At 66.8% G+C, this 57,671-nt stretch carries 46 protein-coding genes and 1 tRNA gene (1 of these 47 running past the window's edge); 23 read left to right on the forward strand and 24 right to left on the reverse strand.

Annotation, left to right across the window (positions count from 1 at the left end):
- Positions 1–160: 160 nt before the first annotated feature.
- From ACGVWT_RS16695 to ACGVWT_RS16710, 4 genes are all read right to left on the reverse strand, one after another.
- Complete coding sequence (locus ACGVWT_RS16695) at positions 161–589, reverse strand: biopolymer transporter ExbD (RefSeq protein ID WP_024310303.1); 429 nt, start codon at positions 587–589, stop codon at positions 161–163.
- A 30-nt stretch (positions 590–619) separates the two neighbouring features.
- Positions 620–1,096: a biopolymer transporter ExbD gene (locus ACGVWT_RS16700; RefSeq protein ID WP_024310304.1), complete on the reverse strand. Its 477-nt coding sequence runs from the start codon at positions 1,094–1,096 to the stop codon at positions 620–622.
- Positions 1,097–1,220: 124 nt separating this feature from the next.
- Positions 1,221–2,012, reverse strand: coding sequence for a MotA/TolQ/ExbB proton channel family protein (locus ACGVWT_RS16705; RefSeq protein WP_116462672.1), 792 nt, complete (start codon positions 2,010–2,012; stop codon positions 1,221–1,223).
- Between the two features lie 86 nt (positions 2,013–2,098).
- On the reverse strand, positions 2,099–2,773 hold the full coding sequence (locus ACGVWT_RS16710) for an energy transducer TonB (RefSeq protein ID WP_017979408.1): 675 nt from the start codon (positions 2,771–2,773) through the stop codon (positions 2,099–2,101).
- Positions 2,774–3,074: 301 nt separating this feature from the next.
- Here ACGVWT_RS16710 and ACGVWT_RS16715 point away from each other — a divergent pair, with 301 nt between their 5' ends.
- Positions 3,075–3,884, forward strand: a complete 810-nt coding sequence (locus ACGVWT_RS16715) for a hypothetical protein (RefSeq protein WP_315463059.1) — start codon at positions 3,075–3,077, stop codon at positions 3,882–3,884.
- 18 nt (positions 3,885–3,902) lie between these two features.
- On the opposite strand, the gene ACGVWT_RS16720 is transcribed toward ACGVWT_RS16715, so the two are convergent.
- Entirely contained in the window at positions 3,903–4,274 is a 372-nt protein-coding gene (locus ACGVWT_RS16720; protein ID WP_116462670.1) for a dihydroneopterin aldolase, read from the reverse strand.
- A 131-nt stretch (positions 4,275–4,405) separates the two neighbouring features.
- On the opposite strand from ACGVWT_RS16720, the gene ACGVWT_RS16725 reads away from it, so the two are divergent.
- The 4 genes from ACGVWT_RS16725 to ACGVWT_RS16740 are packed head-to-tail and all read left to right on the forward strand — an operon-like array spanning position 4,406 to position 7,332.
- On the forward strand, positions 4,406–4,930 hold the full coding sequence (locus tag ACGVWT_RS16725; protein ID WP_315463024.1) for a GNAT family N-acetyltransferase: 525 nt from the start codon (positions 4,406–4,408) through the stop codon (positions 4,928–4,930).
- 40 nt (positions 4,931–4,970) lie between these two features.
- The gene (locus tag ACGVWT_RS16730) at positions 4,971–5,534 is read left to right on the forward strand and encodes a DUF1285 domain-containing protein (protein WP_315463025.1); all 564 of its coding nucleotides are present in this window, start codon (positions 4,971–4,973) and stop codon (positions 5,532–5,534) included.
- Positions 5,531–6,127 (forward strand): CoA pyrophosphatase, encoded by a 597-nt coding sequence (locus ACGVWT_RS16735; RefSeq protein ID WP_315463026.1) that lies wholly within the window; start codon positions 5,531–5,533, stop codon positions 6,125–6,127. The genes ACGVWT_RS16730 and ACGVWT_RS16735 overlap by 4 nt, the downstream gene beginning before the upstream one ends.
- A complete protein-coding gene (locus ACGVWT_RS16740; protein WP_315463027.1) occupies positions 6,118–7,332 on the forward strand; it encodes a CCA tRNA nucleotidyltransferase in 1,215 nt (404 codons plus the stop codon). Before ACGVWT_RS16735 ends, ACGVWT_RS16740 begins: the two co-directional genes overlap by 10 nt.
- Here ACGVWT_RS16740 and ACGVWT_RS16745 read toward each other — a convergent pair.
- The 3 genes from ACGVWT_RS16745 to parC all read right to left on the reverse strand — a co-directional run bounded on the left by ACGVWT_RS16745 (position 7,248) and on the right by parC (position 14,781).
- Positions 7,248–8,942, reverse strand: a complete 1,695-nt coding sequence (locus ACGVWT_RS16745; RefSeq protein WP_315463028.1) for a bifunctional diguanylate cyclase/phosphodiesterase — start codon at positions 8,940–8,942, stop codon at positions 7,248–7,250. The genes ACGVWT_RS16740 and ACGVWT_RS16745 overlap by 85 nt on opposite strands.
- A 95-nt stretch (positions 8,943–9,037) precedes the next feature.
- Entirely contained in the window at positions 9,038–12,157 is a 3,120-nt protein-coding gene (locus ACGVWT_RS16750; protein WP_315463029.1) for a TonB-dependent receptor domain-containing protein, read from the reverse strand.
- Between the two features lie 371 nt (positions 12,158–12,528).
- Positions 12,529–14,781 carry a DNA topoisomerase IV subunit A gene (parC, locus tag ACGVWT_RS16755; RefSeq protein WP_315463030.1) on the reverse strand — a complete coding sequence of 751 codons (2,253 nt, stop codon included), beginning with the start codon at positions 14,779–14,781 and terminating at the stop codon, positions 12,529–12,531.
- 91 nt (positions 14,782–14,872) lie between these two features.
- On the opposite strand from parC, the gene ACGVWT_RS16760 reads away from it, so the two are divergent.
- Together ACGVWT_RS16760 and kynU are read left to right on the forward strand one after the other, a co-directional pair.
- Positions 14,873–15,718 carry an alpha/beta hydrolase gene (locus tag ACGVWT_RS16760; protein ID WP_315463031.1) on the forward strand — a complete coding sequence of 282 codons (846 nt, stop codon included), beginning with the start codon at positions 14,873–14,875 and terminating at the stop codon, positions 15,716–15,718.
- Positions 15,715–16,929: a kynureninase gene (gene kynU, locus ACGVWT_RS16765; protein WP_315463032.1), complete on the forward strand. Its 1,215-nt coding sequence runs from the start codon at positions 15,715–15,717 to the stop codon at positions 16,927–16,929. Before ACGVWT_RS16760 ends, kynU begins: the two co-directional genes overlap by 4 nt.
- Before the next feature lie 5 nt (positions 16,930–16,934).
- On the opposite strand, the gene ACGVWT_RS16770 is transcribed toward kynU, so the two are convergent.
- Together ACGVWT_RS16770 and ACGVWT_RS16775 are read right to left on the reverse strand one after the other, a co-directional pair.
- The gene (locus ACGVWT_RS16770; RefSeq protein WP_315463033.1) at positions 16,935–18,674 is read right to left on the reverse strand and encodes a chloride channel protein; all 1,740 of its coding nucleotides are present in this window, start codon (positions 18,672–18,674) and stop codon (positions 16,935–16,937) included.
- Complete coding sequence (locus ACGVWT_RS16775) at positions 18,674–19,384, reverse strand: DUF2490 domain-containing protein (RefSeq protein ID WP_315463034.1); 711 nt, start codon at positions 19,382–19,384, stop codon at positions 18,674–18,676. The genes ACGVWT_RS16770 and ACGVWT_RS16775 overlap by 1 nt, the downstream gene beginning before the upstream one ends.
- 101 nt (positions 19,385–19,485) lie before the next feature.
- On the opposite strand from ACGVWT_RS16775, the gene ACGVWT_RS16780 reads away from it, so the two are divergent.
- The 4 genes from ACGVWT_RS16780 to purQ all read left to right on the forward strand — a co-directional run bounded on the left by ACGVWT_RS16780 (position 19,486) and on the right by purQ (position 22,126).
- A complete protein-coding gene (locus ACGVWT_RS16780) occupies positions 19,486–20,325 on the forward strand; it encodes a hypothetical protein (protein ID WP_315463035.1) in 840 nt (279 codons plus the stop codon).
- A gap of 117 nt (positions 20,326–20,442) precedes the next feature.
- A complete protein-coding gene (gene purC, locus ACGVWT_RS16785) occupies positions 20,443–21,222 on the forward strand; it encodes a phosphoribosylaminoimidazolesuccinocarboxamide synthase (protein ID WP_043060658.1) in 780 nt (259 codons plus the stop codon).
- 3 nt (positions 21,223–21,225) lie between these two features.
- The gene (gene purS / locus ACGVWT_RS16790) at positions 21,226–21,456 is read left to right on the forward strand and encodes a phosphoribosylformylglycinamidine synthase subunit PurS (RefSeq protein WP_315463036.1); all 231 of its coding nucleotides are present in this window, start codon (positions 21,226–21,228) and stop codon (positions 21,454–21,456) included.
- A 1-nt stretch (position 21,457) separates the two neighbouring features.
- Positions 21,458–22,126 carry a phosphoribosylformylglycinamidine synthase subunit PurQ gene (gene purQ, locus ACGVWT_RS16795; RefSeq protein WP_315463037.1) on the forward strand — a complete coding sequence of 223 codons (669 nt, stop codon included), beginning with the start codon at positions 21,458–21,460 and terminating at the stop codon, positions 22,124–22,126.
- A 291-nt stretch (positions 22,127–22,417) separates the two neighbouring features.
- Here the strand turns inward: purQ and ACGVWT_RS16800 are convergent, their stop codons facing one another.
- From ACGVWT_RS16800 to ACGVWT_RS16840, 9 genes are all read right to left on the reverse strand, one after another.
- On the reverse strand, positions 22,418–22,588 hold the full coding sequence (locus ACGVWT_RS16800; protein ID WP_116462658.1) for a metallothionein: 171 nt from the start codon (positions 22,586–22,588) through the stop codon (positions 22,418–22,420).
- 4 nt (positions 22,589–22,592) lie between these two features.
- Positions 22,593–22,898, reverse strand: coding sequence for a helix-turn-helix transcriptional regulator (locus tag ACGVWT_RS16805; protein ID WP_116462657.1), 306 nt, complete (start codon positions 22,896–22,898; stop codon positions 22,593–22,595).
- A 316-nt stretch (positions 22,899–23,214) separates the two neighbouring features.
- On the reverse strand, positions 23,215–23,691 hold the full coding sequence (locus tag ACGVWT_RS16810; protein ID WP_315463038.1) for a DUF6176 family protein: 477 nt from the start codon (positions 23,689–23,691) through the stop codon (positions 23,215–23,217).
- Position 23,692: 1 nt separating this feature from the next.
- Positions 23,693–25,675, reverse strand: a complete 1,983-nt coding sequence (locus ACGVWT_RS16815) for a TonB-dependent receptor (protein ID WP_394427412.1) — start codon at positions 25,673–25,675, stop codon at positions 23,693–23,695.
- Positions 25,672–26,439: an ABC transporter ATP-binding protein gene (locus ACGVWT_RS16820; RefSeq protein WP_315463040.1), complete on the reverse strand. Its 768-nt coding sequence runs from the start codon at positions 26,437–26,439 to the stop codon at positions 25,672–25,674. Before ACGVWT_RS16820 ends, ACGVWT_RS16815 begins: the two co-directional genes overlap by 4 nt.
- The gene (locus ACGVWT_RS16825; RefSeq protein WP_315463041.1) at positions 26,439–27,464 is read right to left on the reverse strand and encodes an iron ABC transporter permease; all 1,026 of its coding nucleotides are present in this window, start codon (positions 27,462–27,464) and stop codon (positions 26,439–26,441) included. Before ACGVWT_RS16825 ends, ACGVWT_RS16820 begins: the two co-directional genes overlap by 1 nt.
- Entirely contained in the window at positions 27,454–28,644 is a 1,191-nt protein-coding gene (locus ACGVWT_RS16830; RefSeq protein WP_315463042.1) for an ABC transporter substrate-binding protein, read from the reverse strand. Before ACGVWT_RS16830 ends, ACGVWT_RS16825 begins: the two co-directional genes overlap by 11 nt.
- Positions 28,644–30,833 (reverse strand): TonB-dependent siderophore receptor, encoded by a 2,190-nt coding sequence (locus ACGVWT_RS16835; protein ID WP_315463043.1) that lies wholly within the window; start codon positions 30,831–30,833, stop codon positions 28,644–28,646. The genes ACGVWT_RS16830 and ACGVWT_RS16835 overlap by 1 nt, the downstream gene beginning before the upstream one ends.
- 337 nt (positions 30,834–31,170) lie before the next feature.
- A tRNA-Arg gene (locus ACGVWT_RS16840) sits at positions 31,171–31,247 on the reverse strand.
- Between the two features lie 58 nt (positions 31,248–31,305).
- Here ACGVWT_RS16840 and ACGVWT_RS16845 point away from each other — a divergent pair.
- The 3 genes from ACGVWT_RS16845 (at position 31,306) to ACGVWT_RS16855 (ending at position 35,098) form a co-directional block, all read left to right on the forward strand.
- On the forward strand, positions 31,306–32,046 hold the full coding sequence (locus tag ACGVWT_RS16845) for a queuosine precursor transporter (protein WP_315463044.1): 741 nt from the start codon (positions 31,306–31,308) through the stop codon (positions 32,044–32,046).
- A 394-nt stretch (positions 32,047–32,440) separates the two neighbouring features.
- The gene (locus ACGVWT_RS16850) at positions 32,441–34,303 is read left to right on the forward strand and encodes a bifunctional diguanylate cyclase/phosphodiesterase (RefSeq protein WP_315463060.1); all 1,863 of its coding nucleotides are present in this window, start codon (positions 32,441–32,443) and stop codon (positions 34,301–34,303) included.
- Between the two features lie 144 nt (positions 34,304–34,447).
- A complete protein-coding gene (locus tag ACGVWT_RS16855; protein ID WP_315463045.1) occupies positions 34,448–35,098 on the forward strand; it encodes a TetR/AcrR family transcriptional regulator in 651 nt (216 codons plus the stop codon).
- Positions 35,099–35,187: 89 nt separating this feature from the next.
- On the opposite strand, the gene ACGVWT_RS16860 is transcribed toward ACGVWT_RS16855, so the two are convergent.
- A complete protein-coding gene (locus ACGVWT_RS16860; RefSeq protein WP_315463046.1) occupies positions 35,188–36,210 on the reverse strand; it encodes a FecR domain-containing protein in 1,023 nt (340 codons plus the stop codon).
- Positions 36,207–36,776, reverse strand: coding sequence for an RNA polymerase sigma factor (locus ACGVWT_RS16865; protein ID WP_240954695.1), 570 nt, complete (start codon positions 36,774–36,776; stop codon positions 36,207–36,209). The genes ACGVWT_RS16860 and ACGVWT_RS16865 overlap by 4 nt, the downstream gene beginning before the upstream one ends.
- Positions 36,777–36,998: 222 nt before the next feature.
- Here ACGVWT_RS16865 and ACGVWT_RS16870 point away from each other — a divergent pair, with 222 nt between their 5' ends.
- The 3 genes from ACGVWT_RS16870 to ACGVWT_RS16880 all read left to right on the forward strand — a co-directional run bounded on the left by ACGVWT_RS16870 (position 36,999) and on the right by ACGVWT_RS16880 (position 45,083).
- On the forward strand, positions 36,999–40,181 hold the full coding sequence (locus tag ACGVWT_RS16870; protein ID WP_315463047.1) for a TonB-dependent receptor: 3,183 nt from the start codon (positions 36,999–37,001) through the stop codon (positions 40,179–40,181).
- A 207-nt stretch (positions 40,182–40,388) separates the two neighbouring features.
- A complete protein-coding gene (locus ACGVWT_RS16875) occupies positions 40,389–43,250 on the forward strand; it encodes a pitrilysin family protein (RefSeq protein WP_315463048.1) in 2,862 nt (953 codons plus the stop codon).
- Between the two features lie 84 nt (positions 43,251–43,334).
- On the forward strand, positions 43,335–45,083 hold the full coding sequence (locus tag ACGVWT_RS16880; RefSeq protein ID WP_315463049.1) for a peptide-N4-asparagine amidase: 1,749 nt from the start codon (positions 43,335–43,337) through the stop codon (positions 45,081–45,083).
- Here ACGVWT_RS16880 and ACGVWT_RS16885 read toward each other — a convergent pair.
- A complete protein-coding gene (locus tag ACGVWT_RS16885) occupies positions 44,998–46,725 on the reverse strand; it encodes a DUF6055 domain-containing protein (protein ID WP_315463050.1) in 1,728 nt (575 codons plus the stop codon). The genes ACGVWT_RS16880 and ACGVWT_RS16885 overlap by 86 nt on opposite strands.
- A gap of 280 nt (positions 46,726–47,005) precedes the next feature.
- On the opposite strand from ACGVWT_RS16885, the gene ACGVWT_RS16890 reads away from it, so the two are divergent.
- From ACGVWT_RS16890 to ACGVWT_RS16910, 5 genes are all read left to right on the forward strand, one after another.
- Positions 47,006–48,076 (forward strand): AraC family transcriptional regulator, encoded by a 1,071-nt coding sequence (locus ACGVWT_RS16890; protein WP_315463051.1) that lies wholly within the window; start codon positions 47,006–47,008, stop codon positions 48,074–48,076.
- 95 nt (positions 48,077–48,171) lie between these two features.
- Positions 48,172–49,251: an efflux RND transporter periplasmic adaptor subunit gene (locus tag ACGVWT_RS16895; RefSeq protein WP_315463052.1), complete on the forward strand. Its 1,080-nt coding sequence runs from the start codon at positions 48,172–48,174 to the stop codon at positions 49,249–49,251.
- Between the two features lie 3 nt (positions 49,252–49,254).
- Complete coding sequence (locus ACGVWT_RS16900) at positions 49,255–52,296, forward strand: efflux RND transporter permease subunit (RefSeq protein ID WP_315463053.1); 3,042 nt, start codon at positions 49,255–49,257, stop codon at positions 52,294–52,296.
- Positions 52,289–53,716 carry an efflux transporter outer membrane subunit gene (locus ACGVWT_RS16905; RefSeq protein WP_315463054.1) on the forward strand — a complete coding sequence of 476 codons (1,428 nt, stop codon included), beginning with the start codon at positions 52,289–52,291 and terminating at the stop codon, positions 53,714–53,716. Before ACGVWT_RS16900 ends, ACGVWT_RS16905 begins: the two co-directional genes overlap by 8 nt.
- A gap of 16 nt (positions 53,717–53,732) precedes the next feature.
- Positions 53,733–54,194 carry a hypothetical protein gene (locus ACGVWT_RS16910; RefSeq protein WP_315463055.1) on the forward strand — a complete coding sequence of 154 codons (462 nt, stop codon included), beginning with the start codon at positions 53,733–53,735 and terminating at the stop codon, positions 54,192–54,194.
- A gap of 51 nt (positions 54,195–54,245) precedes the next feature.
- Here ACGVWT_RS16910 and ACGVWT_RS16915 read toward each other — a convergent pair whose 3' ends face one another.
- Complete coding sequence (locus ACGVWT_RS16915; RefSeq protein ID WP_315463056.1) at positions 54,246–55,172, reverse strand: LysR family transcriptional regulator; 927 nt, start codon at positions 55,170–55,172, stop codon at positions 54,246–54,248.
- 106 nt (positions 55,173–55,278) lie between these two features.
- Here ACGVWT_RS16915 and ACGVWT_RS16920 point away from each other — a divergent pair, with 106 nt between their 5' ends.
- The gene (locus tag ACGVWT_RS16920; protein WP_315471980.1) at positions 55,279–56,301 is read left to right on the forward strand and encodes an NAD(P)-dependent alcohol dehydrogenase; all 1,023 of its coding nucleotides are present in this window, start codon (positions 55,279–55,281) and stop codon (positions 56,299–56,301) included.
- A 75-nt stretch (positions 56,302–56,376) separates the two neighbouring features.
- Here ACGVWT_RS16920 and ACGVWT_RS16925 read toward each other — a convergent pair whose 3' ends face one another.
- On the reverse strand, positions 56,377–57,671 hold the 3' portion of the coding sequence (locus tag ACGVWT_RS16925; RefSeq protein ID WP_315463058.1) for an alkaline phosphatase D family protein. 127 nt of this gene lie beyond the right edge of the window; 1,295 of the gene's 1,422 nt are visible here — the last part of the coding sequence; its start codon lies beyond the right edge, outside the window — the gene reads right to left on this strand; it ends in the stop codon at positions 56,377–56,379.

The raw sequence follows: 57,671 nt of genomic DNA on the forward strand, positions 1-57,671 counted from the left end.
GCGGCTCAGCGGCTCAGCGGCTCAGCGGCTCAGCGGCTCAGCGGCTCAGCGGCTCAGCGTTCCCCCAAGACCAGACCCACGCAATCCCCACGCCCCCCTGACGCACAAAAAAAGGCGGCCCCGGATGGGACCGCCCTGTCATCGTACCGCTCGGCGCGAATCAGAAATCGTTGCGATACTGTTCGTTGCCGATGAAGCCGAGCTTCGTGACCGCCGAGCGCTTGATCACCGCCAGCGTCTGGTCGACCTTGTCGTACTTCGCCTGCGGATCCGGCTGGAAGTGCAGTTCCGGCTCCGGATTGATCGCCGCAGCGGTGTCCAGATACTGACGCAGCGTCACCTCGTCGACCGGCTGACCATTCCACGAGACCGTACCGGCCGCGTCGATGATGATCTTGTTCTTCTGCGGATCGACCGGCGGCTTCTGGTTACGCGGATCGTTGACCGGAAGGTCGACCTTCACCGCGTGCGTCGGGATCGGAAGGGTAATGATGAACATGATGAGGAGCACGAGCATGACGTCGATCAACGGCGTCGTGTTCATGTCCATCATCGGCTCGCCGTCGTCCGAGCCACCACTCATTGCCATGTCAAATACTCCTGGGTCGGGCGGGGCAGATCAGCCACCCGCGGGTGGCGGCTGCGAGATGAAGCCGACCTTGGCGAAGCCTGCCTGCTGCATCGTGTAGATGGTGCCGCCGATGCACTTGTAGGGCGTGTTGACGTCGCCGCGGATATGGACTTCGGGCAGTTCGAGGTTCGGGTTGCCCGCGCCGCCCTGGCGTTCGATCTCCAGCTTCAGCTTGTCGACCGCGCGGGTCAGCAGGTCCTTGCTGGTGATCGGCGACGTGCCCCAATAGACGAGGCAGTTGCCGTCCGGGCCGCTCGTCACCGACAGCAGCACGTTTTCGGGCTTCGTCGTCGTCGGATCGAAACGGACCTTGGGCAGAACGATGCCCTTGACCGTCTGGATCGCCACCGGAACGGCGATCAGGAAGATGATGAGGAGCACCAGCATCACGTCCACGAGTGGCGTGGTGTTGATGTCCGACATCGGTTTCTCGGAGGAGCCTCCTCCTCCAGTGCTCATCGCCATGTGCGAGCTATCCTATCCATTCCTTATGGCCGGACGCCGTCTGCCGCAGTGGACGAGTCCAAGGGCACCGGCGCCGGCGGGTTGCGGGATGCGCCGCAAGCGGCACATCCCGCAGCCTCGTCGCTTACGGGCGCGTCTGCACGCCACCGGCCTGGCCGGCGGTCGTGGTCGCGGCAACCGGCTTCACCGGCGCCTTCGAAGCGGCACCTGCGATCGTCGGCTTCACGGCGCCGTTCGAAGCGAGGAAGCCCAGCACGTCGTTCGAGAAGGCCGACAGGTCTTCCGCGATCGACTTGTTGCGGCGCTGCAGCCAGTTGTAGGCGAGCACGGCCGGAACCGCGACGACCAGGCCGAGTGCGGTCATGATGAGCGCCTCACCGACCGGACCGGCGACCTTGTCGATCGAGGGATCGCCCGACGCACCGATCTTGATCAGCGCGCGGTAAATGCCGACCACGGTGCCGAACAGACCGATGAACGGTGCGGTCGCGCCGACGGTCGCGAGGAAGGCGAGACCGCCACCCAGCTTCGAGTTGATCGCCGCTTCCGAACGGGCGAGCGAACCGTGCAGCCAGTCGTGCGCTTCGACCGGATCGGTCAGCTTGGCGTGCTGGTCCTGCGCCTGCAGACCGTCATCGACGAGCTGCTTGTAGGCCGAGTTCTTCTCGAGCTTGGCCGCGCCTTCACGCAGGTTGCTCGACTGCCAGAAACCCTGACGGACGCGCTTCGCCTGGTTGATGATCTTCTGCTGCTCGAACAGCTTCGAGAACAGGATGTAGAAGGAGACGATCGACATCAGCACGAGGATCGTGAAGACCGACTGCGAGATGAGGCCGCCTTCCTTCAGAGCGGCCTGCAGGCCGAACTGGTTTTCGGCTGCCGCGGTGCCGCCGGCCGCGAGAATGGTGGTGAGCATTTGGGTTAAATCCTTGTCAAACGGTGTAGAAGTTCGGGGAGGATCCGCCCGTCGTCCGGCCTATTCCGGATAACGGGCGGGCCGCATCATTCCTTCGGGATCTTCCAGACCACGCGCCGGGTCTGCGTCGTGGCGATCGGGTTACCGCTGGCGTCCTGCGCCGGGGTATAGCGACCCCGCCGCGTGATCGCCGCGCAAGCTGCACGATCGAGAGCCGACGAGCCGCTGGACGAGGTCGTCCGGCAATTCTCCACCCGGCCAGCGGTGCTGATCGTCCATGCGATCACGCTGGTGCCCTCTTCGTTGTTGCGAAGCGAGCTGGGCGGATAGTCGTCGTTCGTGATCCACGCCGACGGGTCACCCTTCGCACCCGCAGCCTTGCTGACGACCGGCGGAGCCGGCGGCGCAGGGGGAGCAGGCGGGGCCGGCGGCGCTGCGATCGGCGTCAGATTGACGGCCGGAGGCGGCGTCGTGACCGTCTGGATCACCACGGGCGGCGGATTCGGATTCTGCACGATCGGCGGCGGCGACACCACGGGCGGCGGCGTCATCGGCGTGTCGGGCGGAGGGGGCGGCGGTTCGTCCGGCGGCGGGGGCGGCGGCTCCTCGACGTCGAACGTGTTAAGCTTTTCTTGGGCCTTCTTCACGTATTGGTACGCGAGCCCGGTGACGAAGGCATAGCCCAGCGCCGCATGGATGAGCACGACGATGAAAATCGCGACCATCTTGCCACCGGACATCTTCTGGTCAGCATAGGCCATTCAGCAACGACACTCCCTAATCTCGTGGTCCTCGCGGCGCCTGGGGGAAGGACACGCGTAGGCCACTGCCCCGGCTGCGCCGGATATGGCAGTGCCGTCAGTCCTATCGCCCCGTTCCCCGCCGCGCAAACGCTTTGTCGGACGCAACAAACGTACAATCGCTTCGCGACAGAATTATTTCTGTATCGTTCAGGCGCGCTGGGCTAGCGCTACCGCCATGATCAGCGCCTTTCACCGCCGGCCAGCCACCCTGCTCGCCTGCCTCGCCTCGGCCGTATCCAGCCCCCTTATTGCCGCACAAATGCCGCAGAATTCCGCGGTTTCGGCCACAAGCGCCTCACCGGGCGTCAGCGCGCAAACCGCTCCGCCATATGCCGACATCGCCGATCTGGTGATCGCGTCGCCGATCATCGCGGACGCTACGATCCGCTCCGCGCTAAAGCTGAAAGGCGCCGATTCGGCAGGCGTCGCGCCGGGCATGACACGCTATTATGTCGAGGCCGATCTGGTCGCGCTGGTGCGCGGTGCGGGCGGACTGCCGCCGCGAATCGGCTATCTGCTTGATGTGGCGCCCGATTCGGCCGGGCGACAGCCAAAGCTCAAGAAGCTGCGCGTGCTGCTGTTCGGGCGGAGCGTACCGGGCACGCCGAATCAGATTCAGCTCGTCGCGCCCGATGCGCAGATTCCCTGGTCCCCGACCGAAGACCAGCGCGTCCGCGCGATCGCGCAGAGCCTTGTCGCCGCCGATGCCCCGCCCGTCGTCACCGGCATCGGCAATGCCTTTCACGTGCCCGGCGCGCTGCCCGGCGAAGGCGAGACGCAGGTGTTCCTCACCACCGCGAATGGCGCGCCGGTGTCGCTGACCGTCCTGCGCCGGCCCGGCGAGCAGCCGCGCTGGGCGGTCGCGCTGTCGGAGATCGTCGACGAGGCCGCGGCGCCGCCGGCACGCGACACGTTGCTCTGGTATCGCCTTGCCTGCGCCCTGCCCGCCGCCCTTCCGGCCCGCAGCACCGCGTCGCTCGATCCGGCGAATGCGGAGCTGGCGCGGCAGGACTATCGTTTCGTCTTGGAACAGCTCGGCTCCTGCGGCCGGACGCGCACGCTGCGCTGATCCGGCCCGCGCCGCCGTTTACCGACGGTGACGGACCAGCGTGATCCCGATCGATTCGCCCGCCTCGGCGATGGCGAGCTTTACGATCTTCACCTCGACGCGCAGCACGCGCTCGTCGGCGAGGAACAGCGTCTCGCAGATATGGTCCGCGACCGCCTCGATCAGCGTGAAGTGCAGCCCCTCGGGCAATGCCGTGGTCGCCGCATGTTTCAGATCGAGATAGTTTTTCGACGCCGACAGCGGCGTATCGGGTGCGAAATGATCCGGGCAGCGCAGATCGACGGTCAGGTCGATGCGCAGTGGCTGCGGCAGGTGCGTTTCTTCCGAATAGATGCCGGTGAGCACCTGGACTTCGAGGTCGTGGACCTGCAGCTGAAGACGGTCTTGCATGGGCGGCGCCTCTAGCAAGCCTGCTCGCGGGACGCGAGTGGGGTGTGGTCCTTGCGCATTCCGCTTGCCATCCGCCCCCGCGCGCGTCATGCGCGCCGCCGCCCGCTGTCGGGCGTGAAGGACCCCTGCCCGTGATCGCTTTCGTGCCGCTGGCTGATATCGATGACGCCGCCGTCGAGGCGCTACTCGACCGTGCGTTCGGTACGGACCGTCACGGACGTACCGCCTATAAGGTGCGGGGCGCCGCCGCCGCGGTGCCCGCGCTCAGCGTCGCGGCGCTGGAAGACGGCACGCTGATCGGCTCGATCCAATGCTGGCCCGTCCTGCTGACCGGTGACGACGGCGTGGGCCATCGCCTGACCATGATCGGTCCGGTCGCGGTCGAGCCGGGCCGGCAACGCGATGGCATTGGCCGCCGCCTCATTACGCATGCACTCGACGCCGCAGCGGAGCATGGCCTCGATCGCGCGCTGATGCTGATCGGCGACCCGGAATATTATGCGCGCTTCTTCGGCTTCGACGCATCGCGGACTGCCGGCTGGCGCCTGCCCGGCCCGGTCGAACGCCACCGCCTGCTCGCGCGCGGTGCCAATGTGCCCGCAATCCACGGGGTTCTCGGACCGATCGCCTTGCCCGTAGAGGCCGCGAGCGCCTGACCCGCTTTACGTCGCGCCTGCCAGCCCCTACCTCGCCCCCATGCCGATGGAGGAGCTTCCCGATCTCGCCGGTCTCAGCCTAGCCGAGATCGCTACCCTGGTCGAACACCGGCGCCTGCCGCCGGTCGAGCACTGGAACCCCGCACATTGCGGCGACAGCGAGATGCGCATCGCCCGCGACGGCACCTGGTTCCATCAGGGATCGCCGATCGGCCGCCAGGCGATGGTGCGCCTGTTTTCCACCATCCTGCGCCGCGAGGAGGATGGCCGCTACGTCTTGGTCACGCCGGTCGAAAAACTCGACATCGCGGTCGAAGACGCTCCCTTCGTCGCGGTCGAAATGAAGGCGGAGGGTGACGGCCCCGACAGTCGCCTCGCCTTCCGGCTCAACACCGGCGATCTCGTGAATGCCGGCCCGGATCATCCGCTGCGCTTCGCCACCAGCGAGGACGGCCCCCGCCCCTATCTCCACGTCCGCGGCGGGCTCGAGGCCCTGGTCGCACGGCCGGTCTATTACGACCTCGCCGAACGCGCACTTGCCGAACCGGAGCGGCCCGGCATCTGGAGCGACGGCGCCTTCTTCCCACTGGACATGACCGCGTGAGTCTCGCCGCGCGACTGGCTGCCGCCCTCGATACGGGACGGGCCGCGCAGCCCATGCTGCTGACGAGCGATCATCGCGACCTCGAAGCCCGCAACGACGCCGATCTGACGCCCGCCGCGGTCCTGATCGCGGTGACCGACCGCCCCCGCCCGGGCGTGATCCTGACCCAGCGCACCGACACGCTACGCAATCACGCGGGCCAGGTCGCCTTCCCCGGCGGCCGCCTCGATCCCGGCGAAGATCCGGTGACCGCTGCGCTGCGCGAGGCGGAAGAGGAGGTCGCCCTGCCCCGCGCCCTCGTCGACGTGGTCGGCAGCATCGCGCCCTATCGCACCGTCACCGGCTTCGCCGTCACGCCGGTGCTCGGCGTCGTCCCGGCGGACGTGCCGCTGGTACCGAGCGAGGCGGAGGTCGCCAGCGTCTTCGAAGTCCCGCTCGATCACCTTCTCGACCCGGCGCAGCAGGTGCAGGCGAGCGCCGAATGGCGCGGACAGACGCGGCATTTCTACGAGATTCGCTGGCAGGATCGCCGCATCTGGGGGGCAACCGCAGCGATGCTGGTCAATCTGTCCCGGCAGCTCGCATGGGCGTGACACTGAACCTCGGCCGACTTGCGGCGCGCGAAGGCTTTGCGGCGCTGATCGAGGCATTGGGCGGTCCGGATCAAACCCGGCTCGTCGGCGGCGTGGTGCGCGATACGTTGCTGGGACTCGATCCCGCCGACGTCGACCTCGCGACGCGCCTGTTGCCCGACGCCGTTCTCGCCCGTCTGAAGGCCGCCGGCATCCGCGCCGTGCCCACCGGCATCGCCCATGGCACCGTCACTGCCGTCCTGCCGTCCGGCCCAATCGAGGTGACGACGCTGCGTCATGACGTCAGCACCGACGGACGCCACGCGGTCGTCGCGTTCACCGACGCGTGGGACGAGGATGCCGCACGCCGCGACTTCACGATGAACGCGCTGTACGCCGATCCCGTCACGGGCGCGGTGTGCGATTCGGTCGGTGGCCTTGCCGATCTTCAGGCACGCGTCGTGCGCTTCATCGGCGATCCCTATCGGCGGATCGCGGAGGATCATCTGCGCATCCTTCGCTTCTTCCGCTTCCACGCCCGCTTCGGCGACACGATCGACGCGGAGGGCCTTGCGGCCTGCAGCGCCCGCGCCAACGACCTGATGGCGCTATCGCGCGAACGGATCGCATCCGAGTTGCTCAAGCTGCTCGTTGCGGCACAGGCGGTGCCCGTCGTCACCCTCATGATCGACCACGGCATCTTCCGCGCCGTCCTGCCCGAAATCGCCGATGCCGCGCCTTTTGCCGAACTTGCGGAGCGCGAGGCTGCGGCCGGCATCGCACCCGATGCGATCCGCCGGCTGGCGACGCTGATCCCGGCGTCCGCGGCGGAAAGCGTCGGCGCGCGCCTCAAGCTGTCGAATGTCGACCGCAAGCGCCTCTGCGCTGCGACGCAGGGTCCGGGCGACGAAGGGCCGCGCGCGCTCGCCTATCGCGTCGGCCTGGCGAGCGCGATCGATCGCCTGTTGCTGGCCGGCGAGGACGTGTCGGCGTTGCAGGACTGGACGCCGCCCGCCCTGCCGATCGGTGGCGGCGCGCTGGTGGCGCGGGGGCTGTCGAAAGGGCCACAAGTCGCCGCGGTGCTACGCGCGATCGAAACACGCTGGATCGCCGAGGGCTTTCCCCCGGCGGATCGCGTCGATCAGATCGCGGATGCAGCGGTCAAGGACGCCCTCGCCGCCCGGATCGCCGACAGCGCATCGACGGCCTCGAGCGGCCGCGCGTAGAGATAGCCCTGGCCGTAGGTGCAACCCAGCGCCGCGAGCGTCTGCGCCAGATCGTTGCTCTCGATGCCCTCCGCAGTCGTCCGCATGCCGAGCGCCTGCGCCAGGCTGAGCACCGCGCGCACGATCGCGATCTTGTCGCGGTCGGTCAGCATGCCCGTCACGAAGCTGCGGTCGATCTTCAAAATGTCGATCGGCAGCTTCTGAAGGTAGGCGAGGTTCGAATAGCCGGTGCCGAAATCGTCCATCGCCAGCGTGCAACCCAGCGATTTCAGTGCGTGCATGATCCCCGCGATACGGTCGGGATCGCTGACGATCGCGCTTTCGGTCAGTTCCAGGACGAGGCGGTCGCCCGTCAGATCGTGGCGGATCAGCGCCGCCTCGACGACAGGCGCGATATCGTCGCGCTGCATCTGGATCGCCGACAGATTGACCGCGAGGCGCATGCCGCACGTCCCGCCGCATTCCTCGTCCCACCAGCGCAGCGTCCGCGCCGCTTCCTCGATCGCCCAGCGTCCCAGCGGCACGATCAGCCCCGATTCCTCGGCGACCGGGATGAAGGCACCCGGATCATGCTCGACGCCCTGCGGGTCGCGCCAGCGCGCGAGCGCTTCAAACGACACGATAGCGCCGCTCGACAGGTCGCAGATCGGTTGGAAGGCAAGGCGCAGCTGACGCTCCTCGATCGCGCGGCGCAGCGCGGTTTCCATCGCGAACTGCTCGCGCGCCAGCGTAAAGGCCTGGGTCTGATAGCTTTCGACCTGCAACCCCGACTTGGCGCGCTTCGCGGCGAATTGCGCGTTGCGGATCAGCTCCTCGGCATCCTCGACGCTCTCGTCGGCATGCGCGATGCCGACCGAACATTCGATGCCGATCTCGTAATCGCTCAGGCGGAACGGCGCCGTCAGCACGCGCTGGATGCGCTCGGCGAGCCAGGTCGCCTCGGCCTGATCGTCGTCGATCCCCATCAGGATCCCGAATTCGTCGCCACCGATTCGCGCCAGCACATCGCGCGCCCGCAGCGCCCCCTTGATCCGACGCGCGACGGTGATCAGCAGCTCGTCGCCGGCAAGACCACCCAGGCACGCATTCAGCCGCCCGAACCGGTCGAGGTCGATGACGAGCACCGCGCAACGCCCCTGATCCTTCTGCGCCGTCTCGATCGCGTCGCCGAAGCCTTCGCGATTGGGCAGGCCGGTCAGGCTGTCGGTGGTCATTTCGCGGCGTAGCGAGCGTTCGGTATGGACCTGTGCGGTCAGGTCGATGAACGAAATCTGGCACCGATCGCGCAGCGCCGGCGTCGGCCGCGCGAAGGTCACGCGATAATAGCGCGAATCGATCACCTGGCCGATCGACCAGTCGAAATCGGTGCGCATCTCGGTCGACCGAAGGAATGCGTCGATCCGGCTCGCGAGCAACGCCAACATCGGCGATCGATCCGCCACCACACCCAGTCCCGCGAGTCGGTAGGCACGGTTCATCGAGAGGAAGCCAAAGGCATCGCCCTCGCGCACCACCTGAACCGCGGGGATCGGAATCAGCTCGAGGTCCCGCTCGAGCATCTCCTGCGCAGCGGAAAACGGGGGCACCAGATCGGACGAGGCGGTAGCCATAATCCCGTCCATAACCGGCGTTCGTTAAAGCGATCTGAAAGTCGGCCAGACGTTTACGCGGCCCCACCCCACCGGGGAGGGGCCGCGTAAGCCGTTTACAGATGTATCGCCGCACCGAACAGGAACGAGCGTCCCGCCAGCGCGTCGTAATAGACGTTCGCCGCCGACGACCCGCCAGTCGTGGCGGCCGCCGCATAGGGGATATTGCGATCGGTGACGTTGTTGACGTTTATGCGGAAATCGAAGCGCGGCGTGGCGTGGATCACGATGCCCGTGTTCCACATCACATAGCTGCCGACCCCCATCACATCGCGCGTGCCGGGCTGCTCGGTCGGATCGAACACGGCAGGTCCCGTGTACAGGATCTGGTTGAACCAGGACACGTTGCCGCTGTCGAGCGTCGCGTTCAGGTTGGCCCGGTCGACGAAATTGCCGGTGCCGAGCTGCCCGCGTTCGTTCTGGATGCCGCTGTCCGCACTGATGACGGCATATTGCTTGATGACGTGCTGGTAGCTCGCCTGCACCGTTAGCCGGCCGATCGAACCCGGCAGCGTCATCGGATAGGCCAGGGTCGCCTCGATCGCCCTGAACACCAGCGCCCCCTGGTTGACGTACGGCTCCTGCAATGCCGTCACCTGCCCCAGATTGTCCGAGCCGGTGCCGCGGGTGATCAACCCACAGTAGAAGTTGTTGGGGTAGCTGGTCGAATCATAGCACCCCTTCAGCACCGATGTCGCCGACGAGGCGGTGATGACGTTGCGCAGGTCGATGCTGATATAATCCGCCGACAGCGTCAGCCCATGCAGGAAGGCGGGATCGAAGACGCCGCCGACCGTCCAGGACGACGACTTTTCGTTCTGCAGGTTGCGGTTGCCGATGATCGTGACCGGCACGGTCGCCGAATTGATCAGCGAGCTGAAGTTTGCCGGAACACCCGCCGCCGCGCAGTTCTTCGCCCGCACCGCCGGATTGGGTCCGGCGCTCACGTTGCTTTGGTCGCACGGATCGTAGCCGCCGTCATAGGCCGGCTGGTTCGCCGCGAAGAGCTCGGTGATCGACGGTGCCCGGATCGCGCGGGTGTAATTGCCGCGGATCGCGAAGCCTGCCACCGGCGCCCAGCGTCCGCCAGCCGTCCAGGTGAAGGCACCACCATTCGCCGAATTGTGAACGTAGCGACCCGCCGCATTCACCTCCAGCTCGTGGATCAGCGGGATATGCTGGTTCGGCCCGATCAGCGGCGCGCGCATTTCGCCGAACACCTCGTTGGTGACGTAGCTGCCTTCGACGCCCAAGATCGGGATCGAACGGCCCAGCGCCTGCGTATAATAGGCGTCCGGTGAGAAGCGCGAATATTCGCGCCGGTTCTCATAGCCGACTGATACGCCCAGATCGCCCCCGGGCAGCGTCGCCAACGCCCCCGTCAGCGTCGCCAGAAAATCGCGCTGGCTCGTGATCGACTGCGTCCGGGCCATCGTCGTCACGTAATCGCGGGCGGCCTGCGTCGGCGCACCGTTACCAAACAGATTGAGCGGTGCGCAGGTCTGCGAGATCGTACCATTATATTGCGGCGTGTTGGGCGGCGCCGTGGGATCGTTGGGATCGGGATTGAACGCTGCACAGGCGATATTGCCGTTCGCATCGGTGCCGACGTTGAGCGCGCGGCGCAGGTTCGGCTCGACCAGGCTGGGGATCAACGACGTGCCGCTCGTCCGCCCGTAATTGGCCGAGGCATCCCAGGTCCATTTGTGGCCCAGCGCCTGGAAGTCGCCGGTGAAGCCGCCAACGAAGCGGTACATGTCCTGCTCCAGCCGCGACACTCCGGTGACAAGGTCGGTGTTCGCCCGGCCCAGATAGAAGACGTCGTTGTCGGTAGCGGGCAGACCGTTCGCCAGCAGGTTTTGGACGATGATCGCCTTGGCCTGCGGGGTCAGGAAGGGGTTGCCCACCTTCATGATGTAATTGCCGTTGATGTCGAAGGCGCCCGGCGCCGCCTGGCGGAAGAAGGCGGTATTGTAGACTGGCTGGCCGGCGAGGTTCGTCGCGTTGCTGCGCGAATACCATGCCTCACCATATGCCTTCACCGAGTCGGTGAGCTGGTAGTTGAGCAGCGCCGTTGCGTTGAAGCGATTGTCGTTGACGCGCAGGTTGGTGATGTTCGCCATGTCGAGCGCATCGCCGCCCAGGAAGGTGGTAGGATCGGTCGTCACCTGTCCCGTGTTGAACGGCACCAGCGTGCCGTCGGGGGCAAATCGCAGCAGGTTTCCGTTGGCGTCGGTGATGCTGCGCGTCTTGCCCAGCGTGCCCCGGTCGAGGAAATAGGGGTTGCCGCCCGGTTCGCCCAGAAAGGTGCGAAGGTTCTGCACCAGGATCTTCTGATACTGCGCATTTGCCAGCGGCTGAGACGGGTTGCTCGGATCAAACGGCGTGATGAAGCCCGATTGCTGCGCGATGACGCTGCGCTGGCTGCCCAGCAGGCCGTCGTCGTGATTATATTCCGCATCGACGGTGATGTTGCCGCGGCCACCGGCAAAGTTCTTGCCGACCAGCGCGCGGATGCGCTGGTTGCCCAGATCGCCGCGCTGGCTGATCCCGGCCTGCCCATCGAGGTCGATGCCCTCATAATCGTGCTTCAGGATGATGTTGACCGTGCCCGCGATCGCATCTGAGCCGTAGATGGGCGCGCCGCCGATCGACACGGTGTCGACGCGCTCGATCAGCTTGGTCGGGATGGTGTTGAGGTCCACCTGCCCGCCGCCACCGGCCGACGAGAAGACGGTCGAGGCATTGGCACCGACGAAGCGCCGACCGTTGACCAGCGTCAGCGTCCGCTGCGAGCCGAGGCCGTACAGATTGACGAAGCTCTGGCCGACACCGAAGCCGTTGCCCTGGTTGCCGATCGAGGAACTGTCCGGCACCGCAAAGCCCGGCAGCTGGTTGATCGCATCGGCGACGTTGGCATAGCCGCGGTCGTCCAGCAGTTTCGAATCGATGACGTTGGTCGGCTGGGCATTATCGATCGACGGGCGCCGGATGCGCGATCCGGTGACGACGATGTCGTCGCTTTTTGCAGCGGCGGGCGTCGGCGTCGGCACCGCCTGCACAGACGTAGAGGCGGTGGCATCGGTCGTCTGGGCCAGGGCCGGCGCGGCGACCATCGCAGTGGAGATCAGGCACGCCGACAGGCTCGTGGTGGAGAGCAGGGTTTTGGTGAACACGACAGGATCCCTTTTGTTTTCCTGACGTGAGCGCTGTCATAGCGCTGTAACATCACTCAAATTACAAATTTTTCACTAGATGACGAGCAGATTAAGTCAGTGTTGCAGCCCATTATCTCAACTCATAAATTCTTCGACTTTCAGTGCCTTACCTTGTCCGCCTGCAAGTGCTATTTTTAGCACAGTCCTTTTATTTGCCGACAAGGACAGCAGCGCTTCCATCGTTCATCGATCGTTCAGCGGGAGGAGCAGGGTTCGCTCATCAACGCCGTCATTGCGAGCGCCGCGAAGCAATCCGGAGCCGGACCAAGCCGCCCTGGAGCGCTTCGCGCGCTCGCAATGACAATACGGCGCGCGAACACCCGCTGCCCTCACCCCCCGAAGCGATTGTCCCGCGGGAATCCCGTCGGGGGCGTCCGCCCCGCGGCACCGCGCGCGGTGCGCCACAGCGACAGGTCGCTTTCCGTCCGCGTGCGGCCCGTGTCGCCGCCCATTGGCCAACTCATCCCCTCGGCGAAGACGAAGGTCGTCGCATCGGACAGGCTGCCTTCGCGGAAGCGCTGGATCTGAACGCCCTGCCCGCGGGTCATCACCGGCAGCTCCGCGATCGGGAACACCAGGAATTTGCGGTTATCGCCGATCGCCGCAATGTAATCGGCGTTCGGCACCACCGGGCGCACGACCAGCAACTTCTGCCCCGGCCGCGGCGTCATCACCGTCTTGCCCTTGCGGGTCTCGGCGATCACGTCTGCCACCGGCACGCGGAAACCCCGCCCGTCGGTCGCCGCGATCAGCAACTGTTCCTGCGCGCGCGCATTGAGGAACGCCGCGACGGCGACCGATCCGTCGAGGTCGATCATCGCGCGCACCGGCTCGCCGAAGCCGCGCCCCCCCGGCAATTTGTCGGCCGCCAGCGTGTAGAACCGCCCGTTCTCCGCCGCCAGCAGCAACTTGTCCGTCGTCTGCGCGTGGAAGGCGAAGGCGGGGCCGTCGCCTTCCTTGAACTTCAGCGTATCCGACGCGGCAAGGTCCACATGCCCCTTCATCGCGCGGATCCAGCCGCGCTGTGACAGGATCACCGTGATCGGCTCGCGCTCGATCATCGCCTCCAGCGGAATGTCGCGGGTCGGCGCCGCTTCCTCGATCCCCGTCCGCCGCGCGCCGAGCGCGGTCTCCGGGCCGTAGCGGTCGCGGATCTTCTTCAGGTCACGCTTCATCCGCCGCTTCTGCTTGGCGGGATCGGCGAGCAGCCCTTCCAGCTCGGTTCGTTCCTTGTCGAGTTTGTCGCGCTCGCCGCGAATCTCGAACTCCTCCAGCCGCCGCAGACTGCGCAGCCGCATGTTGAGGATCGCTTCGGCCTGCCGGTCGGTCAGGCTGAACTCCGCCATCATCACCTGCTTGGGCTCGTCCTCGGTGCGGATGATCTCGATCACCCGATCGAGGTTGAGGTAGGCGATCAGATAGCCATCGAGCAGTTCGATCCGGTCGGCGATCTTGCCCAGCCGGTGCCGCGTCCGGCGGTCGAGCACGACGAACTGATGCTCGACCCAAGCCTTCAGCGCCCCGCCCAGCGACATGACGCGCGGCGTGCGCTCCTTATCGAGCACGTTGAGGTTGAGGCTGATGCGCGTTTCGAGGTCGGAAAAGCGGAACAGCCCATCCATCAGCACCTGCGGGTCGACGGTGCGGCTGCGCGGCTCGAGCACGACGCGGATCTCGGCATCCGATTCGTCGCGCACGTCGGCCAGGATCGGGAATTTCTTGTCGTTGATCAGGCCCGCGATCTGTTCGATCAGCTTGCCCTTCTGCACGCCATAGGGGATCTGGCTGACGACGATCTGCCAGCCGCCGCCCTTCTCGCGCTCGATGTCCCAGCGCGCGCGGACGCGGAAACTGCCACGCCCCGTGGCATAGCTTTCCGCGATCACCGCCGCCGGATCGACGACGATGCCGCCGGTCGGAAAATCCGGCCCCTTCACATAGTCGAGCACCGCGGCGTCGGGCGCATCGGGCTTGTCGACCAGCATCATCGCCGCATCGAGCAATTCGGCGGCATTGTGCGGCGGGATGCTCGTCGCCATGCCGACCGCGATCCCCGCCGCGCCATTGGCGAGCAGATTGGGGAAGAGGCCCGGGAACAGCTCGGGCTCCTGCTCCTCGCCATTATAGGTCGGCCGATAGGCGACGGCGTCTTCGTCCAGCCCGTCCATCAGGTCGATCGCAACCTGCGTCAGCCGCGCCTCGGTGTAGCGGTACGCCGCGGCGTTATCGCCGTCGATGTTGCCGAAATTGCCCTGCCCGTCGACCAACGGATAGCGCAGCGCGAAATCCTGCGCGAGCCGGACCATCGCGTCATAGACCGACTGGTCGCCGTGCGGGTGATACTTGCCGATCACGTCACCGACGACGCGCGCGCACTTCTTATAGCCTTGCGCGGGATCGAGCTTCAGCAGCCGCATCGCCCACAGCAGGCGGCGGTGCACCGGCTTCAGGCCGTCGCGCACGTCGGGCAGCGAGCGCGCGGTGATCGTCGACAGCGCATAGACGAGGTAGCGGTCCGACAGCGCGGTATCGAAGGGCGCGTCGAGCACGCCCACCGTCGGTTCCTGAAAATCGGTGGCCATATCGGGAACGATAGCAGGGGACGGCCCGCGATCCAACCGGATCGGCAGGGCGGGTGGCGCGGAGGCAAACGATGCGATAGCGCCGCATGCCATGCCAGCCTCGACAGACGCCGCCCTCACCTGGCCCGACCTGACCGACCGCCCGCGCCCGGCGGCCGATGCCACCATCGCCTACGGCCCGGATTCGCTGCAGGTGATCGACCTGTGGCGCCCGGCCGCGGACGGGCCGCATCCGGTCGTCCTGATGGTCCATGGCGGCTGCTGGCAGACGGAGATCGCCGACCGGCGGCTGATGGACTGGATCGCGGGTGACCTGCGCGATGCCGGTGTCGCGGTGTGGAACATCGATTATCGCGGCGTCGACCGTAGCGGCGGCGGCTATCCCGGCACCTTCCGCGACGTCGCCGCTGCCGCAGATCGGCTGCGTGACGAGGCGGGCGCCCATGGGCTCGACCTCGATCGGATGGTCGCGGTGGGCCATTCGGCAGGCGGGCATCTCGCGCTATGGCTCGCCGCACGCCACCGACTGCCCGCGGGCAGCCCGCTCGCCAGCCCCGATCCGCTGCCGATCGCGCAGGTCATCAGCCTCGGCGGCCTGCCCGACCTTTCAGCCGTCGCCGCCAGCCCCGACAATGGATGCGGCACGGACGTGATCGCGCAACTGGTCGGCAACCGCCCGCACCCGTTCGCCGACACGTCGATTCCCCCGCTGCTGCCGATCGGCGCGCGGCAGATCCTCGTCAACGGGCGCGAGGACGCGATCGTCCCCTATCGCTTCGCCACCGATTATGTCGCGCGCGCGCAAGCCGCCGGCGACCCGGTCGAACTCCACACCATTCCCGACACCGGGCATGTCGCGCTCATCGCCCCCGGCACCGCTGCCTGGACCACCACCCGCGCGCTCGTCCTCGCCGCCCTCGCAAAGGAACCCGCATGACCCGCGACCAGGCCCGCGCCCTCGACGCCGCCGATCCGCTCGCCCGCTACCGCGACGCCTTCGCGCTGCCGGAGGGCGTGATCTACCTCGATGGCAATTCGCTCGGGGTCCTGCCCCGCGCCGTCACGCCCGCGCTCGCCGACACGGTGCAGCGGCAGTGGGGCGAGCGGCTGATCCGCAGCTGGAACGAAGGCTGGATCGACGCGCCGCAGCGCCTCGGCGGCCTGATCGCCCCGCTGATCGGTGCGCAGCGCCAAGAGGTCATCGTCGGCGACACCACCTCCACCCACCTGTTCAAGGCGATCGTTGCCGCGTTGCGCCACGATCCCCACCGCCGCACGGTGGTGAGCGAAGCCGGTAACTTCCCCACCGACCTGCATATCGCCGAAGGCGCGGTCGGCTGCGTCCCCGGCGCGCAGCTGAAGGTGGTGGCGCGCGACCAACTCGCCGACGCGCTCGACGACGATACCGCGCTGCTTCTCCTCACCCACGTCCATTACAAGACCGCCGATCGCTTCGACCTCGCCGACTGGACCGCCCGCGCACACGCCGCCGGCGCGCTGATGCTCTGGGACTTCAGCCACAGCGTCGGCGCCGTCCCGCTCGACGTGACCGCCGCCAACGTCGACCTCGCGGTCGGCTGCACCTACAAATACCTCAACGGCGGCCCTGGCGCCCCCGCCTTCCTCTACGTCGCCGAACGCCTGCAGACGGCCTTGGTCAATCCGATCAGCGGCTGGATGGGCCATGCCGAACCCTTCGCCTTCCAGGACGCCTATCGCCCCGCCGAAGGCATGCGCCGCTGGCTGGTCGGCACGCCGTCGATCCTGGCCATGGCCAGCTTGGAGGCCGCGCTGAGGCTATGGGCCGACATCGACCAGAAGACCATCGCCACGAAGAGCGCCGCGCTGTTCGATATCCTCCACACCGCCGGCACCGCCGCGGGCCTCGACTGCGTCAGCCCCACCGACCCGGCAAAGCGCGGCAGCCACATCAGCTTCCGTGCGCCCCACGCCTACGAATTGACGCAGGCGCTGATCGCGCGCGGCGTCATCGGCGACTTCCGCGCGCCCGACGTCCTGCGCCTCGGCCTGACGCCGCTCTACCTCAGCCATGAGGACGCGTGGCAGGCGGGCGAGACGATCCGACAGGTCATCGCCGACGAAAGCTGGCGCGATCCCGCTTATGCCATCCGCAACGCAGTGACCTGAACCGGTCAATCCTCGCCGAACAGATCCCGTTGCGCCTTGTCGAGTTCCTCGGCGTAGCGGCGGCGCACATACGGTTCGGAGAGGATGCCGAGCACGCGGTCGCCCTCGCCCACCACCGCCAGCTCGTCCGCACCTGCCGCGTCGAACGCCGCCATCACCGCCTTGATGTCCGCGTCGGGTGGCAAGGCGAGATCGTGATGGATCGCGAGGCTGCCGACGGGTGCGTCGACTGCCGCGTCCTCGCCATAGGCCCGCGCGGTCTGCACGATCCCGGCGTAGCGATCGTCGGCATCGGCCAAAACGACGCGACTGGTCGACCCGAGGGGAAACGCCCGCCGGAACGCGGCAACGCTGATATCGGCCGGCGTCGCGCGCTCGACGCGTCGCATCATCCGCCCCGCGGTCAGCGTCCGCATCCAGCCGACATCCCGCGCGCTCTTGATCGTTTCGCCACGCAGGTGAAGCCGCCAGGTCGAGAAGGAATAGCCGAACGTCTCGCGCACGATCGTCGAGGCGACGAGCACCGCGGCAAGGCTCGCCGCAGCGAGCGGCACGTCATGCGTCGCCTCCAGCACCAGCATCGCCATCGTCATCGGCCCACCCACCACGGCGACGGCGAGCGCGGCCATGCCGACGAGCGCGGCATTCTGCGGATCGACTACGGATTGCCCGGCCGCCAGCGCCAGCAGCCCGGCGAACAGATGCCCGAGCAGACTGCCGAGAAACAGCGAGGCAAAGAACAATCCGCCGCGAAAGCCGAACCCCAGCGACACGATCGAGCCCGCGCATTTCATCACGAACACCGCCGCGATGAAGGTCAGTGGCAAACCATATTCCAGATCGAGGTGAAGCGCGCCATGCCCCGCCGACAACACCTGCGGCGTCAGCAGCGCGAGCGGGATCAGCAGCACGCCGCCCAGCACTGGCCGCCACGCCGCCGGCATCGGCAGCCGCCGGGTCAGCGCCTCCATCTCGGCGACGCTGCGCATCAGCGCGACGCCGACCAGCGCGGCGATGGCGCCCAGCCCGGCGTAGATCAGGTAATGGTGCGTCGCCACCGCCTCGCCCGCGCTGGCGCTGACCAGATACGGTTGCGCGCCGAACGCCTGCGCCACCAGCACGCCCGACAGCGATGCCGCCGCGACGGGCGCGATCGCGGCGGGCGTATAAGCCCCGATCACGATCTCGAACGCATAAAAAGCGCCTGCCAGCGGTGCGCCGAATGCGCCGGCAATCGCGGCGCCCGTCCCCGCACCCACCAGCACGCGCAGGTCGCCGCGTCGCAGGCGCAGCCGCATACCGGCGATCGATGCCATCACCGCGCCCAGCTGCGCATAGGCCGCCTCCAGCCCCACCGAGGCGCCGAAGCCGTTGGACAGGATCGTCTGCCCCGAGATGACGAGGCTATCGGTCAACGACATCCGCCCGCCGTGCAGCGCATTCGCCTCCACCGCGTCGATCATCCGCCGGGTTCGCGCGCGCGTGATCCAGGAAAAGCCGACGAGCGCCAGGCCGCCCAAGGGCAGTGCCAGCAGCGCGAGCGGTGCGAGATGGTCTGCCGCGCTCAGCCGCCCGCCGTTCGGCAGCGCGAACAGCCAATGCTGCAACGTCCGCGCGATCGCGCCCTGCACCACGCTGAGCAACCCGGCGACGCCGCCGACTACGACCGCCAGCCCGATCAGCACCGCCTCGCTCGCGCGCGCCCGCCGCCGCACCCAGGACGACACGGTGCGCACCAAAGTCATCAGTCGTGGACGTTTGGAAAGGCGAAGCCGCGCAGGTTGATCGTCAGCTGCATCGTCACCGCATGGTCCATCTGCGCCCGCGCGTTCGTCCGTCCGGGCCGAAACTGGTTCAGATATCCCACGTCCATGCTCATCCGCTTGCCGATCGGCACCACGACTCCGGCGATATTACGCATGCGTTCGTACCCGCTCCGCTGTCCCCAGCCGGTGGAATTGGGCAGGTAGAAGCTTTCGTGGCTGACGAACAACGCCCAGCCCTTGGGGCGCAGCTTGTAATTGTAACGCACCAGCGGCCGGATGCGGATGCCGACGCCGGGCCCGCGCGGGTTGAAGCGCTCGTCGATCCGGAACCGCGTTACGACCGGTCCGAATGTGCCCACCACCTGCTGGCGGATGCGATCCTCGTCCGCCCCCGTATTCCCGTTATGCGCACCGACCTTGCGGTAGCCGAAGCCGAGTTCGAGCTGCTTCGTCACTTTCAACCCCAACAGCGCTCCGAATTCGGTCTGATACAGCCCATCCTGACGATCGCTGAACCGGGCAATCTGCTCCAGCGTCACGCGCAGATCGTCGGTCAACGGTACGTTGGTGTTCACCTGCGTCCACACCTGTCCATCCTGCTGCTGTGCGGCGGCGGGACCGGCAGTGGCCAGCCACACACAGGCCGTCACGACATACAGTGATCGGAAGCGGACGCGCTGCGGCAACATCGGCGGCGCTTAGGCGATGATGGGGCTGATGTCATGAGCATCTTGACGGCAAATCCTACCAGGCAGATGGTGTATCAGATCAGAGGGGGAGGATCGCCGCTATGCGGGCATCTGGTGCAGCCGTGTGTATCGCCATCACCATGCTCGCGGGGTGCAGCAAGGCCCCGGACACTAATGACGCTCCCGCCGCGTCCGATACCGCGGGTGCCCCCGGCATCGCTGTCACCGCAGCACCGGGTGTCGCGTTCAACTATCGCTACGGCTTCCGTCTGCCGCCCCGTGCCATTGCCGCCGTGCAGGAAGCACATGCCAGCACCTGCGAAAAGCTGGGAATCATGCGATGCCGGATCACCGGCATGGACTATCGCGTCGTTGGCGAGAACGACATTCGGGGCAGCCTGCACTTCAAACTCGACCCCGCGATTGCCCGTGCCTTCGGCAAGCGCGGCATCGACATCGTACAGGACGCGAAGGGCACGCTCGTCAGCGCCGAGATCACCGGCACGGACGCCGCCGAGGCGATCGAACGCGCTGGCGGCACCCAGGCCGAGGCCGCCGCGGCGGTTGCCCGCGCCGACGCGGCACTGGCCCGCAGCGACGCCAGCGCGGAAGAGCGCGCCGAGTTGCAACGCCAGCGCGCCGCCGCGGCGACCGCGGCACGCGACGCCGCCGCAACAGCCGCGGACAGTCGCGCCAGCCTCGCCCGCACGCCCATGACCTTCGACTATGAATCGGGTGATGCCGTGCGCGGCTTCGACACCAGCGCGCCGCTTACCAGCGCCCTCGACACCATGGTCGCGTCAGGTCAGGTCACGCTCGCCGTACTGCTCGGAATCGTCGCGATCTTCGGCCCACCGGCGATCGTCTTCGTCATCGGCCTGCTGCTGTGGCGGCGGATGCGCAGGCCCGTCGCGCGCTGGCGGCGGGAGGCGGACGGCTAAGGCGTCCCTTGCGCGATTGCACCTCCCGCCCCCTTCCCCTATAGGCCCGCCCATTCCGGCCCCGGCGCGCGGCTCACCCGCGCCGCCGGGGCTGCCTACTTTCAGGGGAAGTCGCGCATGGCTCGCCGCCGCCAGATCTACGAGGGCAAGGCCAAGATCCTGTACGAGGGCCCCGAGCCCGGCACGCTGATCCAGTATTTCAAGGACGATGCGACCGCGTTCAACGCCCAGAAAAAGGGCACGATCAGCGGCAAGGGCGTGCTCAACAACCGCATTTCCGAGCATGTCTTCACGCTGCTCGATGCGATCGGCGTGCCGACGCACTTCATCCGCCGCCTCAACATGCGCGAGCAGCTGATCCGTCAGGTCGAGATCGTCCCGATCGAGGTCGTCGTGCGCAACGTCGCCGCCGGCTCGCTGTCGAAGCGCCTCGGGATCGAAGAGGGCACCAAGCTGCCCCGCACGATCATCGAATATTATTACAAGGACGATGCGCTCGGCGATCCGATGATCTCCGACGAACATATCGCCGCCTTCGGCTGGGCCAGCCAGGACGAGATGCACGACATCGCGGATCTCGCAATCCGCGTGAACGACTTCCTGACCGGCCTGTTCGCGGGAATCGGCATCCGTCTGGTCGACTTCAAGCTCGAATTCGGCCGCATCTGGGACAATGACTACGGCCGCATCATCCTGGCGGACGAGATCAGCCCCGATGGCTGCCGCCTGTGGGACATGGAATCGAACGAGAAACTCGACAAGGATCGCTTCCGCCGCGACCTGGGCGGCGAGGCGGAGGCCTATCAGGAGGTCGCACGTCGTCTGGGGCTCATGCCCGAAGGCGAAGACAGCGCCGTGCTCGACCTCGATTCCCACCGCAAGCGCCGGGGCAAGTAACCGATGAAACTCCGCATTTTCGTGACCCTCAAGCCCGGCGTTCTCGATCCGCAGGGCCGCGCCATCCACCACGCCCTCGGCAGCCTCGGCTTCGAAGGCGTCGAGGACGTGCGCGCCGGCAAGATGTTCGAACTCGAAGTCGCCGATGCGACCAGCGACGAGGCGATCGACGGCATGTGCCGCCAGTTGCTCGCCAACACCGTGATCGAGAACTTCCGGGTGGAGCGCGTTTAAGATGAAGACCGCCGTCATCGTCTTTCCGGGATCGAACTGCGACCGCGACCTCGCCGTCGCGCTGGAGGCGGTGACCGGCACCAAGCCCGCGATGGTCTGGCACGCAGACACGGCACTGCCCGACGGCGTCGGCCTAGTCGCCGTGCCCGGCGGCTTCTCCTACGGCGATTACCTGCGCTCGGGCGCGATCGCAGCACGCTCGCCGATCATGCAGGCCGTCGTCGAAGAGGCAGGCAAGGGCTTGCCCGTGCTCGGCGTGTGCAACGGCTTCCAAGTGCTGACCGAAGCCGGCCTGCTGCCCGGCGCGCTGATGCGCAACGCCGGCCTCAACTTCGTCTGCCGCGATGTCGCGCTGACCGTCGAGAATGCGCAATCGGCCTTCACGAGCCGCTACCATGCGGGCGAGACGATCCGCGTGCCAGTCGCGCACCACGACGGTAATTACTTCGCCGACGCCGACACGCTCGACCGCCTCGAAGGCGAAGGTCGCGTCGCCTTCCGCTATGGCGAGACCGTCAACGGCTCCGCGCGCAATATCGCCGGCATCCTCAACGCCGCCGGCAACGTGCTCGGCATGATGCCCCACCCCGAACGCAAGATCGAATCGGCGCACGGCGGCACAGACGGCCGCCGCCTATTCGAAGGCGTGCTAGAGACGATCGGGGCTTAATTAAGCTACGCAGACGCTACCGTGTGCACGAGGCTCGTCAGCCGCCCGAACATTCGGCCTGCCTATGGCCGCGCTCATTTCAAGCGGAAGGCTGGTGGGCGCCAGTATCGGACGCAGTTCTGGCCAGTTTCCCCGTTAGGATGGCGACCGAAGCTCGCCAGTAGCTCGGTTCACCGCCCCTTGGCCCTCATCAGACCGGCCGCGAGGGTCTTCCCGGGCTGTGAGGCTTTTTAACTGCGCCAATCAACGCAGGAAGAGAGCGAAGGGGACGGCAGCCCGCCCCCTCCCCAATTAGCCGTGGCAGGGGCAACCCGCGTGGTCGCAGCCGGCCGACTGCTCGTGGTGGTTGGCGCAATTGTCGCTGCAAAAGGCGCGGCCTTCGGCCTGCACGGCACCCTGCGGGCTGACGATGCAGACGCAGTCTGCGCAGGCACACTTCACCATGTCGACGTTGACGCTCATGATTCTATTCCTCGTGATGATGGTCTTCGGGTTCAGATACGTGGTCCATCATGTTGGTGAGCATGGTGCGCACGTGGCAGTCTGGCAGATCGTAGAAGACGTTCCGCCCGCTACGCTCCTGCTTCAGCAAGCGCCCCGCGCGCAGCAGCCGTAGATGCTGCGACACCAGGCTCTGACTGATGCCGACCTCTGCCGTCAGATCGCCGACCGTGCGCGGCCCGTCGAGGCACGCCGCGACCAGCCGCAGCCGGTTCGGTTCGCCCAACAGCCGGAACAGTTCGGCTAGCTGTGTGCTCTCGTCCGCTGTCATACATCCTTCAACACATGAACACATCCTAATATGTTCATGTGTTGATCTATGTCAAGCTGCAATGTGGTTGATCGCAGCAGCCGGCGTGGGTTTCCGCTGGCACAGCCGCAGCCATGCGCGCCGCATCGCGCAGCATTCGGAGGTTCGTGGCGGTCGGCGACGAGGGACGACATCGACGGACGCGTGCATGCGTCAGCTGGTTTATCAAGGATCGAGGGCGAACGGGATCGGTGCGCGAGGCGATGCGGGTGCCGAAGTGCTTTACTGACGACCTAAGCGCGCGCGCCTTTATCGACACTGCGGCTTACGCTTCGCATCACCGCTCCTCGCGCTGCTTGGCCGCAACGGCGCGGACGATAAAGTCAGGCACTAGCACGTTCTCGGTCTGCAACCGCGCGTGCGACCCCTTGATGAGCACGGCGTCCATATAGGCAATGTGACGGCGATCGAGCTCCTGATTCGAGCTCTCCACCGGCTTGCCGCCGGCCCCTTTCACCTCCAGCCAATACAGACGGCGCGGCTCATCCGGCGCGGTGAACATCGCCTCGAAATAGGTCCGCTCGCGCCCCAGCGTCGCCACCGCCTCGCGATGATGGCTGCGCAGATAGTCGATCCACTCGCGGAAGGTGGCTTCGCTTCCCGCCTTGCGGTCGAAACGGTGCAGCGTCACCTCAACCGGGCGCAACGGCTCCGGCGGTGATTGCGGCACTGCCGCGCCGAGGCAGAGGGTAACGCCGATGCCGGCGACTATGCCGAGCGCGAAGGATCGATACCGTGTCGTGATGCCGCGCACCTCAGAAGTCGACAGCGAGGTAGGCGGTAGCCATCCTCTGCGGGACGTAGTCGAAGGTCGACGGGCCATAATAATCCCACGCATAGACGTTGAAGAGATTGCTGACCGAGACCCGCAGCGTCGCGCGGTTCTTCCCGATCGCGAAGCGATAGCGGCTGCCGATGTCCACAAGCGTGCGCGCAGGGATGAACAGGTCATTATTCACCGTGGAGGCGACACGTCCCTGATGATTGACGGCACAATCAAGGGATAGCGCCTCGAAGCCGGGCAGGCGCCAGTCGAGATTCAGATCGATGGAGCGCAGGGGCACGCCAACCGGGCGCTTGCCGGTCTGCCCCGATGTTCTCGCTTCGCCCGTCACCTGCGGATCCAGGACGACGCCGCCCAATGCCATGCTGAGGCCGTGAACGGGTGTGCCGGACAGCGACGCCTCCATCCCTCGATTGCGGATGTCGCCGAGCCGCGTGAAAAGCCCCGTCGGATCGAGGCTGAGATAGGGTTTCCGCACGTCGAACACGCCTGCCGCCAGCTTCACGTCGCCGGCGATGTTCCAGCGCACCCCCGCATCGCGCTGGCTGGTCAAGATGGCGGGCAGAGGCTGGTTGCGGTTGGTGGCGTTCTGCGGCGGCAGACCGGCCTCTTCCAGCCCTCGCGTATAGCCCGCGTAGAAGGCGACGCGATCGCCGGCGTAGATCGCACCGGCTACGTTGAAGAGCCAGGGCCGGTCCCGCGTTTGGAGCACGGGCTGGTCGGGACGTTGAAAACGCTTGGCGTAGTCCGTCCTCGACAGGCCGGCGCTCAATTCGCCGATGCCGCGCCACCGCCCGGTATAGGCGATGCCGCCGAACCACTGCCGCACCCGATCCCGGCTGTACGCACCATAAGCGATCGATGGCTTGGCGAAGTCCAGCGGATCGCCGAGCCGCACGTCGCCGAAATCGAGAAAGGCGGAACCGCCGACGCGCTCGTCGCGGGCCCGACCGCGGGCCGACAGGCTGATGTTGTGGACACGTGGGCCATCGACGATCGTGTGTGTCACACGCACTTCGCCCGACACCGAAACCCGCCGATAGGGTGGGTCTGAAAAGGCGATATAGCGGGCGCGGCCGTCAGGCGTGATCTGGTCGAGAAAGGTGAAAATGTCCGCCCTGCTCGCGGAAAGCGCTCGAAATAAGCCGATTTCGATCTTCCACCCGCCCGCGAACGCTGCGCTGCCGGTGAGGCCCGCCGTCTCTGATGGGCCGGCGTACACCGCCCAGGCAGGGCCGTAGAAAACGCCACGCGGGATCGGTGGCGGCAGATAAGGGCCTGCCGTGGTCAGAAGCGGACCGACCTTGCTGTCGTCGATGTCGGACCGTCCCCAGAAGGGGAGCAGTTCGATACCCGGACGCGGTCGCCACCGTAGGGTCAGGCCTTCGACATGCTGCCGGCTGGTGGCTCCGTTATTGAAGACGTGGTCGTACAGGCCAAGCCCCGCGCCTAGCGACAAGGCATCGCCGGCAAGCGGCAGCTCGGCATCGAACTCCAAGCTCTTGTCGCCCAGGCTATTGAGACCGACGGTGGTCGACAACAGCGCTTGGTTGCCCGGGCGGCGCAACGCGTAGTCCACAACGCCAGTCGGCGCGGGGAAGAGGTATCCCTGGGCGGACAATCCCACCTTGATGCTGGTGGATCGGCGGATGCGCTCATTGGGCGCAGCGGTCTCATCGAAATAGAGTCCGTCGATCCGCGCATTGCCGGCAGCGATCGGGGAGAAGCCGCGCACACTGCCGCTGTTGTAGATGCCGATCGTCTCGCGACCGATGGTGGTCCCGAACGCATCCTGCGCCTGTCGTACGGCGTTCTCCTCCGCCCGGCCCTGCGGCACCGTCGGCGCCGACGGCGTGACCTGGACAGAGGGCTGCTGCGCCGCGGGCGGCGGCGCGGCCACGTGCGGCGCCGTGGCTTGGGCAAGCAACCACCAACCGACGGGAACTGCGGTCATCCGATCAGCTCGAACCGTCCGCGCTCGGGCGAAAAGCGAACGGCGTCCGTGTCGAACGCGCGGCCGACATGGCCCGCCACGATCAGGTCGGCTGCCGGTCCGACTACCAATCCCCCCGTGCCGTCGAGCAGCCATACAGCGTCGGCGAGCTGCAACGACAGGTCCAGATCGTGACTGGAGAGCAATACGGTCGTGCCGGTGGCGCGCGCATGCGCGCGCAGCAGTGCCATCGCCTCGACACGTCCCGGCAAATCGAGAAAGGCGGTGATCTCGTCGAGCACCATGAGCCGTGGCGCCTGCGCGATGGCGCGTGCAATCATGACCCGCTGTCGCTCGCCATCGGACAGGCCGTCGAACGGTCGAGCGGCGAAGGACGTGGCACCCGCCTGGGCAAGCGCCTCGACCACCCGCTCATCGTCCTCCGCTGACAGCCGCCCCTGCCAGCCGGTGAACGGCTGGCGTCCCATCGATACGACGTCGGTAACGGTCAGCCCCGGGCTCAACACGCGCTCGGTCAGTACCACCGCGATGGCCCGCGCGCGGGCCTGCGGTCGCATCGCGGCAATATCTTCGTTGCCCAGCAGCGCGCGACCGTCCCGCGCAGCCTGCAGGCCGGCGATCGTCCACATAAGCGTCGACTTGCCGGCACCGTTGCGGCCGAGCACGCAGACGAAGCTGCCCGCCGGCGCCTCCAAAGTAAGATCGGCAAGCACGGTTCCTCGCGGGCCGACGTAACCGACGCTCAGCTTATCCAAACACAGCATCAGCCGCTGCTCCGCATTGCCGGGGCGAACACGAGAAGCGCGATCACCACCGGCGCGCCCACCAGCGCCAGCACCGCATTGAGGTGCAGGAAATGCTGTTCCCACGGCAGATGCACGATGAAGTCGGCGCCGAGCGCCAGCAGCGCGCCGGCAAGTCCCGCCAGGGGTATGAGCGGCAGGATGCGGGCGGTACGCGCCAGCCGGCGGGCGAGGTGCGGGACGATGAGCCCCACGAAGGTGACCGGGCCGCACAAGGCTGTCACCGGCGCTGCGAGCAGGACCGTCGCTGCCAGGATCGATCGACGCAGGCGCGGCACGTTCGTGCCCAGGCTCGCGGCATAGGTTTCGCCGAGCAGCAGTGCCGTTAGTCCCTTCGCGTTCACGACCGCCAACGCCAGTCCGCAAGCGACCGGCAACACCAACCACGGCAGGTCGGCGGTGGTCGCCGCCGAGAATGTGCCGTCATCCCAACCCGAGAACACGCGCCCGCCGACCCGGCTGGCGAAGTGCAGTATGACGCTCACCAGTCCCTGTGCGGTGAAGCCGAGCATCAGACCGACGACGAGAAGCGTGATGTTGCCGACCCGGCGCGCCAGTGCGGCCATCGCGGCGGCGGTGGCCGCGACGCCGATCACCGCGCCGAGCGTGAGACTCAATCCTGCAAAGGACGTCAGGAAAAGGAGCGCGGCCGGGCCGGCGAACGCCGCGCCCGCGACGGCGAGGCCGACACCGAGCTGTCCGCCCGCGACAAGCCCCAGCGACCAGGCGTCCGCCATCGGATTGCGGAACAGCGCCTGCATCAATGTACCGGCGACTCCCAGCGCGCCGCCTGCCACGACCGCGGTTAGGACACGGGGTAGGCGGATCGCCCAGACGATCTCGGACAAGGTGGGATCCCCGAATCCCGTCATGGCGCCGATGACGTCCAGCGGCGAGAGTGTGACTTGACCATAGCAGAGCGACGCGGCCGCAAGGACAAGGATACTCAAAAACAGCGCACTGGCGCCCGTTACGCTACGAGCCATGGCCGACCCCCGTGCTGTTGCCTGCCCGCTGATCCTGCCGCACCCACGTGGCGGGCCAGCCGCGCAGTTCGGGGTGCAGCATCCGCGCGTAATCGCGGAGCAGCAGGTCAGGTCGGAGCGCGCCCCGTTCGAACAAGTCGAACGCGTCCGCCCCCGGCTTTACCCCGCCATCGGCGGCGAACACGCATCCGTCACGCCAGGCACGCATATGCGCGAGGAACCGTTGATCTCCGAACCGCTTCGAAATCGGATCGCGCCATAGCCAGCAGTCGGCCTTGCTACCGTCCGTCAGCAACCTTTCGGATGCCATCTGCATCGTGTCGTCCAAGCGCGGGTCGTCGGGCCGACGCATGACGTTGATGCCACCCGCGTCTTCGAGCAGACGATTGGCGGCACCGCGAACGGTCACCATCCATGTGTCGCCGTTCATCCACCAGGCGGAAAGCACGCTGCGCCTGGGCAAGGCGGCGACGGCCCGCTTGACCTGAGCGACACCGTTCTCAACCATGGCGACAAACCGCTCGCCCTGCCGCTCCCGTCCGGTCAGCATGCCGAACAGCCGCGCGTATTGTACAGGGCCCAGATAGTCCGATTCGTTCGCCATGAAGACAGGCATGACCGGTATACCCATCGCGATCGCGCGGCGCATGGCGTCCGCATGTGCCGGATCCCCGATCGTCATGAGGAAGACATCGGGTTTGGCCGCGAGCAAGACGTCGAGGTTGGGAGGCGAGTGCCACCCATAGCCGATCTGGCCGATCTTCCCCTGTTTCACCCGCTCGCGGATGGCATCGTCGTAGGACTTCGTGCCGCCCACCGCGACCAGTCGGTCCGCCGCGCCGATGGCGCTCAGCAGCGCTTCACTGCCACCGTAATTGACTGCGATACGCTCCACTGGCGTGCGCACCATGACCGCACCGGCAAGATCGCCGGTCAGTGCAGGCGCCTTGACGCTTTTGGGCACGAGCACAACGCGCACCCGCTGCTCCGGGCCATTCGCGGCACCGCCCCAGGTGACGATATTGGCGTGCAGATCGACGATCCGGTACCCATCCCTTTCGACTACGCTGAACGTTCGGGTGTGGGGGATCGGGATCGGGCGACCGACGGCGGGTGTCTCGGTCGCCTGCTTGCCGCACCCGGCAAGAAGAGCGATCAGGAACGCAATCAGCCAACGCATCAGAAGCTCGCCCTTACAGTGGCCCGGAACTGGCGCGGAGTGGACGGGGTCGCATAGGTCGGTTGCGTATCCGTCCCGAAATAAGAGTAGATCTCGCGATCCAGGACGTTCGTCACCGCCAGATCGAGTGCCAGCGGCAGCCGCGTCGGCAAGGCGATCGTCGCGCTGAGATTGAGCAGCTCGTAGCCGCCATTCTCGACGCGATTGTCACCGGTGATCGGGTAATCGCCATAGACGTAGAGGTCGGCGCGACCATTCAGCCACGACGCGAAACGCCGTTGCGCGCTGAAGTTGAAGATGTGGGTCGGGACACCGGCCGGACGATTACCCGTCAGGTCGACCTCACTGGTCGCACCGGGCACTCGATATTCCCGCCATACCGCGTCGACATAAGAGTAATTGGCGGAAATGCTGGTGCCGCGATCCGGCCGCAGGACGGCGGAAAGCTCCAGCCCCTGGCTACGGTAGCGTTGCCCGGTCGTCAGAAGGGTCGATGGACCATTTGGATCGGGGTTCGTGGTTGTGACGAGCCGGTTGCGCTGGTCGTAGCGGAACAGTGCAGCTTCCCAGGCAAGGATACCGGAGCCCGTCCTGCCCTTGTAACCGACCTCGTAGCTGTCGATCGTCATCGGCTTGAGATCGAGCTGATATAAAGCCGGATCGAAGTAGAAGAGCGGTCCGAAGTTGGAGCTAAAGCCCCGCCCATAGGAGGCATAAACCGTGCCTCGTATTCCATCGTCGCGCTCACCCAGTCGATAGGCGACGCTCGCCTTGGGCGAAAAGGCGTTCTCCGATGCCGACAGGCGCCCTCCCGGACTGAAGGCCGCCTCGATGGGACGGAAGACAGCGCGCCGGCGGAAGTCGTCATAGCGTAGGCCGAGGGTCACGGTCAGCCGGTCGGTCGCGGCCCATTCGTCCTGAAGATAGGCCCCCCAGAACCGGTTTCGCACCGTTCCGTCGGTCAGAAGGAAGTTACGCTGGAAACACGGCGCATCGGCGTTCAGCACCGCGCCGGTCGCGTAATTGATATCGATCTGAAAGAAGCGGAACCCGCATTGCGGCGTGAAGCCATATTCCCCGGACCAGAAATCGCGTTCGTCCATCCGAGCACGCTCGACATTGCCACCGGCCACGATCGTGTGGGCGCCCAGGCGCGCCGTAAGCTGTGCATCGCCGATCCAGACACTGCTCTCGTCCTGCCGGGCAAAGCCGTTGACCGCGTAGGTCTCGGCCTGCGGATCGACGCTGCCACTGAGGTAGAGATTGAAGCTGTTGGTCCGGTCGAACCGACGATGCTGCCCGGTCAGCACCAGCTCGACATTGCTTCCGAAGCTGTGCCTTAGCCGAAGAGCGCCGATTCCTCCCTTGGTATCCAAGTCGTTGGGCAGGTAACCGATGTAGCCGCGACGACCTCCTGCAACGGCGACACGGGTACCGTCGCCAAGCAGGGGAATGTTGCTCGGCACCTCGACCTGCCGATCGAAGTAGTTGCCATAGGCGGTCAGCGTGGTGTCTGCGCCGATCGGCACGACGACCTTGCCGAATAGGTTCAGCACCTTTCGACGAGAGTTTTCCCGCCAGCCGCCGTCATCTTCGTAGAAGCCGGAGAGGAGCATCCCACCCCCATCGCCGAACATCTTCCGCTCGAGGGTCGCTTCCCCGCGAAAATAGTCGTACGTCCCTGCCGTCAGCGAAGCGGTCGTGCTGTCTACACCCGGGCTGCGCGTGATGTAATTGACCGCGCCGGCGGTCGCCCCGCGCCCGTACAGCGCGGATACCGGTCCACGTACGACTTCGGTACGGCTGATCGCCCCGTAGGGCAGCTGGTTGAGCAACACCTGCTCATCCGGACCGACGAACGGTATGCCATCGATAAGCGCGAGGAAGGTATCGCCCCCAGCGCTGCCGGTCACCCCGCGAAAGGAGAATTGCAACGCATCTTCGGCATCCCCGTCGGTACGGCGAAAGAAGATTCCGGGGATGCCGCGAAACTCATCGCTTCCGATCGTCAGACCGCGTCGACGCAGGTCGTCGTTGTCGACCACGGTGATCGCTGCAGGTACGTCGATGAGCGACTTTTCGGTCCGTGTCGCCGTGACGACGATATCGTCCGGATTGGCCTTCTGGTCGTCAGCCACCTGCGCCAACGCCGTGCCTGGCAGCATCGACAAAGCCGCACCAATCACCATCGTAACGGATCGTCTCGTCAAAGCGCCCCTCCCCCAGACCGCGGCAACGTATGATATGAGATATCATTACGCAAGCGTCTCGAGATAGCGTGCCCGGTTAGCTTAGTAATTCAAGGCGATAACGCCCATCCAATCCTGTCTGCCCAGCACTGAGCCGATCGTCTGTGCATGCGCCCGTGGATCAAGCTGACAATAGTGCGGCTGGACGGGAGCAGCGTCACTGGGAGGGATCGCCAGACGGCTCCGAGCTGACTCCGCAGTGCGCTATGCTCTAGTGAATCTCTGGCGAGTTGGCGTCTCGACCGGCCGCCGGAGCCCCCCAAACCACCCAGAAAGCTGGCGCGCCCGGCAGGATTCGAACCTGCAACTCCAAGCTTAGAAGGCTCGTGCTCTATCCAGTTGAACTACGGGCGCGCAAGGCAGCCCCGGTAGCGCGTTGCGTGGGCCGGGAAAAGCCATAGAGTGCGCCGCCATGGACACGGGGCACGAACGGGCGGTCGATGCGAGCGCGCTGCCGGGGCAGGCGTTTCGCTATTATGATTTCGTGATGGCGGCGTTCGTCGCGATCCTGCTGCTGTCGAACGTCATCGGCGCGGGCAAGGTCGCCCAGGTAACGCTGCCGGGCATCGGGCCCTGGCCGTTCGGCGCCGGCATCCTGTTCTTTCCCGTCAGCTACGTGATCGGCGACGTGCTGACCGAGGTCTATGGCTATGCCCGCGCGCGCCGGGTGATCTGGGCAGGCACCGCCGCGGTCGCGTTCATGGCGTTCATGAGCTGGGTAGTCGTCGCCCTGCCGCCGGCGCCGTCCTGGGGCAATCAGGCGGCCTATGCCGTCATCTTCGGCCAGGTGCCGCGGATCGTGCTGGCGAGCGTCCTCGCCTTCTGGGCGGGCGAGTTCGTCAACAGCTACGTCATGGCACGCATGAAGGTGTGGACCGGCGGCAAGCATCTGTGGACCCGCACGATCGCCTCGACCATGTTGGGCGAAGGCGTGGACAGCCTGATCTTCTATCCCGTCGCCTTTTTGGGCGCAGAGGGCTTCACGCCGCAGTTGGTCGTGACCGTGCTGTTTACGCAATGGGCGCTGAAGGTGGCGTGGGAGGTGGTGCTGACGCCGCTGACCTATATCGTCGTGGGCGCGCTGAAGCGGGCCGAAGGCGTGGACGTGTTCGACCGGGGCACGGACTTCACGCCGTTCCGCGCGCGGGTCTGATCGATTGCGCCATGCCGCGAGGCCCCCTCGGCCAGCGGAAAAGACAACGTTCAGCGCCGCCGCATGGCGCTCTACAATACGACCGCGGCGATGCGCGTCATGTGCAGTCCGCGCATGACATTGGCACGACGCGTACGGATGGCATCCGCCGTCCCTTCCCTCAACAATTCGTGACAGGACCCGACACACTGAAGGAAGGGATTCACTTTTAGCTCTTAATCAGTCGGTTATGGCTACAAGTGCGCCCCTGCCCTCAACCCCTGCGCTGCCCGCGAGGCGCGCCATTCGGCTGCAACTTTCGCGGATCGCGGGGGCCTTCGCCCGCTTTCGAGGAACCGGCAACGCGCAGACGTCCTTTCACGATCACGATTCACCCGATAGCGAATTGGACGAGATGCTGGCCGCGGCACAATTCCGGGCGCTGCGTCATCAGGTGCCGAGTCTGCACCTGATCCTGCTGATCAACGTCACCTTCCTGACCTTCATCACCTCGTCCGCGCGCGCCACGCCCGTCACCTATGTGCCCTCGTGCGTCCTCGCTTGCTCCAGCGTGTTCCGCATCCTGAAATGGCGGCGCGTCCATTATGCCGGTGCGGCGGCGGCACGGCGGATGTTCGCCTCGACGGTCCGCACCTCGCTGCTGTTCGGCCTGAGCCTGTCCGCGTGGAGTGCATGGGTGCTCTACACGCGCAGCGCGGACGTCGCCGCCTTCATCCCGTTCTTTGCGGCGCTGTCGACGATCGCGTGCGCGGTCTGCATGGTCTCGCTGCCCCGCGCCGCTTATGCCGTCATCTGGTCGGGAACGGTCCCCATGGTCGTCGCAATGATCGCGACGGGCAACCCGGCGCTGATGGCGGCGGCGGCGAACCTGTCGGTCATCGCCGTGCTGCTGTTCGCCTGGATGCAGCGTCAGCATCAGCAATTCCACGACATCGTGCAGGCGCATGCCACGACGATCGAGCGCGAACGCGAAGTCGCGCACCTGGCGTTCAACGATCAGCTGACCGGCCTCGCCAACCGCCGCGCCTTCCTGGCCCGGCTGGACGAAGCACAGCGGCCGGCCGGCGAACGGCTAGACACCACCGTCGTGCTGATGGACCTCGATGGGTTCAAGGCGGTCAACGACCGGCTGGGCCATGGGGTCGGCGACGTCCTGCTGCGGCGCGTGTCGGATCGCCTGGCGCAGCATGCACCGCTCAAGGCGCTATGTGCGCGGCTGGGTGGTGACGAATTCGCGGTGCTGCTGCCCACCGCCGACGCGGCGGAAGTCGCCGAGGCGGCGCGACGGATCGCGGCGATATTCGACCGGCCGATCACCATCGGCGACGACGTGATCCAGCCACGCGGATCGATCGGCCTGTCGACGGGCGATGTCTGGCCGGACGATCCGATCGACCTGATGCACCGCGCCGATCTGGCGCTGTACGAGAGCAAGGCGCTGAAGCAGGCGCAGCCCTATTTCTTCCACATCGGCTTGCAGCAGCAAAGCGATCGGCGCCGCATCATCGAAACCGCCTATCAGGATCCGGCCGCGCTCGCGCAGCTCGGCGTGCATTTCCAGCCTATCGTCCGCACCGGCACCGGCGAGGTCGTCGCGTTCGAAGCGCTGATGCGCTGGCAGCACCCACAACTTGGCAATGTGCCGCCCGACGAGCTGTTCGCGGTGGCGGACCGGGCACGGGTCGCGACACATTTCACCGACCATCTGTTCGCGCGCGCGCTCGCCAAGGCGACGCAATGGCCCGCGCATCTCGCCCTATCGTTCAACGTCACGGCGGGCGAGGTCGGGCCGCATCTGTGCACGATGATCGCCGCCGCCTGCGACCGCCACGGTTTCGCGCCCGATCGCCTGATCGTCGAGATCACCGAAACGGCGCTGCTGCGGGACCTGGAGATGGCACAACGGACCATCGCCGAATTGCAGGCGCTGGGCGTCCGCGTGGCGCTGGACGATTTCGGCGCCGGCTTCGCCTCGATCGGGTATCTGAAGCATATCCGATTCGACCTCATCAAGATCGACGGCGGCCTCGTCCGGTCGATCGTCGAATGCCCGCTCGCCGGCCAATTGCTGATCGGCGTCGTCGAACTGTGCCGCGCGGTCGGCACGCCGATCGTGGTGGAACAGGTGGAAACGGAGGCGCAGCTCGACATCCTGCGCGTCCTGGGGGTCGACAAGGTGCAGGGCTATCTGCTCGGGCATCCCACCGCCGAACCCGATCTGACCACGCACGAGTGGGTGCAGGCCAACCATCTGTGACGATCCGGTACGATCCGCAGATGCCGTCTCGCATCTGCGGCATCCCGCCGCACCGGCCATAGCCAGTCGACGGGCCGGCTGCTTGGCCGCATGGCACGGCGACGTCGGTTGTCAGGGTATCACGCCACGGCTAGAGCCCGCACCATGGCGGCTTCAAAGAACACACCCGCACCGGTGGCCACGCGCGCCAATTACCATCGCGGCAACGTCGTCGAGGACCTTCGCAAGGTCGCCGAACATATCCTCGCCACCGAAACGCTGGAACATGTGACGGTGCGCCGCCTGTCCCGCGAACTCGGCGTGACGCCCGGCAATTTCTACAACCATTATCCCAGCATCGACTTTCTTGTGCTCGACATCGCGCGCGAGGCGTTCGATCGGCTGGAGGTCACATTGCAGGCAGCGGCCGCGACCAAGGATACGAAGGTCGACCGGCTGATCAGCCATGCGCAGATTTACGTCCGCTTCGGCGTCGCGCAGCCCGAGCTGGTCCGGGTCATGTTCGGGCGCACCGATCGCGGCACGATCCACCCGGGGTTTCGCGCCGCTTCGCTGCGGGCGTTCATCGGCATGGCCGAATTGATCTATGGCGAGGGCGGGTTCGATCTAAGCGACACCGCTGCCGCGCATCGCAATTGCCCGCTGGCCTATAGCTGTTTCGCGCTGTGCATCGGCTTGGCCCGAACGATCGGCGCCGGCCAGTTCGACATCGACCTCACTCGCAGCGAAGATATCGACCGGTTCGTGGACCTGACCGTGCGGCCAATGGTGCAAGGCGCGATGGCCACGCTGTAGTCCACGGCGAGTTTGGGACGAAGATCGACGGGTCTGGCCGCTAGCCATTCCACGATCCCGCACGACCGCCCCGCCCGCGCCCCGCTCGGTCACGGCTCGACGACGACACCGTTCGCGTCGGATCGCACCTTCAGCCCATAAGCGGAGTGGAGAAGGTCGAGGAAACCCGCGCTGTTATCGATCTGGAACGTCCCGCCAATCCGGATGTCGGCGGTGGCAGGGTCGGCGATGCGGATCGGGCGGTTGGTATAGCGGTTGAAGTCCGCCACCGCGTCCCCCAGCCGCTGGTTGTCGAACACCAGCACGCCGTCACGCCATCCGGTCATCGCTTCGACGCGTGCCGGCGCGGCCAGCGCTACCAGCGTACCGTGCGATTGGGCATAAGCGATGTCACCCTGGCCGATGACGGCGGAGCGCGTGCCCGCGTCGGACGTCGAATCCTCGATCCGCACACGGCCCGACAGCACCGCCACGGTCACTTTGTCCCCATCGCGGCGAACGGTGAAGCGCGTGCCGAGAACGGTCACCGTCCGTGGCCCGGCATGCACGACGAAGGGATGGTCGGGGCGGTGGACGATGTCGAAATACGCCTCACCCTTATCCAGCCAGACCTCCCGCCCCGCATCGCTGGCCGCCGTGCGCACGACGGTCGCGGTGTTCAGTTCCACCCGGCTGCCATCGCGCAGCGCGATCGTGTGGCGAATGCCCACCGGCGTCTGGACGCGCACCGGCGCGGACGCCGAAGGGGATGCCTCGTCGTGCGTAACGTGCCCGAGCCCAAAGCTCGTCGGCGATCGCAGCACCGTCGTGCCGATGCCGACCGTCACCGCCAGCGCGGCGGCGATCGCCCCGATCGCGCGGGGGCGAGCGCGGAGCACCGCCTGCCAACCGCGCCGGGCGCGCGAGCGCGGCGTGGCGGCCTGGAAGCCGAGTGCCCCGACACGATCCGCCGCCGCCCAGCCATGGCGCAGGCGCCAGAATGCGGCCTTATGCGCCATCTGCTCGTCCAGCCACGCGGTCAGCGCGGCGTCGTCCTCGGCCGACCAGTCGCCGCTTTCCTGGCGGACGATCCAGCGCGCAGCCGTTTCTTCGATCATCGTCGCGCGGTTCATTGGCGGCGAGCCTTGCCAGTGCTGGCCGCGCCGCCGCGACGGATCTTGCCCGCGCCGCCCAGCATCGCATCGGCCATCGCGCGGATGCCCAATACCAGCTGGCGTTCGATCGTGTCGATGCCGACGCCCATGCGTGCCGCCGCCTCGCGGGTCGACAATCCTTCGATCTTGCGCAGGCGCACGACCTCGCGGCAGCGCGGGGGCAGCCGCTCAATCCCCTCCTGCGCCCGGCGCAACGCGTCGCGCGCATCGAGATGGCGATCGGTTGCGGACAGATCGACGCCCTGTTCGACGCTTTCCATGTCGGCATAATGCTCGAATTGGACGATCCGTTCGCGCTTCGACCGGTTGACCAAGATGTTGCGCGCGATCGTGAAGATATAGCCCGCGGTGTGGGACGGCAATTCCTGCCGCCCGCCGGTCAGCGCCGCCTCGTATATGTCCTGCCGGATATCCATGATCTGCTCGGCCGTCCGCCAGTTACGACGCAGATAGCGGGTCAGCGACGCCTCCAAGGGAAGCACCTCCTCGCAAAACCACCGCTCCAACTGCCTGTCGTCTACCATCGTCCGCCCGAGACACTCCATCGTCAAAAGGGTTCGCCCGTCATGACAATCGGCCGCGTCAGAACCCTAACGCAAAAAAGCGACTAGCCCCGGTTTGAGCGTTTTGGCGAAAAGTTCCACGCCCGTAAACTTTTTTGAAATCCGATGTTACGGGTTCGTGGCCGTCGAATGACAATCTTGCTGAGCGGCGTGATGGGAGCGACCGCAACAAGGGGGCATCAGATGAAAAAAAGGGGTGTGGCGATCGCATTGGGGGCGACCATGCTGACGGCCTTTGCGCCGGGCCATGTCGCGGCGCAGACCACGCAGGGCGTACGGGCCGCCCAGCGGTTCGACATTCCGGCCGGGAGCTTGGCGGCGGCCCTGCAAGCCTGGAGCAAGGTCACCAAACTCCAGATCCTGTACCGGATGGACGATGTCGGCCGCAAGCGGACCAACGGCATCCAGGGCGACTATGCCCCGTTGCTGGCGTTGCAGGGCCTGCTGATCGACACCGGTCTGAAGATCGTCACGACGGAGGATGGTGCGGTCGCCCTCCGCCCTTTGGCCGGCGACGAGGTCGACACCAGCGCCACGCCTGACATCCTCGTCAACGGCAAGGTCAATTGGTCGCTCAACACCGGCATCGAACGCACGCAGGACGACAGCCAGCCGTTCATCGTGCTCGGTCGCAAGGAGATCGAGCGCAGCGGCGCGCCCAACCTCGAAACGTTCCTGCGCAACCAGCTGAACGTCAACACCTCACCGATCGTCGGGGATCAGGCGATCGGCGGCGACAACGAATTCAATCCCCGCCGCCCCGTCGGTGTCAGCGCGATCAACCTGCGCGGCATCGGCCTGCGCGACACGCTGATCCTGGTCGACGGTCGGCGCCAGCCCGGCATCAACCTGGGCAATGGCGATATCACCCAGCCGTCGATCACCGGCATCCCGATCGCAGCGGTGGAGCGGGTCGAGGTGCTCGCCTCGTCGGCATCGGGCATCTATGGCAGCGGCGCATCGGGCGGCGTCATCAACATCGTGCTGCGCCGCGACTTCAAGGGCGCCGAGCTGTCGGCGAATTACGACAATACCGGCGATTTCAAACAAGGTCGCGGGTCGATCGACCTCACCGGCGGCCTGCCGCTGGAAGGGGGGCGCACCCGCCTGACCTTCAACGGCAACTGGACCAAGCAACTGGCGCTACGCTACGGCGACCGCGACAACCTGCGCCGCCGCGGTCTGAACGACATCCTCGCCAACGACCCCGGCTCGTTTTACGGCGGCTTCACCAATCCACCACAGGGTTCGCTGGTCAACTTCAAGACACAGGACGGCACGCCGCTTCAGCTGAAGCCCGAATATGGCGGTCAGACGCTGTCGAGCAGTCTGGGGACCATTCCCAAGGGCTATGCGGGGATCACGAACGCCGGCCTGGCTCCGCTGCTTTCGTCGCTCGGTACCTTCAACCTCGACCAGGCCAATACCGCCGCGGGCACCGGCGCCCGCGCGCCGCTGATCTATCCGGTAAACCAATATAGCGGTTCGGTCGCAGTGCGGCGCACGTTCAACAACTGGCTGACCGCCTATGCCGAAATCGGCATGTCGCATTCGTCGGCGACCAACACTTTTTCCAACACGCTCAACTCCGTCTTCCTGAACGCGTCGGCCATCGGCAATCCGTTCACGCAGGATCTCGCGATCGCGTTTCCGGCCAATCCCGCCTATGATGCCCCGATCAAGCAGGTGTCGTCGACGCTGCGCACGCTGGGCGGTGCCATCATCCGGCTACCGGCGGACTGGCAGGCGGTAGCCGAAGTCGCCTATTCCAAATCCAATTATTCGGTCGCGAACAGCCCCCCGTACATCAGCGCCTTCGCCTCCAACGATCTCCAGACCGGCGTTCTGAACGCGCTCGTCGATACCTCGACCTATCCGATTCCCTTCACCTACAACAAGACGCCCTATTATCAGCGCCAACAGGACGGCAAATCGAGCAACGTCGCGCCCTCGCTACGCCTCGCCGGGCCGCTGCCGTTCTCGCTGCCGGGCGGCAAGCCGCAATTGACCGTCAACGCCGAGATCAACACCCAGAGGCTGGATTCGCGCCTCCTGACGCTGCTGACCGATGATGGCGCGGTCACCACCTTCACGCCGACCGCGCACCAGACGACCAAGTCTGTCTATGGCGAAGTCGTGTTTCCGATCTTGGGCAACCAGCATCAACTGCCGCTGATCCGACTGCTGGAATTGCGCCTGTCGGCCCGGCATGAATCGTACAAGGGCGACGGCACCGATACGTCGGACCCCGTGTCCTGCATGACGCCGCTCGTGGCGGGGCAATATGACTATTTCGGCAACTGCCCGCCGGCGGGAACCGTCATCCCGCGGTCGACGACCACCAATGCGCACACCGATCCCAGCATCAGCCTGCTCTGGTCGCCGATCGATGGCGTCATGCTGCGCGGCTCGTACACGACCGGCTATCTGCCGCCGCAGCTCAGCCAGTTGGTCAAGATCCCCCGCCCGCAGATCACCCTTCAGATGCGCGATCCGCAGCGCGGCAACGAGTTGATCGGCATGCAGGTGTTCGGCCTTGGCATCATCTCCGGGTTCTCGGGCGGCAATCCGGACGTTCGGCCGGAATCGTCCAAGACGTGGACGGCCGGGCTCATCCTGAAGCCGCATTTCATCGACGGCCTGCGCTTCTCGGTCGACTGGACGCGCATCCACAAGCGGGACATGTATTTCGATCCGGTGCTGCTGCTCGCTTCGTTCTTCGGCGGCACACAGACGCAGTTCAACCAATTCATTGCCTCCAACCCCGACCGCGTCACGCGCGGCCCGGCATCGGGTGGCTTTGCGGTCGGGCCGATCACCGCGCTGGACGTATCGCTGATCAACCTGAAGTCGCTGGTCACCTCGGCCTATGACTTCACGCTCAACTACGACACGAACCTGTTCGGCGGTCAGCTGTCGGCCGTCGGCCGTGCGACCTATGTCGATCAATTGGTGATCCAACCATTCGCCGACGCGCCCGCGCAGAATTATGCAGGTGTCGTCACAGCCGGGTTCGCGGCGGGTGCTGGCGCATCCGGTTCGCTGCGCTTCCGGGGCAGCGGGTCGCTGCAATGGACGAAGGACGAGCTCAGCCTCGGCTGGCAGACACGCTACCTCAGCAGCTATTACCTGACGCTGGATCGCAGCTTCGTGGCCTCGCAGGGGTCGGCAAAGGTCGCCAGCCAGATGTATCACGATATGAACATCAGCTACCGCCTGCCGCAGAAGATGACGGTGCGCTTCGGCATCAACAACATCTTCAACAAGATGCCGCCGCTCGATGTGTCGCAGTTCCCGCTATACTACAGCGCATACGGGGACCCGCGCCTGCGCAACTTCTACTTGGGGGTCAGCAAGTCCTTCTGATCCCGGCCGCCGCATCCCACCAAAAGAGGGGATGCGGCGCGCCTGCCGGCCCCCTCGCCGCGCGGCCGGACACAGCCCCAGACACGGTCCTCGCCATTACGGTTTTGCCGTCCCCGATTGTCCTGTCCCGCGACGTTTCCGCACCCGTGTCATTCTGCCGAACTGCCGTTCCACCCGTGCCTACCCCCACCAATCAAGGATAAGTCGATGAGCCTGCGTATGATGTTGATGGCCGGTACGGCACTGATCCTGGCCCCCGTCCCGGCGTTGGCCGGACGCCCCGCGAAAGCCGCAACGACCACGGCATCCCACCCGGACACCGCCCCGGCGGAGCTCGTCAAGCTGGTCCGCGACTTCACCATTCCCTATCAGACGTTCACGCTGCCCAACGGCCTGACGGTCATCGTCCTCACCGATCGCAGCGTGCCGATCGTCTATACCAGCATCAATTATGCCGTCGGCTCCACCTTTGAGCCTGCGGGGCGCAGCGGCTTTGCCCATCTGTTCGAGCATCTGATGTTCAACGGCAGCGAGAATGCGCCGGGCGACTATTTCAAATATCTGCGCGACGCCGGGTCGATCGGCGTCAACGGCAGCACCGGCTATGACTTCACCAACTATCACGAGGCGGTGCCGACCGGCAGCCTGGACCGCGTGCTGTTCGTGGAAAGCGACCGGATGGGGCATCTGCTCGGCGCGATCACCCAAAGCGTGCTCGATGAGCAGCGCGGCGTCGTCCAGAACGAAAAGCGCAACAATGACAACAATCCCGCCAGCATCCTGGGCTATAGCCGCCGCAGCGCGATCTATCCCGCTTCGCACCCCTATGGCCACAGCGTCATCGGATCGATGAAGGATTTGAACGCGGCGTCACTCGCCGACGTGCATCAGTGGTTCAAGGATTATTACGGCCCCAACAACGCCACGCTCCTGCTGGCGGGTGACATCGATCTGGCGACCGCCAAGGCAAAGGCGATGCGCTATTTCGGCGACATCCCGCGCGGGCGCGCGATTACCGCGCCCGCCGCCGAGCCACCGGTCCTGACCGCGCCGATCGACCAGTCCTTCACCGGCCCCGTCTCGACGGCACAGATCGCCCGGACCTGGCCCGTACCCGGCGGGCGCGACCCGGCGAACTTTTCGCTCGACGCCGTATCGGGCCTGATGACCGGCATCGACGGCGCGCCGCTGTTCGACAAGCTGGTGCGCCGGGACAAGCTGTTCAACAATCTCAGCGCCGACAACACGACCTATCGCGGCGTCGGGGAATTCACCATCTACGGCTCGGTCCGGCAGGGTGTCGATCCGCTTGTCGCGGCAAAGGCGCTGGACGATGCCATCGCCGCATTCCTGCACAGCACGCCGTCCGCCGATGCGCTGGCGCGCTACAAGGCGACGCGGATCATCCCGGCGGTCCGCAACAACGAGACGATCGAGGCGCGCGGCGGCTTGTTGATGCAGGCCAATTCGGTGCTCGGCTCGCCCGCCAAATACAAGGACGACCTGATGGCGTATCTGGCCCTGACCCCGGCAAAGGTCATGGCCGACGCGCGCAAGTGGCTGGGCCGTCCGGGCTATCGCGGCATGATCGTCCCGGGACCGCGCATGACCGCGGCAGGCGACGAAAGCGTCGCAGGGACCGAAGTGCCCGACGCACCCAAGACCGCCGTCGTCGCCCCGCAAAGCGGTACGCGCGGCCCCATCCCCGGCGTCGGCGAGCCCCAGGCCGCCCGCTTCCCGCCGGTGCAGCATGCCACATTGGCGAACGGCATTCCCGTCCTCTACGTCCAGCACGACGCGGTGCCCTTCACCACCGCCGAACTGTCGTTCGACGTGGGCAGCGTCGACGATCCCGCCGGCAAGCCCGGCACGATCCGCGCGATGTTCCAGATGCTGGACGAAGGAGCGGGCGGCCATGACGACCATTGGTTCAAGCAGTTGCGCGAACGCACCGGCGCCGCCATCTTCGGCAGCGCGCAGAACACCGACTCCGGCGTCTCATTCGCAGCACCCAGCGCCAGCCTGGACACGACGCTGAACACGATGATGCTGATGCTGACCCGTCCCGACTTTCCGCAGGATCGGCTGGAGGAATATCGGCGGCAGGAATTGTCGCGCGTCACGGCCGCGCCGACCAGCCCCGGCACGCTGTTGGGCACCGCCTTCACGCAAGCCCTCGCGCCCGGGACGCTGCTCGCCAAGGCGTCGCAGGTGCCCAGCGTGGCCGAGGTCGACGCCATCACGCGCTCCGATCTGGAGGCGGCCTTCCGTCGCTGGGTCCGCCCCGAAGAGGCCAAGCTGGTCATCGTCTCGAACGAGCCGCTCGCGACGCTCCTGCCAAAGCTGAATGCGACGCTGGGCCATTGGAGCGTGCCAGGGCGCGGCCCGGCCCCCATCGCGCTCGACCCGCGTCCGGCGCTGGTCACCGGCCCACCCAAAATCGTGCTGGTCGACATGCCAGGCCAGGTCCAGGCATTCCTGGGGGGCGGGCAACTGGTCGACATGCCGCGCACCTATGAGGGCGTCGCACCGCGTCTGGCCAATATCGCGCTGGGTGGCGAGTTCACCTCGCGCATCAACATGAACCTGCGCGAGGACAAGCACTGGACCTACGGCGCGTCGGGCAATTTCGACGTCAACGACCTGGGGTCGAGCTATCAGGTCGAGGTGCAGCTGCAGCCGGACAAGGTCGGCCCCGCGATCAAGGAAGTGCAGAAGGAACTGAACGCGATCGTCACCGACCGGCCGATCACGCAGGAGGAGTTCGACGAGGCCGTCGCCAACACGCTGCGCAAGAACGTTGCCTCGTTCCGCTTCGGCGGACAGGTGATGGCCGCCGCCGCCATGCTCCAGCGCAACGGCTGGCCGGACGACTTCTTCAGCACCTTCGACGCGCGCATTCGCGCGGTGGCGCTGCGGGACGCGAACGCCGCGATGCGGCAGTATCTGCAACCTGCCAAATGGGTCTGGACCGTCGTGGGCGATGCCAAGACGATCCGCCCGCAACTGGAAGGACTGGGCCTGCCGATCGAGGTGGTGACCCCGGCCCAGGTGCTGGCCAAGCATTGAAGCGCACCGGGGCGGGGGTCGGTCATGCCCCGCCCCGGGCGGCCCTCGGCGCAGACGCGCTCCTCTTCTGACATGGGACAGGCCATGGACATCGACCATACGCCGCGTTTGCGCCTTTGCGGCATCATGGGGCAGGCGCTGTTCGCCGCCTGGCTATCGGCCAGCGTCGGCGCACCCGCCGCTGGCCAGACCCCGCCACGGCCGATCGGCAACGCCGTCGTCGACCTGAGCCCGCCACGGCCCCGCCCCACCGGCCCATCCTGCACCGTCACCCTGTTCGACCGGCGCGAGTTCCAGGGCGACGAACCCCTGCCACTGGCCTACCGCCCGCCCGTCGACTGTCCCGGCCCGTGGCGCCAGGTGGTGCTGGAGGCGGACTTCGACGTCACCACGGGTACGCAATTCGATCGCTCCGCCGACCTGACGCTGGGCGGTGCCACCCTCTTCCTCGGTACGACGATGGAGCCCGGCGAGGCCTATGCGCCGCACTGGCATGTCGCCCGCGACGTGACGGAGTATGCCGCGCTGCTCCGCACGCCGACCGAGGGCCGGGCGATCCTGGTCAACTATCTCGACAAGGACCACGATGCCCATGTCCATTGGGGCGCCCGTCTGGTCTTCTACGCCGGGGAAGCGCCCCGGCCGGACGGCGTGGTCCTGCCGGTGACATCGGGGCTGTCACGGCTCGACCCGCAAAAGCCGGTGGTGTCACGCACGATCCGTTTCCCGCGCAACCTGACGCGACTGGCCATCGACCTGTTCGCCATCGGACAGGAGCGCGAGGAATTCTGGTACGATTGCGCGCCCGGCGATCTTGCCCAGCGCAACATCTTCGGGCCGCCGCCCTGCGACGCACCGTATCGCGAGGTGGAGGTACGGATCGACGGACGGCCGGCGGGCGTCCGCTCGGTCCAGCCCGACATCTTCACCGGCGGCATCAATCCCGGCCTGTGGCGACGCGTGCCCGCCCTGCGCGCGCTGAACCTGCTGCCCGCCCGGGTCGACCTCACGCCCTTCGCCGCGCTGCTCAACGACGGCCGGCCGCATGTGATCGCGCTTGCCATGCCGACCGCCGGCACGTTCTTCCGCGTGTCGGGCACGTTGATCGGGACGGTCGATCCCACCCGTCCGGTGGTGACCGGCGCGCTGACCGTCAACACGCTCGCCCCCGCGCGCATCGTCACGCGACAGCTTCGCGCGCCACGAGGGCCGGGCGCGATCGGCACGGTGGAGACGGTCGCCACGCGCGCCGATCGCGTCGAGGGCTATGTCGACACCCCTCACGGTCGCGTGGTCACCCGCGTCGCCTATGACCTCGACCAGCGGCTGACCAACACCCGCGACACCGGCGTGTCGAGCAAGCGATATGCCGCACGCCAGACGATGACCGTCACGACGCGCGGCGCGACGCCATCGCGCCGCCGCATCGCCGAACGCGACACGCTGGCCATCGACATCGGCGTCCAGCCGCCGCTCTATGGGGTACAAAACGGCACGCAGATCGCGCAGGCCAGCGAGCGCACGATCAGCGGCGATGGCCCCGACAACGGCCGCACGGCACAGACGCTGACGACCTTCGCGCCCAGCTTCTCACTGTTCACCGCGCCCTTGCAGACGCCCAATCATGTCCGCGTCACCTCGCTGGTCGAGGATGCGACGGGACACCGACGTGACGTCGAAGCCGTCGTGACGGACGACAGCGTGACCTACACCGACACCGCCCAGCCGACGGCGAACGAAGCACCCGTCAGCAGTCGCCGGGCTGCCCCGGAACGATCATCTGCGGCGTCGCGCAGTCGATATCGCCCTTCAGTCGCGGGGTCGCACCCGTGATATCCAGGGCATAGGGAAAGCGCGCGCCTGCGGTCGGCTTGACCTGGTCGCCGCCGGGGATGGGTTCGTAGACGCCGGGCGTTGCCGTCACCGCCAGAAAGAGGCGTGCATCGCGGCGCGCGCGATAGCTTATGACCGCGCTGCCTCGCCCCTCGACCGCGCCGAGCGTGGAATAGGTCGGCTCCGTCCCGCCCCGCACCGCGACGAGGGCGAAGCGCCAGGCCGCGTCCTTGTCGGTCGTACCGCCGGTCAGCCGGACCGAGACGCGACCGTCCGCTCCGGTCACGGTCAACGGGATCAGGTCGCTGCCGAACTGATGCAGCAGCAGGCCGGGCTGCGGCACGTAGCGACCGGGCCGATCCCCCGGCAGCAGCGATGCCCAGCGGGTGCCGCCGAACAGGAACCGCATGACCGCAGCCGCATCGAGCATGGCGCGCTGGTTCAGGAAATCCAGCGTCACGAGGCGCGCGCCATACCAGCCCATGTCATCGGCGAACGATCGCATCCCCTGAGGGTAGGCGCCCGACGCCTGCCCCAGCCGCACGACCGCCGGCAAGAAATCCTCCGCCCCGTCGCCGGTCGGCAAGCGCCGGTCGTGGCGCCACGCCCCCCAGACCAACGGCTGCGTCCGCGCATCCTCGAACAGCATGTCGATGAACGGATAGGCGCCATAGCGCGCCACCGGCCAGACCGGGCCGAGGTACAGGTGGTTCCCGTAATGCGAAATCCAGGTCGTCTTGCCCGGCACCAGCAGATGCCCCAGCCAGTTTGCCGCGCTTTCCCAGACCGGCCCGGCGGTCGTGCCGCCGCGAAAACCGCCCGAGTAGAATTGGATGACATGGCCGAATTCGTGCGCGAAGGTCTTCGACCCGAACGCCATGTCCTGCGCGCTGATCCAGACGCTGGGCGAGGCATTGGCGCCATGCACGGTCAGGTCGCCGCCATCGACATGCGGGCGACCCGTACCATAAAGGTAAATGGCGATACGCCGCCGCTCGCCCACAGGGCTGTCGGCATAGGGCATGGGCGCGCCGGTCAGGTCGCGGCTCATCCGCCATACCCATTCGGCCCAGTCACCGGCGCGCTTCAGAAATGTGGGCCAGTCCTGCCCGCTCGCCCTTACCCAGGCATAGCTTTCGCCCTGGGGATTGGTGCCATACCAGAAGACGAAATGCTGTGTCTCATAGGCGCCGATTCTGCCGGTCTCCCGGTCGCCGGGTTGGACCTGCGCTTGATCAGGCACGGTCGCATAGCGGTGTGGATCTGCGGCGTAAGGGTGGCGCGCCTGTTCCGCGCTGACGAAGGCGCGATCGGCGGCCACAAAGGAATCCGCCCGAAACGCGCGATAGCAACCGGCCGCCGTCACCATCTCGACGATTTGCCGTGCGTCCCCATCATCCACGCCATAGGCCTGGACCAGCCGGGCACGAAACGGCGCGCCGATCGCCAGCCCCTCGCGATTGCCGCCATCATCGTCGATGGTCGCGGGCTGGCGGACAGGCCGGATCGGCGTCCAGCGTCGCAAGGGATAGCGCCCCCACGGCACCAGCATCGTTTGGCTGCGACACCCGCCCGGCGCAGCGGCGAAGGCGGGACTGGCGTGCAACGACGCCGTACCGACCAGCACCGACACCAGCGCCATCCATCGCAATCCCGGCGTCACGTGCATCGCCTCCCTACCCCGCGCGATCTCTCGTCATGCGATAAGACAAGGCACAACGGAAAAGCCGTAACGCCGCCAGGGGATGCCGCACGCCGTGCACCACAACGCGATAGCTTATCGCCACGTCGCGCGCCCCTCTTGCGGCTTGGCAAGCCGGGATCGCCGCAATAGGTCGTCGCGGAAGAGCCCGCCTCCCCGCTTTTCACCCGACCGACAGCGTGCCGTCGCACGCGATCGGCGCCACCACAGAAAGACCCGCTTGCTGAGCATCGAAGCCTGGCTGCACGGCGGCATCGCCACGTTGCTCGCACTGGCGGTCGCGCTGTTCCTCAGCGAAGCGCCGACGCGCGCCGGCCGGTATGGCGCGGCTTTGGCATGCGCCGCCTTGCTGACGGAAGCGGCCGGTTTGCCCTTCGTCCAGCATACGCCCGGGCTCGGCACGCTGCTGCAAGTTGCCGGATCGGCGAGTTTGCCGCTGTTCTGGCTGTTTGCCCGTTCGTGGTTCGATGACGATTTCCGCCCGGGCGTTGCCGAACTGGGCCTGGCGCTGGGTTATCTCGGCGTCAGCGCGGCCGTGATCGGCGGCGAGCGGGGGACGCATGCACCGCTCCATCTGCTCGATGGGCTTCTGTACGTCGCGGGCATAGCCCTCACCGTCGATGCGCTGCGCCATGCCTGGCAGAACCGCGCGACCGATCTAGTGGAGGCGCGGCGGCGCGCGCGCGTGGCGTTCGTCGTTATCGTTACGATAGTCGTGCTCTGGACGATCGGCGCGGAGATCATCGGTCGGGTCTTCGGCAGCTTTGCCATGGCCGGTATCGCCAGCGCGATCGGCATGTTGATGGGGACGTTCGGTCTCGCGCTGCTGCTGTTCGGACTGCGGCATCGGGACATGTTCGCATCCGCCGCGCCCGACAGCACGCTGCGCCTGGTGATCGCCACCGATCCGTCCCCGCCGCAGGAGCAGGACGAGCCGCTCGCCCGTGCGCTCGATAGGGCGATGATGCAGGACCGCCTGTACCGCGAGCCCGAGCTGACCATCGGTGCGATCGCCGCGCGGCTGGACGTACCCGAATATCGCGTCCGTCGGCTGGTGAATGGCCGTTTCGGCCATCGCAACATCAGCGACTATCTGAACGGACTGCGCGTGGCCGAGGTCTGCGCTGCGCTGGCCGACCCCGAACAGGCGGACGTGCCGATCCTGACCATTGCGATGGACGCAGGGTTTGGCAGCCTGGCGGTCTTCAACCGCAGCTTCAAGGCGCGGCAAGGCGAGACACCCAGCGCCTACCGTCGCCGCCATCTGGGGACTCCGCCCCTGTCGGACTGATCAATTTCAAAATCGATCGGTCGAAATCGGAAATCCGGGAGGCGCGGCGCGTCACACCCGGCATGGCGCGCCCGTTCCGCTTTCTGGGGGCCGTCATGCCGTTTGCTCGCCATCGTCACTTCGTCGCGCTTCTGTTACCCCTGTCCGGCTTGTCCGCCTGTGCGTCGCCGCCGTCACAGCAACCCGATCGTGATACGGCGATCGTCGATGTCGTCCCCGTTCATGCCGCGGGCGGCGCGCTTCGCCAGTTCAGCGGCGTCGTGCGCCCCTATCGCGAGACGATGCTCGCGTTCAAACGGCCCGGAAGGCTGCTGACGCTCACCGTTGAGGTCGGCGATACGGTGCGCGCCGGTCAGGTGCTGGGCCGCCTGGTCAAGGCCGAAGCCGACGCCGGAGCGGCGCAGGCCGAGGCCGAACTCGCCGCCGCCACCGCCGATGCGCGGACAGCGCAGGATGCGGCCGACCGGTCGCGTGGACTGGACGGCGTTGGCGCATTGTCGAGCGCCGAGGTCCGCCAGCGGACACTGGCCGCCCGCGCGGCGGCCGCCAAGGTCGCCGCTGCCGCTGCAGTCGTTCGGCGCAGCCGCGACATGCTGTCGGACGCGATACTGGTCGCGCCGCAGGATGGGGTCATCACCGCGCGCCTCGTCGAACCGGGCAGCGTCGTCGAGGCGGGCAGGGCGGTGCTGAAACTCGCAAGCGGCGCGCCCGAGGTGGAGATCCACGCACCGGCCGATCTGCGCCTGACGTCCGGGATGATGGCCGATGTCGGCATGCCAGGCCGCGCGGGCACGTTCACCGCCCGGCTGCGCCTCCTCGCGCCGGAGGGCGATCCGACGTCGCATCTGCGCGATGCCCGCTTCGTCCTGAGCGGCACGGGATCGCCACCGCCCTACAACAGCATGGTCACGCTTACCCTGCGCACCCCCACGCCGGACCAGCAGGTCCGCGTCCCCCTATCTGCCATCGGCGATGCGGACACGCGCCCTTATGTCTGGACGCTGCAGCCCGACAGCCACATCCGGCGTCAGCCGGTGCGGATCGCGTCATGGCTGGGGCGCGATGCGCTGGTCACGGGTCTTCGCGATGGCCAGTCGATCGTCGCTACCGCCGCCGATACGCTGGTCGACGGACAGAGCGTGGTCGATGCCGGTATCGAGCCGGGGTTCCACTAAGCCATGGATCGGCTCAACCTCTCCCGCTGGGCGATCCGACACCCCGCCCTGGTGGGTTTCCTGATCGCGCTGCTCTTCGTCGCGGGCGCGGCGCAGTTCCTGGCGCTGGGGCGCAACGAAGATCCCGGCTTCACGCTGAAGGAAATGATCGTTTCCGCTCGCTGGGACGGCGCGACCCCGGCGCAGATGCAGGCGCAGGTCGCCGATCCGGTAGAGCGCACGCTGCGCGGGATCGACTATCTCGACTATCTCCAGACCTATTGCCTCGACGGCGCCTGCGTCATCACCGTCGAGCTGAAGGACGCAGCCCCTCCCGGACAGGTCAAGGATGTCTGGCAACAGGTCCGGCGCAAGCTGAAGGACATCGAGCCCGCGTTGCCGGGTGGCGCGTCGCTGGCGGCGAGTGAGGACAATGCCGACGTCTATGGTTACGTCTTTGCCCTGACCGGCGCGGACAATGCCCGGCTTGTCCGGCTGGCGGAGCAGGCGCGCGATACGATGCTGCGCGTACCCGGAGCGGGCAAGGCCGAGATCATCGGCGAACTGTCTCAGCGGTTGTTCGTCGCTGTCGACCCGCGGCGGCTGGCGGGCATGGGCCTGTCGCCCGGTCGCCTGGCCCAGGTACTGGCGCAGCGTCAGGCGATTGCCCCGGCGGGCGGCGTGCAGGCCGCGATGCAGACGCCCGTACGGCTGGACGGCGAGGTGGACGACGTTCGCGATCTGGAAAGCGCGTCGATCCCGACGCCGTCCGGCGCGATGCGTTTGGGTGATATGGCGACGGTGGCGCGGGGCTTTGCCGATCCGCCCGAGGCGGTGGTGCGCCATGACGGCCGGTCGGCGGTCATGCTGGCGGTGTCGATGCGGCCGAGCGCCGACGGACTTGGCTTCGGCAAGGCGATCCGCGCGGCCGCCGAGCAGGTTCGGCGCACGCTGCCCGCCGGTGCGCGGCTGACGCAGGTCGAGGACCAGAGCGCCAATATCCGCGAGGCGGTGAACACCTTCCTCATCAAGTTCTTCTGCGCGTTGACCGTCGTGCTCGTCGTCGCCTTCGTCACGCTCGGCTGGCGGACGGGGATCGTCGTGGCGCTATCGGTGCCGCTGACGCTGGCGATCGTCGCTTTGTACATGGGGGTGGCGGGGATCGGGCTGGAGCGGATTTCGCTCGGCGCGCTGATCCTCTCGCTCGGCCTCCTGGTCGACGATGCGATCATCAGCGTCGAAGCGATGGTGGTCCAGATGGAGCAGGGCGTCGATCGGCGTGAGGCCGCAGCCTATGCCTGGACGCACACCGCCTTTCCGATGCTGACCGGCACGCTGATCACCGTCGTCGGGTTCCTGCCGGTTGGTCTCGCCCAGTCGACGACCAGTGAATATGCGGGCGGCATCTTTTGGGTGACGGGATCGGCGCTGCTGGTCAGCTGGATCGTCGCCGTGGTCTTCACCCCGTTCCTGGGCGTCAAGCTGTTGCCGGACATGGCGCGGGGGCATGGCCACGCCCCCGCGCCGTCCGGACTATACCGGCGACTGCGCGCCGCGATCGCGTGGGCGCTGAACCGGTGTTGGCTGGTCGCAGGCATCACGATCGCGCTGCTGGCGGTCGGCTTGCTCGGCGCGACACTCGTGCGGCAGCAATTCTTTCCCTATTCCGACCGGCCCGAGGTGATGGTCGACCTCGCGATGCGGCCGGGCAGCTCAATCGAGGCGACCGCGGCGGCGACCCGGCGGCTGGAAAATCTGCTGCACGGCGACCCGCGCATCCGCAGCATGGACAGCTTCGTCGGCCGCGGGGCGCCACGCTTCTACCTTCCCTATGGTCCGGCCTTGCCCAATCCGGCGAATGCGACGGTGATGCTCGTGGCCCGCGATCTGGCGGCGCGCGATGCCCTGATCGAGACGCTGGAGCGGATGCCGGGCATCCCGGGCGCCAGCCTGCATGTGCGTCGCCTGTCGCTGGGGCCGAGCCTGGGATCGCCGGTCCAATACCGGGTGACCGGGCCCGATCCCGCCCGCTTGCGCGCGATCGCTCAGCGTATCGCGGCGGTGCTGCGCGCCATCCCATCGTCCACGGCGGTTCAGATCAACTGGGGCATCGCCGCACCGGTCGCGCGCTACCGGATCGATCCGGCGCGTGCGGCGGCGCTGGGGGTGGACCGGGCGCAGGTGGCGAGCGATCTTGCCGCCACGTTGTCGGGCGCGCCCGGCGGCGCGGTGCTGCGTGGGACAAAGCGGATCGATATCATGGTGCGCGGTCGGGCCGAGGATCGGCACGACCTGGGCGGTCTGATCGACATGCCCGTATCGACATCGCACGGCATGGTGCCGCTGAGCGAGGTCGCAACGCTGTCGCCGACCACCGAACAGCCGATCGTCTGGACGCGCGATGCCGCGCAAACCATCACGATGCAGGCCGACATGATCGGCGACGTCCAGGCCTCCGAGATCGTCGACGCCGCCGCTTCGCGCATCGCCGCCATCCGTGCTGCGCTGCCGCCCGGATATGACATCGCGGAGGGCGGCGACGGCGAACTGTCCGCCGACGCCAACCGCGCGATCTATCGTCTGCTGCCCGTGACGATCGGGATCATGCTCGTGCTGCTGATGATCCAGTTGCAGAGCCTGCCGCGAACCCTGCTGGTGCTGGCGACCGCGCCGCTGGGGATCATCGGCGCGGTGGCGGCGCTGCTGCTGACGGGCGCGCCGTTCGGCTTCGTCGCGCTGCTGGGGCTGATCGCGCTGGCCGGGATGATCATGCGCAACACCATCATCCTGGTCGATCAGGTGGAGATGCACCGGGCCGAGGGGATGGCGGTGCGTACCGCGGTGATCGAGGCAACGATCGGCCGCGCGCGCCCCGTGGTGCTGACCGCCCTGGCCGCCGTGCTCGCCTTCATCCCCCTGTGCTTCAACATCTTCTGGGGGCCGATGGCGATCGTGATGATCGGCGGACTGATCGGCGCGACCATCCTGACCTTGGTCGCGCTGCCCGCTTTCTACCTCTTGCTCTTCGGCCGCGAGGATACTGCCAAGGGGACCGCGCATGATTGATCGTCGCACCGTCGGCGCGGGCTTGACCGCGCTGCTGCTGCTGGGCGGCTGCACGGTCGGCCCGGATTTCCATCCGCCCGTCGCCGACCTGCCCGCGCGGTGGCCGGGGAGCGTCGCAGCACCGGCCCAGCCGGATGCGCCTTGGTGGCGCAGCTTCGGCGACCCGCTGCTCGACCGGCTGGAGGATGAGGCGCGCGGGGCCAATCTCGACCTGCGCATCGCCGAGGAGCGGCTGGCCGCGGCGCGGATCGCCCGCGACGCCAAGCATGCCGACAGCCTGCCGCAGGTGGGCGCACAGCTCGGCTATAGTCGCAACCGCATCGGCACCGCTGGGCTGGCCGGCGTCTTGGCGCCGCTGCTGGGCCAGTCGCCGAATGCCGCCGACGCTACGATCCCCAAGGGCTATGCCTTCGATCTCTACCAGACCGATATCAGCGCCAGCTGGGCCATCGACCTATGGGGCAAAACCCGGCGCGAGGTGGAGGCCGCCACCGCCGGGGCCGCGCAAGCGGACGCCGCCGCCCGGGGTGCGCAGCTGTCGGTCGAGGCAGCGGTCGCGCAGACCTATTGGCAATGGCGCGGACTGGTGGAGGAGCGCAGGCTTGCGCTTCGCGAGCAGGCGCTGGGCGACCGTACGCTCGCCATCGCCACGGCACTCCAGACGCGAGGACTGGCCACCGGCATCGACGTTCGCGCGGCGGATCGGGAGCGGCGGGCGAGACAGGATGCGCTGCTGACGCTCGACGCTGATATCGCGCGCACCGCCCGCGCCTTGACGGTGCTGGTCGGCCGCAACCCGGATACGCCACCTCTCGATGCGACCGATCGGTCCGCCATGCCGATGCTGGCCGCCCCCGCCCCCGGCATTCCCAGCGATCTCGCCCGCCGCCGACCGGACATTCTGGCCGCGGAGGCCTCGCTGCACGCGGCAACTGCCGCGATCGGTGCCGCGCAGACCGATTTCTATCCCAGCCTCAACCTCTCCGGCCTCTTCGGCATCGACGTGTTGAACCTGGCCGATTTCGGGTGGGATGCGCGTACCACCGGCGTCAGCCCGGTGCTGTCGATCCCGATCTTTGCGGGTGGGCGGCTGCAACGCCAATTGTCGCTCCGTCGATCCGAAGAGCGCAGCGCCGCCCTTACCTATCAGAAAACGGTGCGCGATACCTGGCGCGAGGTGGACGATGCACTGGCCATGGTGCGGACGCTCGACCGACGGCGGGCGCTGGCGACGATCGACAGCCTTGCCCAAACGCAAACCGTGGCTGCGATCGAGGCGCGATATCGGCGCGGCGACATCGCCGCCGGGCCGCTGATCGAGGCGCAAGCCGCACAGACCGCCGCCGAGCGGGCGCTGCTCCGCCAGACCATCGCTGGCGCGCTCGCCCGCATCCAGCTGCACGTCGCCCTCGGCGGCTGATCGAAAGGTTCTTCCTGTGTCGAAATTTCCTGTCTTTGGCGCGACGGCATGGCTGACCGCCTGCCTGTTCCCCGCACCCGTCACGGCCCAGTCCCGTCAGGACACCGACCCCCTCGATCGCGACATCGTCGCGGTCGGTGCGGGGTTGGCGGCCGTTCCCGACTATGAGGGTTCGGATCATTACCGCCCGGTCGTTGCGCCCGTCGCGATCGGATCGGTCAAGGGACACAGCTTCGTCGTCGCCGGCAACCAGGCCAGCCTCGATCTGCTGCGCGATCGACCCGGGCCGGTCTGGCAGGTACAGGTGGGGCCGTTCGCCCAGATCAATTTCAATCGAACTACGTTCATTCACGTTGGAAAGGCGAACCCAACGATAGATATCCCCCGGCCATCTGCCGTCCATATCTCCCCATCGGACCGTTGCAGCATTCCCGCCCTCAACGCTCAGCTGCACTTTGATCCAGCGCCGATATGGTAAACTGTCGGAGCGGTAAGTCCCGATTGGCATCGGGTTTCACGACGACCCGCATCACCGTGACGCTTTCTCCCATGGCGGAACCGGTGCGAATGCCGCGATAAGGGCATCGGCAACGAACCGGACTTTTTGCGAACGCTCGCGCGACCGGTGCCAGAGTATGGATATGGCCGCCTCTTCATCTGGCGTCGGGATTGGCAAGGCTTCGAGGCGGCCGCACCGCAGGTCGTCCGCCACCAGCCAGGTCGATAGATAGGCAAGGCCCAACCCGCTCACGGCGGCATCCCGTAACGCCTCGCCGTGGCTGACGATATGACGCGGCTCCATGGCGAGCGCATGCGCGGCGCCATCGTCGCCGATCACCGTCCATGGGAGCGGGCGGCCATCGCGTGCGAAGGCGAGGCAGTCATGCTTCGTCAGCTCGGCAATGGTCGCGGGCCGGCCGTGACGTGCAAAATAGGTCGGGCTCGCGCAGATGACGGAACGCTGCCAGACAACTCTCCGCCCGGTGAGACTGCTCTGATCGCCGGGATGGCCCAGGCGCACGACCAGATCGATCCCCTCCTCCGCTAGGTCAACCCGCCGGTCGGCGAACGTCACGTCCAGACGAAGCCCCGGATGCCCGGCAATCAATGCGGTTAGGATCGGCATACAGTGCAGCCGGCCGAACGAGATCGGAAGGTTGATCCGGATCGTCCCGAATAGCTTGTCCCGCCCCGATCCCAGGCGCGCCTCGGCGATGCCAAGTTCCTCAAGGATCGCCACGCAACTTTTATAATAGTCCTGCCCCTCGGCCGTGAGGCTGAGGCTGCGCGTGGTGCGGTTGAGAAGTCGCACCCCGAGCCGATTTTCGAGACGTGCGACCCCTTTGCCGGTCGCGGACTTCGAAACGCCCATCCGTACCGCGGCGGCCGTGAAGCTGCCGGTTTCAACCGTGTGGACGAAGGCGGCGATGCCCTGAAGCTGCGAAAGGATCGTCATGGCAATGACGATGAACGGGGAGAACTAATCGGGCAATATGTCGCGATACAATCCCATCAGTCGCTAATATCGTCCATCCCATCAACAGACATTGGGTGGCGATGTAATGATGAGGCAATGGCAGCTTCCAGCCTTCGGCCTGGCCAATCTCGAACTGGCCGAGGTGCCGATCCCGGAACTGGCAAGCCGCGAGTTGCTGGTCCGGGTGTCGGCGGTATCGCTGAATTACCGGGACAAGCTGGTAGTGGAAGGCGAACTGCTGCCCGACATGCCCGCCCTACCCTTCGTTCCCGTGTCCGACATGGTAGGCCAGGTGGTGACCGCCGGCGATGGCGTCACGCGCTTCAAGCCGGGCGACCGGGTCTGCGGCAATTTCTGGACGCAATGGATTGACGGCGAACCGCCCGCAGAGATGGTTCGTCACGGCCGCTCGCTCGGTGGTCCGTTGCCGGGGATGCTGGCGCAGTATGTGGTGCTACACGAGGACGCTGCAGTCGCAGCGCCCACGTCGCTGACGGATGCGGAGGCTGCCACGCTGCCCATCGCCGCACTGACGGCGTGGTTCGCGCTAGTCGAGATGGGCAGCCTACGGGCCGGCCAGACGGTGCTGGTGCAGGGAACGGGCGGCGTTGCGCTCTTCGGCTTGCAGATCGCGCAGGCGCTAGGGGCTCGTGTGATCGTGACGTCGCGGAATGCCGCCAAGCTGGAGCGGGCGCAGGCGCTTGGTGCCTGGGGAGTGATCGACACGCACGAAACCCCGGCATGGTCTGGTGCGGCGCTCGATCTCACCAGCGGCCGGGGCGTCGATCACGTTTTGGAGTTGATCGGCGGCGACAACATCCGGGAGTCGGCCGCCGCATTGGGCAGCGGCGGGCGGATCGCGCAAATCGGCTTTATGGGCGGCGCCGACATCACGCTCTCCGCTATCCCGATGATGCTGAAACGCGCGACCATCCAGGGCGTCACCGTCGGTCACCGTAGAGCGTTCGACGACATGGTGCGGGCGATCGACCGCTATGATCTCAAGCCGGCTATCGACAGGATCTACGGCTTCGACGACGCGCCTGCCGCGTTTCGCCACCTGGAGGCAGGGCCGTTCGGCAAGATCGTCATACGCTTGACGGAGTAAGGTCCAGGCTTCCCGATTGGGAGCAGGCCGCGAGACAGTCAGGGCGTTTCCGCGGTGATGCCCACGCCTGCCCTATCAGACAAATCCCGGCCGTCCGGCCGCCACCTCCGCCCGGTGCAGGACACGGACCCCGCTGCGTGGATCGCGCCGATCGGTGATGGCCATGCAGCGAACGTCGAGCCGGTCCGGCGTCAGGTCTATCGAGGTGTAGCCACGGTTCGCCGCGTCGAAATAGCGGATGTGGGGGTTGGCGGGCAGTGCGGCGATGATGCCGTCGGCGGGCGGACCGTCGGACGTGATGGACGTGACGACGATCTCGCTCGCCACCACCGGCGTATCAGGCTTGTCGAAGTCCTGCCGAAGGTCGGTCAACCAGGCTGAATGATAGTCGCCCGCCAGCGTCACCGGATTGGCAAGCCGCGTGTCGACCATCGCGTCGATCAACCGCCTGCGGGCTGCGCCGAAGCCGTTCCAGGTGTCGGTCCACAACAGGGTCTCGGTCGGTGTCGCGACCTTCAGCGGGGCGACCAGCAGGTTCTGGACCAGCAGGTTCCAGCGCGCGCGGCTGCGCGTGAAGCCGTCGTAGAGCCAGCGTTCCTGAGCAAAGCCCAGGTACGTCCGCGACGGATCGTCAAAGTCCGGGCAACTGACCGGCGCCATCCGTCCGCGCCGGCTGACCACCCCGTCGACACAGGCCTGCGGCGAGCGGAACTGCCGCCCGTCGAGCGCATCGAATTGGGCCAGCCGCCCCCAGCACATCCGGCGGTTGAGCCGAAAGCTGCCGTCGGCGCGCATCACCCGCGAGAGCCGCACCGGCATGTTCTCGCAAAAGGCCCGATAGGCGGCGGCGCGGCGGCGCAGGAAGTCAGGTACGGCGATCGCGCGATCCTGCGACCAGATCCCCGAATAGTCGTTCTGCACCTCGTGGTCGTCCCATACCGCGATGCAGGCGGCGGCGGCATGCAGCGCCTGAAGGTCTGGGTCGGTTCGGTGCAGGGCGTAGCGACGGCGATAGTCGGCCAGCGTCATCGCCTCGCCCATGCCATAGCTGCGCACAGTCTTTGCGCGCCGTTCGGGAGCAACACCATCTTCGTAGATATAGTCGCCCAAGAACAGTGTCAGGCGGCTTTCCGCATCTTCGGCCATATGGCGATAGGCGGAGAAATAGCCGAGTTCCCAATGCGAGCAGCTTGCTGCCGTCATGCGCAACCGCGCGGGCATCGCCTCGGGGGCAGGAGCGGTCCAGGCCCGCCCGACCGGGCTCTGCACACCCAACGCGGTGAAACGATACCAATGGGGGCGATCCGGGCGCAGACCCGTGACCTCGACATGCACTGCACCACCATGGGTCGGCAATGCTTCGGCTGCGC

Origin of the sequence: Sphingomonas sp. S6 (assembly GCF_043498045.1) — a bacterium.
Taxonomy (GTDB): Bacteria; Pseudomonadota; Alphaproteobacteria; order Sphingomonadales; family Sphingomonadaceae; genus Sphingomonas.

Coding starts and splice junctions, on each gene's coding strand:
- ACGVWT_RS16835 (WP_315463043.1), bottom strand. CDS start 30,833: ATGGTGATTGGTGCGGCTTTGTCGATGCTGCCAGGCACGGCGTTGGCG.
- ACGVWT_RS16825 (WP_315463041.1), bottom strand. CDS start 27,464: ATGGCTCGTAGCGTAACGGGCGCCAGTGCGCTGTTTTTGAGTATCCTT.
- ACGVWT_RS16885 (WP_315463050.1), bottom strand. CDS start 46,725: ATGGCGCTGGTGTCGGTGCTGGTCGGTACGGCGTCGTTGCACGCCAGT.
- ACGVWT_RS16880 (WP_315463049.1), top strand. CDS start 43,335: ATGGACATCGACCATACGCCGCGTTTGCGCCTTTGCGGCATCATGGGG.
- ACGVWT_RS16695 (WP_024310303.1), bottom strand. CDS start 589: ATGGCAATGAGTGGTGGCTCGGACGACGGCGAGCCGATGATGGACATG.
- ACGVWT_RS16775 (WP_315463034.1), bottom strand. CDS start 19,384: ATGTTGCCGCAGCGCGTCCGCTTCCGATCACTGTATGTCGTGACGGCC.
- purS (WP_315463036.1), top strand. CDS start 21,226: ATGAAACTCCGCATTTTCGTGACCCTCAAGCCCGGCGTTCTCGATCCG.
- ACGVWT_RS16740 (WP_315463027.1), top strand. CDS start 6,118: ATGGGCGTGACACTGAACCTCGGCCGACTTGCGGCGCGCGAAGGCTTT.
- ACGVWT_RS16820 (WP_315463040.1), bottom strand. CDS start 26,439: ATGCTGTGTTTGGATAAGCTGAGCGTCGGTTACGTCGGCCCGCGAGGA.
- ACGVWT_RS16780 (WP_315463035.1), top strand. CDS start 19,486: ATGCGGGCATCTGGTGCAGCCGTGTGTATCGCCATCACCATGCTCGCG.
- ACGVWT_RS16850 (WP_315463060.1), top strand. CDS start 32,441: ATGCTGGCCGCGGCACAATTCCGGGCGCTGCGTCATCAGGTGCCGAGT.
- ACGVWT_RS16905 (WP_315463054.1), top strand. CDS start 52,289: ATGATTGATCGTCGCACCGTCGGCGCGGGCTTGACCGCGCTGCTGCTG.
- ACGVWT_RS16865 (WP_240954695.1), bottom strand. CDS start 36,776: ATGGTAGACGACAGGCAGTTGGAGCGGTGGTTTTGCGAGGAGGTGCTT.
- ACGVWT_RS16710 (WP_017979408.1), bottom strand. CDS start 2,773: ATGGCCTATGCTGACCAGAAGATGTCCGGTGGCAAGATGGTCGCGATT.
- ACGVWT_RS16800 (WP_116462658.1), bottom strand. CDS start 22,588: ATGAGCGTCAACGTCGACATGGTGAAGTGTGCCTGCGCAGACTGCGTC.
- ACGVWT_RS16875 (WP_315463048.1), top strand. CDS start 40,389: ATGAGCCTGCGTATGATGTTGATGGCCGGTACGGCACTGATCCTGGCC.
- ACGVWT_RS16830 (WP_315463042.1), bottom strand. CDS start 28,644: ATGCGTTGGCTGATTGCGTTCCTGATCGCTCTTCTTGCCGGGTGCGGC.
- ACGVWT_RS16805 (WP_116462657.1), bottom strand. CDS start 22,898: ATGACAGCGGACGAGAGCACACAGCTAGCCGAACTGTTCCGGCTGTTG.
- parC (WP_315463030.1), bottom strand. CDS start 14,781: ATGGCCACCGATTTTCAGGAACCGACGGTGGGCGTGCTCGACGCGCCC.
- kynU (WP_315463032.1), top strand. CDS start 15,715: ATGACCCGCGACCAGGCCCGCGCCCTCGACGCCGCCGATCCGCTCGCC.
- purC (WP_043060658.1), top strand. CDS start 20,443: ATGGCTCGCCGCCGCCAGATCTACGAGGGCAAGGCCAAGATCCTGTAC.
- ACGVWT_RS16730 (WP_315463025.1), top strand. CDS start 4,971: ATGCCGATGGAGGAGCTTCCCGATCTCGCCGGTCTCAGCCTAGCCGAG.
- ACGVWT_RS16770 (WP_315463033.1), bottom strand. CDS start 18,674: ATGACTTTGGTGCGCACCGTGTCGTCCTGGGTGCGGCGGCGGGCGCGC.
- ACGVWT_RS16745 (WP_315463028.1), bottom strand. CDS start 8,942: ATGGCTACCGCCTCGTCCGATCTGGTGCCCCCGTTTTCCGCTGCGCAG.
- ACGVWT_RS16870 (WP_315463047.1), top strand. CDS start 36,999: ATGAAAAAAAGGGGTGTGGCGATCGCATTGGGGGCGACCATGCTGACG.
- ACGVWT_RS16760 (WP_315463031.1), top strand. CDS start 14,873: ATGCCAGCCTCGACAGACGCCGCCCTCACCTGGCCCGACCTGACCGAC.
- purQ (WP_315463037.1), top strand. CDS start 21,458: ATGAAGACCGCCGTCATCGTCTTTCCGGGATCGAACTGCGACCGCGAC.
- ACGVWT_RS16815 (WP_394427412.1), bottom strand. CDS start 25,675: ATGACCGCAGTTCCCGTCGGTTGGTGGTTGCTTGCCCAAGCCACGGCG.
- ACGVWT_RS16900 (WP_315463053.1), top strand. CDS start 49,255: ATGGATCGGCTCAACCTCTCCCGCTGGGCGATCCGACACCCCGCCCTG.
- ACGVWT_RS16845 (WP_315463044.1), top strand. CDS start 31,306: ATGGACACGGGGCACGAACGGGCGGTCGATGCGAGCGCGCTGCCGGGG.
- ACGVWT_RS16860 (WP_315463046.1), bottom strand. CDS start 36,210: ATGAACCGCGCGACGATGATCGAAGAAACGGCTGCGCGCTGGATCGTC.
- ACGVWT_RS16915 (WP_315463056.1), bottom strand. CDS start 55,172: ATGACGATCCTTTCGCAGCTTCAGGGCATCGCCGCCTTCGTCCACACG.
- ACGVWT_RS16700 (WP_024310304.1), bottom strand. CDS start 1,096: ATGGCGATGAGCACTGGAGGAGGAGGCTCCTCCGAGAAACCGATGTCG.
- ACGVWT_RS16705 (WP_116462672.1), bottom strand. CDS start 2,012: ATGCTCACCACCATTCTCGCGGCCGGCGGCACCGCGGCAGCCGAAAAC.
- ACGVWT_RS16895 (WP_315463052.1), top strand. CDS start 48,172: ATGCCGTTTGCTCGCCATCGTCACTTCGTCGCGCTTCTGTTACCCCTG.
- ACGVWT_RS16720 (WP_116462670.1), bottom strand. CDS start 4,274: ATGCAAGACCGTCTTCAGCTGCAGGTCCACGACCTCGAAGTCCAGGTG.
- ACGVWT_RS16920 (WP_315471980.1), top strand. CDS start 55,279: ATGATGAGGCAATGGCAGCTTCCAGCCTTCGGCCTGGCCAATCTCGAA.
- ACGVWT_RS16855 (WP_315463045.1), top strand. CDS start 34,448: ATGGCGGCTTCAAAGAACACACCCGCACCGGTGGCCACGCGCGCCAAT.
- ACGVWT_RS16715 (WP_315463059.1), top strand. CDS start 3,075: ATGCCGCAGAATTCCGCGGTTTCGGCCACAAGCGCCTCACCGGGCGTC.